Source organism: Saccharothrix longispora, assembly GCF_030852425.1.
Taxonomy (GTDB): Bacteria; Actinomycetota; Actinomycetes; order Mycobacteriales; family Pseudonocardiaceae; genus Actinosynnema; species Actinosynnema longispora.
Map to the genome: position 1 here is coordinate 239681 of NZ_NSDM01000005.1, position 54283 is coordinate 293963.

Genomic DNA, 54283 nt, shown 5'->3' on the forward strand with positions numbered 1-54283 from the left:
GAACCGGTCGGTCACGTCCGCCCAGAGGCCCTGGGAGGCGTACTGCGGCGCGAACACCACGTCCGCGGCGAACAGGTCTGGCAGGGCCTTCGCCCCGGCCGCGGACGCGAGCTTCGCCGGGTACTCCTCGTTGGGGTACGCGGTCACCTCGACGCGGTCGCGGTGGGTGGCGTTGTAGGCGTCCGCGTACGCCTTGGACACGGCCTCGGTCGCGGCGCGGGTCCACAGGGTCAGCACCACGCCCTCGTCCCCGCCGCCCTCGTCCCCGCCGCCCGCGTCGGGCGCGGCGCAGGCGGCGGCGGTCAGCGCCAGCACGGCCACGGTGGTGCGAAGCCCTCTTGTGGTCACCGGTCTCTCCTTCGAGCGCGGTCCGGGGGTCGGGATCAGTCGGCGGGGAGCCAGACCCGCATGGTGGACGGGCCCCGGCGGGCCCAGCGGTGGTACGGCACGAGCGCGAACGGGGCGTGCGCTCCGGCGGTCGGCGTCGCCGGAGCGCCGTAGGGCCAGCGGGCGTCGGCCGGGTGGTCGACGCGCGCCCGCACCTCGACGCCGTGCGGCGTGTCGACCGGCGGGGTGGACGGGTCGACGCGCAGCACGTCCAGGTCCACGTCCCCGAGCGACTCGGCGCAGTACACGACCGGACCGCGTTCCACGGCCACGCAGCCGCGCACGGCGTCCACCCGGGGGTCGGGCGCGGTGAACCGGGGCAGCACCGGCAGCTCCAGCCGGATCTCCTCCCCCACCGCGAAGTTCCGGTGCACCACGACGTCGCCGACCGGCGCGGGGTGGCGGCCGTAGGTGGTGGCCAGCACCGCGCCGTCGGCCCAGCCGGGCACGCGCAGGGTGATCGACCACGGCCGGTCGTCGGTCTTCACCACCCGCACGGTCACCACGCCGTCGTCCGGGTAGTCGGTGCGCACCCGCAGTCCCACCTCGCGGCCGTCGGCGAGGCGGGTGTCGATCTCGGCGTCCAGGTACTGGTGCAGCCGCACGCCGGTGTCGTCGGCGGTCGCGGTGTAGCAGGCCAGCGAGGCCAGCAGCCTGGCCGCGTTGCCCAGGCAGCACGACACCTCGAACCACGGGGCCCGCGGCCCGCCGCCGAAGCCCAGCTGCTCCTCGTCGTCGGAGACCTCGGCGGTGGGCGTGCGCTGGTGCAGGGTGTGGGCGTAGAAGAACGAGCGGCCGTCGTCGGCGACGGCGGTGGCCACCACGTTGTGCAGGATGCGCTCGACGACGTCGTCGTAGCGGCCGTCCCCGGTCGCCAGCAGCAGGCGCCAGGCCAGCATGATCGCCGCGACGCCCGCGCACGTCTCGGAGTAGGCGCGGTCCGCCGGCAGCTGGAAGTCCGGGCCGAACGCCTCGTCGGTGTGCCGCGAGCCCATACCGCCGGTCAGGTAGGTGCGCCGGGCCAGGGCGTGGTCGAACTGGGCGGCGACGGACCGCAGCAGCTCGTCGTCCCCGGTGTCCACGGCCACGTCGACCGCGCCGCACGCCAGGTACAGCGCGCGCACGGCGTGCCCGTGCAGGGAGGTCGACTCGCGCACCGGCACGTCGTCGCTGAAGTAGGACCAGCCGAACTCGTGGCGCGGCAGCGTCCGCCTGCCCCGGCGCTCGACGAACAGGGCGGCCTGGTCCAGGTAGCGGCGCTCCCCCGTGACGCGGGCCAGCTCGACCAGCGCCACCTCGATCTCGGGGTGGCCGCACACGCCCTGCCGCCCGTCGGGGCCGAACTCGGCGCACACGTGGTCGGCGACGCCGCGGGCGACGCCCAGCAGCCGGTCGGGCCCGGCGGTGCGGGCGCGGGCCACGGCGGCCTGGATCAGGTGCCCCGCGCAGTACAGCTCGTGCCCCCAGGCCAGGTCGCCGTAGCGGGGCGGGCGGCCGGGACCGCCGAACGCGGTGCCGAGGTAGCCGTCGGGGGCCTGCGCGGCGGCGACCAGTTCGGTCAGCTCGACGACGGCCGCGTCCACGGCGGGGTCGCCGCCGCGACCCGCCTCCCAGGACAGGGCCTCCAGCAGCTTGTAGACCTCCGAGTCGGAGAACTCGCGGCCCCGCCGGTCGGGCGAGCTGTGGCCGGCGGCGAAGTTGGCGGTCCAGCCGAGCCGGTCGAGCCAGGACCGGATGTGCGGCAGGGTCGCGGCGGCGTTGACCTCCTGCCTCCGGGCCCAGGGCCCGCCGGTGACGCGCACTTCGCCGAGCCCCAGCGGTCGGAGCGCACCGCGCCGCGGCACGACGGGTCGGCCACCCACCGCGGTGGTGTCCGGCGACGTCAGCGTCATCCAACCCTCCCGGGTCACCGCCGGACGGGCCGTCCCGTGCCGGTTCGCCTTCGACCATGACAGTCGAAAAGGTTTTCGGCAATTGCCAATCTCATGTTGGCCCGAATCCGGGTTAGATGCGGTGACGTGCGAATACAATCGAATCGGCGTTCGACGAAACAGTTCGAAAGGCTTTCGATGGCCAAGCGGCAGTCATCCTCGACCACCCTCAGCGACGTCGCCGCGCGCGCCGGGGTGTCGATCTCCACCGCGTCGAAGGCCCTCAACGGCCGCGACGACGTGGCCGCCGCGACGCGGGACCGCGTGCTGCGCGCCGCCGCCGAACTGGCGTTCCAGCCGAACGCCCTGGCGCGCGGCCTGATCTCGGGGCGCACCCGCACCATCGGGCTGCTCACCGACGAACTGGGCGGCCGCTTCGCCATGCCGATCCTGCTGGGGGTGGAGAACGCGCTGGCCAACGAGCAGATGTCGGTGCTGCTGTGCGACGCGCGCGGCGACGCGATCCGCCGCCACCACTACATCAGCACTCTGCTGGCCAGGCAGGTCGACGGGTTCATCATCCTCGGCGACGACAACGACGTGCGCCCCTCGCTGACCCGGGGCATCCCGGTGCCGGTGGTGTACGTCTACGGCGAGTCGGCGGACCCCGCCGACCTGTCCGTGCTGGCCGACGACGAAGGCGGCGCGAGGCTCGCCGTCGAGCACCTGGTCTCGCTGCGGCGCGAGCACATCGGCCACATCACCGGTCCGCAGGCCTACCGGGCGGCGCGCGACCGGGTGACCGGGCTGCGCACCGTGCTGGCCGAGCACGGTCTCCACCTCGCCGGCGGTGCGCCCCTGCACGGGGAGTGGTCGCAGCGCTGGGGCCGGCACGCCGCCCGCACCCTGCTGGCCACCGCTCCGGAACTGGACGCGGTGTTCTGCGGCAACGACCAGATCGCCACCGGCGTCGCCGACGTCCTGCGCGACCTGGGCAGGCGGGTGCCGGAGGACGTGGCGATCGTCGGCTACGACAACTGGGAGGAGTTCGCCGTCGACTGCCGTCCCCCGCTCACCACGGTGGACCTGGACCTGGAGCACCTGGGCACGGCCGCCGCCCGCCTCCTGCTGGACCGGCTGGGCGGCGACCACGCGGGTGGCGTCGTGCGCCACCCGTGCAGGCTCGTGGTCCGCGAGTCCACCGCGGTGCCGTGACGGTCAGGTGTTGCTGCGGGCGGCGCTGATGTCGGCGAGCCCGGAGAGCGAGTCCTGCTCGATCGCGGCGTCGCCGAGGGAGAACACGCCCACGGCCCGACCGCCCTCGACCACCGGGATGCGGCGGACCGCCTTCTCCCGCATGCGGGTCACGGCGGTGTCGACGTCCTCGTCGGGGGTGGCGGTGATCAGCTCGTCGCTGCACACGTCGGCCAGCGAGCAGCCGGACAGGTCCTCGCGGTCGGCGAGGCCGCGGACGACGATGTCGCGGTCGGTGACGATGCCGCGCACCTGGTCGCCGTCGACCACGAGCACGTCGCCGATCCCCTGGTCGCGCATCGCCTGCGCCGCCTGTCGCACCGGGGTGTCCGGCGCCAGGGTCACCGGGTTCGCGGTCATGAGGTCACGCACGTACTGGGCCATCGGCACTTCCTCCTCGTGTGTGGAGCGCGTTGCGCGGTCGGACCCCGGTTACCCACGAGGACGCGGCGCACTCCCCCCGGGAGGCGACGAACCCGCGTCAGCCGGCGAGCACGGCCCAGCCGTGGGGCGGGAGGCCGACGACGTCCCGGCCCGCGTCGGCCGCCCCGGCGAGCACGCCGCGCACCCCCGGCGCGGGCAGGCGGCACGGCGCGTCGGCCAGGTTCAGCGCGACGAGCAGCCGCTCCCCCCGCCCGGCCACGGCGTAGACCAGCTGCTCGTTGGCGACGTGCACCTGCTCCGGGGCCGCGGTGTGCAGCCACGGGTGCCTGCGGCGCAGGCCGATCAGCTCCTGGTGCAGGTGGAAGGTCGGCAGGCCCAGCGGGGACAGGCCCGACGGGTCGGGCGGGAACGGCGGTCGCACGGCGTCGTCGCCGCCCGCGCGGTCCACCTTCACCCCGCGGAACGCGTGCTCGTCGCCGGACCACACCGCCGGGGTCCCGCCCAGGGTGAACAGCACGACGTGCGCGTGCGGGAGGTGGCGCTCGTCGGAGAGCCCGCTGGCGATCCGGGTCACGTCGTGGTTCCCGACGAACGTCCAGGGCACGAACGACTCCAGGAACACCGCGTGCCGCTTCAGCGACCAGGCCAGCTCGAACAGGTTGCGCTCCTCGATGCCGTGCCAGACCGCCTGCCACAGCTCGTACTGGGTGACCGCGTCCAGCCCGCCGACGGCCACGGCGCGCGCGTAGTCGCCGTGGATGACCTCGCCGACGACGTACGCGTCGGGGTGGGCGGCGCGCACGGCGGGCAGCACGCGGGCCCAGAACTCCGGCGGGACGGCGTAGGCGGCGTCCAGCCGCCACCCGTCCGCGCCGCGGTCGAGCCAGTGGACCATCACCCGGGTCACCAGGTCGACGACGGCTTCGCTGGAGTGGTCCAGCTCGACGAGGATGTCGTGGCCCTCGAAGACGTCGACCTCCGGTTCGACGCCGGGTTCCCACCGCTCGGGCCGGCGCGGCCGGAACCAGTCCGCCGTCGGCGCCGACGGCCCCTGCTCGGCGAGCGCCCGGAACGCGGGGTGCCGCCGGCCCACGTGGTTGAACACGCCGTCGAGCAGCACCCGGACGCCGCGGGCGTGCGCGGCGGCGACCAGGGCGTCGAAATCGGCCTCGTCGCCGAGGCGCGGGTCGATCCGGAAGTGGTCGACGGTGTCGTAGCCGTGCGTGCTCGACGCGAAGACCGGGCCGAGCGCCAGGCCGTTGCAGCCCAGCTCCAGCAGGTGGTCGAGCCAGCGCTCCAGGTGCGGCAGCCGGTGGTGCACCTCGTCCACCGCGGACCGCTCGGCGCCCGTGAACCCCAAGGGGTACACCTGCCACCAGATCGCGTCGGCCACCCACCCGGGCATGCTGCTCCTCCACTCGGTCCGCGGTCGCCGCGTCGGCGCGGCACCCGGCCATCCTCCGACCTCCAGCCCGTCACCGCCTCCCGACGGCGCTCCGCCCCGGCGTCCCGGGGAGCGCGGTCCGCGGTACCGCCTTGTTCCCCGGCAACCGGCCGGCGCGTGATCCGGGACGACCTCGGCGGCGAGGACGCGGTCGTGGTCTTCAGCGGCTCGGGGCCACCACGCGATCGACGAGCCGGTCACCGTCCTCGGCTTGCGCGTGCCCTCCGCGCTCGACGAGCGCCGCCGGCCGACCGACGCGGCCCGCATCGTCGCCGGGGCGGCCGGTCCCGCGCCGCCGCGCCGGGGCGGGTGCCCGACGCGGCGGCGCGGGACCGGCCGCCCACCGCCTGCCCGGCCGGCCCCGGTGCGGGGCGCGGGGTCGTGCCCGGCTAACCGCGGGCGGGCGGTGTGGTGAAGACCAGGCCCTGGCTCTTGGCCGAGCGGAACCCCCGGACGTCCCGGGTCACGACCTTGACCCGGTGCAGGCTGTCGGGCGCGAGACCGGTGAGCGTGGCCTGCCGCCCGGTCACGAAGGCGACCGGGGCGTCGTCCAGGAACACGTCGTAGCCCCAGGTCTGGAACCACCAGGGGGTCGCGTACCAGGTCAGGGTCGCGCTGGTCGGCGTCGTGGCCGTCACGGCCAACCGGGACGGGCGCACCGGCCGCTCGATGATGACGCTCTCCGAGCGCAGCACCCCCACCACGTCGTCCTGCCCCGGGTCGTGGGCGCAGGTGGCGGTGATCGCGCCCAGGGCGGTGCCGTCCGCCCGCTCGACGCGCAGGGACAGCGCGAGGTCGTCCAGGTGGACGACGTGGTCGCCGGATCGGTGGAAGGACATCGCCGGGAAGCCGCCCGCGGCGCGCAGCACGTCACGGGGCCCGCCGACCGGGGCAGGCGCGAACGTCAGGGCCGCGCTGGAGGTCCACGTCCCGGACGGACCCGTCAGGGTCGCACCGAGGGTCGCGGTGCTGTCGCCGTCGATGCGCACGACCGCACCGGCCGGCCGGCCCGGCACGACCGCGCCGAGGGACAGCTCGACGTCCGCGTCGAGGAACGCGGGGTCCGCGTACCCGACGGTGCCGGGCCGGTCGAACACCTCGTCGGGCAAGCCGATCGTGACGCGGGCGTCGACGGGCACCTCGGGTCCGAGCGACGTGGCGCACGTGTAGCCGAGGGTGCGTTCGACGGGCGTGGCGGTCGCCGTGCCCGCCGCCCCGGCCAGGGCCGCGGAGCAGAACAGCGCCAGGGCGAGCGGGCGGACGAGGCCGCGCGTGGTGTTCCGGTTCTCCGGCAAGGGGTTCTCCCTCTTCGTCGGGTCGAAGCGGCCCCACCGCCGCCGGGGCCGGCAGCGGTGGCGAGGGAGCGGGTGGTGCGGTGCGCGGGCACGACAGCGGGAAGGCGTGCGGACTGCGGGCCCGTGCCCGACGCCTGCCGCGACCGGCCCGCCTCCCCTCCCCCACCGCAGGCTACTGCCGCCGGGGACGCCCCTGAAGACCACCGGCGGAGCAGCCACCGCCGCCGGTCGGGTGCCCGTGCGTGCCCCGTGCGCGCAGCACGACCCCGGCCGGCTCGGCGGGCGTCCCGGCGCGGTGTCGACCTCCAGGTCGTACGGGATGCCCTCGTGGACGGTCGGCAGGTGGTCCCGGACCAGGCCCACGACGGCGTGGTCACCTGCCCGTTCGCGCTGCTCCGCCACCGCCAACGGGCAGGTGACGCGCACGAAGAGGACGTCGGACCCGCCGACGCGGTCGTCCGGTCCCGGATCAGGTCCGGCGGCATCCCGTCCACCACGAGGTCGTCACCGCCCCGGGCGGCCCTCGGCGTCACGGACGGCGCGGTCGTACCGGAAGCCGTCACGGCTCAGCGGGCCGTCGCGCACGGCACCAGGTCGGTCAGCCGGACGACCCCACCCGGTCGATCTCCTCGTCGATGCGCCGGGCCATCTCCACGTCGTCCGCGGTGACCGCGCCGACCGCGTTGGTGAACAGGGTGAACGTCACGGTGTCGCCCTGCCGGCCGGTGCCGACGTGCCTGCCCTGGTCGGTCGCGATGGTCTTGATCCGCTTGCACAGCGCGGGGATGCGGTCGGCGGGCAGCTCGACGGCGCGCCGCAGGCACCGGCGGTTGCCGTTCCAGCCGGGCAGGTCGCGCAGCGCGGTGGCCACCTGCTCGTCGGTGAGCACCGCCGGCCGACCCGCCCCGGCCGCACCGGGCAGGTCCGGCGCGCCGGCCGGCGGCGTGAACAACTCCACGAACTCCTCCGGCAGGCGCTCCCGCAGCAGGGCCGCGGCGTCCGGCACGGACGCGGACAGCGCCGACAGCACCGCCTGGGTCAGGTACCGGCCGCGCTCGGGCGTCGCCCCGACGCGGCGGCCGACCTCGGCGGCGGCGGCGGCCGGGTCCGGCACGACGGTCGGGGCGGGCTCCGCGGCGGCGCCCGCGACGATGGCCGGCAGCGACTCGGCCAACCGCACGCGCTCGTCGTCGGACAGGCAGTGCGACAGCGTGCCGATGGTGGCGGTGATCGCGGCTCGGGCCTCCTCCGTGCCGGGCAGCGCGGCCCTGGCGCGCACGCCGGCCACGAGCTCCTCGTAGCCGCTCATGACCGGCCCCTCCCCGGAACGGGTCGGACCGCCGCGTCGTCCGCCCGTGGCGGTCCGGTGTGGAAGTGGGCGGTGGTCGTCACGTTCATGGGTGCTCCTGGGGGGCCGAGGCGGTCTGCCGGCGTGGTCCGCCCCGCAGCCGGGATCGTCGTCGTCTCGTTCGACGTCGCGTTCGTCGTCCTGGTCCCCGGCTACCCGGCGGGGTACCGGGAAAACGGTCCGCTCCCCCTTCGGGTGACCACGGGCGGACGCGTGCGGGACGCGACCGTGGCGTGGGAAGCCTTCCGCCGGGCGTGACGCGGCGGGACGCGGCGGGACGCGTCCACCGACCCCGACCGCTCAGCGCTCCCCCGGCGGGCTCACCGTCCTCTCCTCCCGCGCCGACTCGCCCGGCAGGCCCTCGTCCCCGTCGACGCGGTGGCGGCGCCCCGAGTGGGGGTGGCCGCTGCTGGTCGCCGGGTCGTCGGCGTCCGCGCCGGGGTCCGGGTCGCCCAGGTCCGGCTGCCGGGGTGGCGGTCGGCGTCGCCGCCCGGCGGCACCGGCATGCGGACGTGGCGGGTGCCGTCGCGCCCGTCGGTCGTCATGGGGTTCTCCTCATCGGTCATGCGGTCCTCCTGCCGGTCGGGTCGGGCTCTCAGCGGGACGGCGTCGGCGGCCCGACGTGGGACCGGCGACCGGGGCGCAGGCCGGCGTGCCGCTGCCCCGGACCCGGCCCGCCGCGTGCCGCCAGGGCGTCGGCCACCAGTCCGGTGGCGAACGCGTAGACGGACTTGTGCAGCAGGTCCACCACCAGTTCGCGACGCGGCCAGGTCTGCGGCGGCGCGCCCACGCCGGTGGCGTTCTCCAGGATCTGGTCGTTGCTCAACCGCACCGCGGCGAACAGGGTCGAGGCCACCGGCCCGCGCATCCCCGCGTTCGCCATCAGCGACCGCACGACGCCGGCCAGCGCGCCCTGCCCGTAGTGCATGGCCAGGTTCACCGCCCGCGGCTGCGGGCCCGGCCTCTCCCGGATGCCCAGCAGCCGCTCCAGGACCCGGGCGGGCACGTACGAGTCGGGCCGCCCGGTGACCCGCTGCTCCAGCTTCTCCCCCACCGTCATCACGGCCGCGCCGACCGCTCCCGACACCAGCCCCTGCCACACCGCGCGCTTGACCATGGTCCCTGGCTACCCCAGCGGCGGCGACCTACCCGGATTCCCTCCCGCACCAAGGCTTGTCCACACGGGACGGTGTTTGGCCTGCGGCGTGGCGGGCATTTCGACTGTCAACCCCGTCGGAGCGCAGGAGGTCGCCGTGGACGTCCCGCAGTCGACCCCGAGCATGGGGGTCGAGGAGGAGTTCCTGCTGGTGGACCCCCGGACCGGGCAGCCGGCGCCGCTCGGGGCGGAGGTCGTGGCGGCGGCCGGGCGGCGGTTCGGGGTGGAGCTGGACGTGGAGCTGGCCCGCGCGCAGGTGGAGACCAAGACGTCGGTGTGCCACACCCTGGCCGACGTGGGCAGGCAGCTGCGCGGGATGCGCCTGGTGGCCGCCGACGCCGCCCGCGGGCTGGGCTGCACGCTGCTCGCCACCGGTGTGCCGCCGGTGGGCGGCCCGGAGGTGGCGACCGCCGGCGGCGACCGGTACCGCCACCTCGCCGAGGACTACCGGTTGCTGGCGCGCGAGCAGTCCATCTGCGGCTGTCACGTGCACGTCGCCGTCCCCGACCCGGAGACCGCCGTGCAGGTGTGCAACCACCTGCGGCCGTGGCTGCCCGTGCTGGGCGCGGTGACCGCGAACTCGCCGCTGGCGTGCGGGCGGGACACCGGGTACGCGAGCTGGCGCACGGTCGTCTGGTCGCGGTGGCCCGCCGCCGGCCCGCCGCCCTACTTCGAGTCGGCGGAGCACTACGACTCCGTGTGCGACCTGCTGGTGGACTCGGGGGCCGCGCACGACCGGCGGATGGTCTACTGGGACGTCCGCCCCTCCTCGCACCTGCCGACGGTGGAGGTCCGGGTCGCCGACGTCGCCGCCACCGCCGACGAGGCGGTGCTGCTGGCGGGCCTGGTGCGGGCCCTCGTCACCGCCGCGCTGGCCGACGTCCACCGGGGACTCCCCGCGCCGCGCGTGCCGACCGAGCTGCTGCGCGTCGCCTCCTGGCGCGCCGCCCGGGACGGGCTCACCGGGCTGTGCCTGGACGTGCCGTCCGAACGCCTGGTCCCGGCGCGCCTCGTGCTGGACCGCCTCCTGCACCGCGTGCGCGACCACCTCGACGGCGACGACCTCGCCCTGGTCCGCGACCTGCTCGCCCGGGTCGACCAGCACGGCACCGGTGCGGCCAGGCAGCGCCGCGCCCACGCCCGCGCGGGCCGGTTGTCCGACGTGCTGGACCAGGTGGCGGCCGACACCGTGGCGGGCACCGAGACGTGGACCGGTCAGGCGGGCTTGTCCAGGACCAGGGCCGAGTAGCGGCACGCGGCGGCGAACGGCACGTGCGCGCGGACGTTGTCGGAGACCCGCCGCCAGTCGTCCTCGGTCAGCTCGCGCAGCCCCGGCCAGCGCAGGCACACCGCGCGCCGCCCGACGGAGGTGGCGGCCAGCCTCAGCGCGGGACCGGCCAGGCGCAGCGGCAGTCCCAGGACGTGGCGGGTCCAGTCGTGCGCCGCGCGGACGGCGAACCCGGCCTCGCGCGCGCGGACCGGGTAGCGCCCCACGGGCTCGACCTCGGTGAACGACCAGGTGGTGCGGACCACGCGGTGCGGGTCCACCAGGTCGATGGTGCCCGGGTCCGGGTCGCGCCAGGTGAGGTCGACGAGCACCAGCCGCCCGCCCGGTCGCAGCACCCGGGAGCACTCCGCCAGGAAGGCACGCCGGCCCTCGGGGCCGAGGTGGAAGGCGGCCTCCAGGCAGTGGACGCGGTCGACGGAGGCGTCGGCCACCGGCAGGGCGGCCACGTCGGCCACCTCGAAGCGGGTGTTCGGCGCGTCGCCGAACCGCCGCCGCGCCTGCGCGACCTGCTCCGGCTGGACGTCCACGCCCAGGGCGTCGCAGCCCGCGCGCCCGAGCACCGCGGTCGACAGCCCGCGCCCGCAGCACGCGTCGAGCACGCGGTGGCCGGGTCGGGCGTCCAGCAGGGACAGCGAGCGGCGCAGCAGCCTGCGCTGGAACGGTCCCAGCCCGCCGAGCAGCAGCGGCAGGGTCGGCGCGGTGAACCAGCCGATGTTCACCAGGTCGCCCCAGCCCACGTGCCGCAGCGCGTGGAAGAGGGGGTTGTGGTCGTTGTAGGAGTCCGCGATGGGTCGGTCCTCGGACACGGGCGCGCTCCCTCCTGATCGCGACACCTTAACGGCACCATCGGGTTTCAGCAGGTCGTCGGCGGGCAATCCGGTGCCGGTCACCGCCAGGAAGGGGCCGTTTCGTGGAACCAGGACCGGTCCTCTACGCGGGAGCCGGCGCGGCCACGCTGGCGGCGGCGCTGCTGCCGAGGCTGCTGGCCCGCGCACCGGTGTCGATGCCGATGGTGTTCCTGGCCGCGGGCGCGCTGGCGTTCGGCGTGATCGGGCCGCTGCCCGACCCCGACCCGGTGGAGCACGGCGGGATCGCGACGCACCTGACCGAACTGTGCGTGATCGTGTCGTTGATGGGTGCGGGCCTGGCGCTCAACCGGCCGGTCGGTCGACGGCGGTGGGGCACGACGTGGCGGCTGCTGGGCATCACGATGCCGCTGTCGATGCTCGCGGTGGGCACGCTCGGCTGGGCCGTGCTCGGGTTGGGCGCGGCGGCGTCGGTGCTGCTCGGCGCCGCGCTCGCGCCGACCGACCCGGTGCTGGCGAACGAGGTGCAGGTCGCCGAGCCCGCGGAGCACCCAGGGGCCGACGAGGACGAGGCGCGGTTCGCCCTGACCTCGGAGGCCGGGTTGAACGACGGCCTGGCGTTCCCGTTCACCTACGCTGCGGTGGCGATCAGCCTGGTCGGTGTCGCGCCCGGCGAGTGGTTGCCGCACTGGCTGGCGGTGGACGTGCTGTGGCGGTTGGCGGCGGGCGTGGGCATCGGCGCGCTGGTCGGGTGGCTGTTGGGCAAGCTGTTCTTCGCCGCGCCGAGGCAGGACTTCCGGCTGGCCGAGCACGCCGAGGGGTTCGTGGCGCTGGCGGCGACGTTCCTGGCGTACGGGGTGACGGAGCTGGCCGAGGGCTACGGCTTCATCGCGGTGTTCGTCTGCGCGTGCGTGATCCGCTCCGCCGAGCGCCGGTCGGACTACCACCACGTGCTGCACGAGTACGTCGAGCAGGTCGAGCGGATGCTGACCGTGGTGGTGGTGTTCCTGCTGGGCGGCGCGGTGGCGACCGGCCTGCTGGCGGGCATCACCTGGGGCGAGGTGCTGGTGGCGGCGGTCACGCTGTTCGTGGTGCGCCCGGTGGCCGGGTTGCTGGGCCTGCTGGGCGGCGGCACCGGGCCGCGCGAGCGGACGGTCATCGCGGTGTTCGGCGTGCGCGGGGTCGGTTCCCTCTTCTACGTCGCCTACGCCGTGCAGGAGGGCGGGTTCGCCGAGGTGGACGCCCTGTGGCGGGTGGCGGCCCTGGTCGTGGTGGGCTCGATCGTCGTGCACGGCATGTCCGCGACCCCGGTGATGGCGATGCTCGACCGGGTCCGGGAACGCGCCGCGCGGAAGCGCCACGGCGATCCCGACCAGACGTCCCGCACGCACGTGTGACGCACGTACGTGTGATGGGGCGGGTCAGCGGCCGGTGGCCTCCAGCACGACCCGGACGGCGTCCTCGACCGACGTGGGCCGGACGACGCCGGGCGGCGTGGTCACCGCGCCCCACCCCGCTCCCCCGACGGTGACGACCGCGTCGAACCGGTCCACCAGCTCGTCCAGCGGCACCTGCCGGGCGATGTCCTCGCGGTGCGCCCAGACCACGACCGAGGCGGGCCGCAGCTTGTCCACCGCGTCCAGCAGGGCCAGGGCGGGCAGGCGGGCGCCGAGGTTGCGCCACGTGGCACCGCGCTCGGACAGCGCCGCGCCCAGCGCCTCCAGGGGCAGCACGTGCTGCTCGTCGGGCGCGCAGGAGAGCAGCGCGGCCAACCTGCCCCGCTCGTCCGGCAAGGGCACGCCGCGCAGGGCGTGCAGGATCGCGGCGCTGGCCAGGTGCTCGGCCTCGACGCCTCGACCCCGGGCGGCGGCGCGGCGGCCCAGTTCGACCAGGACGGGGGTGAAGACGTGCTGCCACGCCTCGACGACGCCGTGGCGGGTGATCAGGTCGATCGCCGCGGCGCGCATCAGCGGCTCGTCGAGGCGGTGGGCGGCGCGCAGGAAACCGCGCCGCGCCGGCTTGGCGTCCGCCGGGCCGATCCCGGGTCCGCCGTCACCGGGTTCCGCGGCCCCGGGTGGGGGTCCGGGTGGTGGGGGGTCGCCCAGCGCGGTCGCCGCGGCGACGGCGGGCGCCAGCCCCTTCGCGATCCCGGCCACCACGCGGCGCAGCCGCTCGACGTCCTCGGTCGTGTAGCGGCGGTGGTTGCCGCTGGTGCGCGAGGAGGGCCCGAGGCCGTAGCGGCGGTCCCAGGTGCGCAGGGTCGTCGGTGAGACGCCCAGCATCCGGGCCACCGCGCCCGGCGTCCACGCGGTGCCCGGCACCGCACCGCCCTGCCCGTCCATCACCCTCCGACCGCGACACCAGCACGACGACCGGTCGGCGTCCCCGGTGGACGGGCCGGTGTTCCGGTGGGCCTGTCAGGCCCGCCGGTGCCTGCGGGCGATGATCGTGCGCAGCTCGCTCTCGCCGAGCCCGCCCCAGATGCCGTAGGTCTCCTCGACGGCCAGGGCGTGCTCGCGGCACTGCCGCATCACCGGGCACCGGTTGCACACCTCCTTGGCACGCGCCTCGCGGGTCTCCCGCGCCTGTCCGCGCTCGTTGGGGGTGTGGAAGAACAGGGCGCTGTCCATGCCTCGGCACAGGCCCTTCAGCTGCCAGTCCCAGGAATCCGCGACGGGTCGGGGGAGGCGCGACAACTCGGGCATGCGACCACGTCCTTCGGGGGTCCGGCGTGATGGTCCAGCGTGATGTGTCCCAGACTAGATTCGATTCAAAATCGTTGCAACATGGCACGCAGGAGACGTCCTTCACCCCGTGGAGCGGTTTAGGGCGCGTCGGGCGCTAGCGGGGCACCGGTCGCAGGCGGTCTGCCAGCGCGGCGATGTCGGCCGGGCCGGTGCGGCAGCACCCGCCGACCAGGCGCGCACCGGCCTCGACCCAGCGCCGCGCCGACGCCGCCCCGTCGGTCGGACCGCCGGACCACGAACGGGCCCGCGCGTCCCAGCGCTCACCGCTGTTCGGGTAGACCACGGCGGGCTTGCCGGCGGCGCGCGCGGCGACCACCGCGGCCTCCACATCACCGGGGTCGCAGCAGTTCACGCCCACCGCGATCACCTCGGGCACGGACGCGGCGTCGGCGAACACCGCCTCCAGCGGCTGGCCCGCGCAGGTGGACGTGCCGCGCGCGCTGCACGACAGCCACACGGGCACCCCCGAGCCCGCGACGACCTCCAGCACCGCCTCGACCTCCTGCCGGTCCGGGATGGTCTCCACCGCCAGCACGTCGACCCCGGCTTCGGCCAGCACCTCGATCCGCGGCCGGTGGAACTCGACCAGCCGGCGCGTGCTCAGCCCGTAGCGGCCCCGGTACTCCGAGCCGTCGGCGAGCACCGCGCCGTACGGGCCGACCGAGGCCGCGACCCACCGGGGTCCGTCGACCCCGGCCACCGCCTCGCGCGCCAGCCGCACGCTGCGCCGCAGCAGCCCCGCGGTCTCGACGTGCGTCAGGCCGCGCCGGGCGAACCCCTCGAACGACACCTGGTAGCCGGCCGTGATCACGACCTGCGCGCCCGCGTCGAGGAACGCGGTGTGCGCGGCGCGGACGGCGTCCGGGTCCTCCAGCAGCAGCCGGGCGGTCCACAGCTCGTCCGACAGGTCGTGCCCGGCCGCCTCCAGCGCGGTGGACAGCCCTCCGTCGAGCACCACGACGCCGTCCGCCATCGCCCTGCCCAGCCCCACGGGCGCCCCCTCCACCGGTGCGCCGCCGCGCCGCGCGGTCATCCCGGCACTCAGAACTCGTCGTCCTCGGTCAGGGGCACCACCCGGTGCTGGTCGGCCACGTCGGCCGGGTCGGCGTCGACGTCGGTCGCGGTGGCCGGCTCGGGTCGCTCCGGCCTGCCCACGGACGCCTCCTCGTCGTCGGCGACCTCGATCTCGGCGTACGGGTCGACCGGGCGCTCCTGGTCGGCCACGTCGTTCCAGGCCTTCTCCTCGCTCATGGTGACGCTCCTCCGCGTTCTGGTCGGACGTGCACTCGTACCCGCAAGGGGGTGCGATGGGACGGCCCCGTTCAAACCCGCCCGGACCGGTCGCCCACCGGGTGTGCGGCACCGCACGGTCGCGGCGCCCGGTCGGGGAGACCGCCGCCGGGGTCGTTTGCCCGGCGATCGGCCGGGTAGCCGCCGGGCATGAGCCACGAACTCCCCATCCCGGACTACGACCGGTTGTCCCTGGGCGACCTGCGGCACCGCGTGCGCTCCCTGCGCGCGACGAGCCGGCCGCCGTGCTGGAGCACGAGAGCGCGCACGGGAACCGGACACCGGTGACCGAGGTGCTCACCGCGAGGCCGGCCCAGCCGGACGAGGGCGCCGAGCCGTCCGGCGGCGACCCGGCCAGCACGCCGGGCGCCGCGTCCACCCCGCGCACACCGCCGGTGTCCCCGGCGCACTCGCCCGACGACAACACGCCGCTGCGCCACGGGGTCGAGGGTCGGACCCCGGCGCGAGGCCGTCCCTGAACACGTTTCACCTACCCGATCGGGGCAACTCCAGCGCCATGTCGATCTCAGCCACCCTGCGTCGCGTGCAGACCGAGTACGCGGCGGGCCAGGACCGCCCCCTCAAGGGCTACCTGGCCGCGATGAGCACCTTCGCCGGCGCCGTCGGGCTCGCCACCGCCGTGGGCCGCCACCTCGGTGTGCGCCTGCCCGAGCGGTTCGCGCTCGGTGACGTCGCACTCGTCTCCGTGGCCACCTACAAGGCGAGCCGCCTGGTCACCAAGGGCTCCGTGACCAGTGCGCTGCGCGCCCCGTTCACCCGCTACGAGGAACCGGCGGGCAACGCCGAGGTCAACGAGTCCGTGCGCGGCGACGGCGTGCGCCACGCCGTGGGCGAACTGGTGACGTGCCCGTTCTGCTCGGGCGTCTGGATCGCCGGCGCCCTGGTGGGCGGGCTGGTGTTCGCGCCCCGGGCGACCCGCCTGGTGGCCACCGCGCTGACCGCGATCGCGGCGTCGGACGTGCTGCACATCGCCGTGCACCGGCTGGACAGCACGTCCGACTGACCGCATCCGGACCGGCAGCACCGAACCGGACACCCCGGTGACGCGCCGCGGGCCGCGGGTGACGGGTCTCCCCGTCCTCCGCGGCCCGCCGGGCGCCTGCCGTCCGTGGTGGACCTAGAAGAGCACGATGAGCAGCAGCAGGATCACGACCGCCGCGACGGCGATCGCCACGACGGGCAGCCCGGCGGGCTTGCGGTAGTGCCGGCGGACGGTGGTCGTGCGGAACCAGCTGTTCGGGGCACGTCGACGGTGTCGTTCCACCCAGGGCATGTCGGCTCCCGTTCTCTGCGTCCGTGCGCGCGGTGTGCGCTGTTGACCTGGACATACCCAATCGGGGCGAGAAAGACACCTTCGGGTGAAACCGTGCTATACGCGGGCAGAGTCCTCTGAGGACCGTGCCGATCATCCCGGGCACCGGTCCTCCCGGCACCGCTACTCGACGCCGAGCACCACGGCCGCCAGCCAGGTCAGCAGGAACAGCATCACCCAGAACGTCGGGCGCGCGAGCGGCGCGGGGCGGCTCGGGGCGTCGTAGAGCCAGTGGTAGCGCTTGAACAGGCGGTAGAGCACCGCGCAGGCGCCGAGGACGGCGGCCAGCACCAGCGGGTAGCCGTAGGTCCAGCGCAGTTCCGGCATGTGGTCGAAGTTCATGCCGTACGCGCCGAACACCATCGTCGGCACGGCGATGATCGCGGCCCACGCGGAGATCTTGCGCATGTCGTTGTTCTGCCGCAGCGACACCTTCGCCAGGGTCGCGTCGACCAGCGTGGTCAGCAGGTCCTCGAACCCGGTGACGCGCTCGGCGACCCGCGTGTGGTGGTCCTCCACGTCGCGGAAGTAGGTGCGGTCCGCCTCGGGCACGAACGGCGCGCACGTCCCGTCACTGAGCGACCGCAGCGGTCCGACCAGCGGCATGATCGCGCGCCGCAGCTCCAGCAGCTCCCGCTTGACCAGGTACACCTGCTCGACGCCGAGGGAGTCGCGGGGCGCGAACACCGCGGTCTCGAGGAAGTCCAGGTCGCCCTGGAACGCCTCGACGACGTCCAGGTAGCCGTCCACGACCCGGTCCGCGACGGCGTGCAGGACGGTGGCCGGGCCGCGGAGGCGCTCCGGTTCCCGCTCCAGCTGCTCGCGGACGTCGTGCAGGCCGGAGTGGCGGCCGTGGCGGACGGTGACGACGTAGTCCCGGCCGAGGAACACCATGATCTCGCCGGACTCGACGATCTCGTTGGCCGTGGTCGGCGACTCGTGCTCGACGTACCGGACGGTCTTGAGGACCACGAACAGGTGCTCGGGGTAGCGCTCCAGCTTGGGCCGCTGGTGGGCGTGCACGGCGTCCTCGACGGCCAGCTCGTGCAGGCCGAGCGCGTCGGCGACGTCGCGGATGTCGTCGTCGCCGGGTTCGAACAGGCCGATCCAGGCGAACCCGCCGCGGGTGCGGACCTCGGCGATGGCGGCGGCCGGGGTGCGGTCGCCGGGCTGCCGGACGCCGTCGACGTAGACCCCGCAGGCCACCACGGGGTTGCGCGGCGGTGCGGTCATGCCCCCGGATCTTGCCGCACGGGCTCCCCGGGGGAGGTCGGGGGCCGGGTCAGAGCGCCCGCAGGCCGCGGTCGAGCCCGGCGAGCACCGCGGTCGGCGTGGTCAGGTCCAGGGCCAGGCCCGCGACCCAGGTCCGGGTCTCGTCGGCGTGGTCGGGGTCCACGGCCACGACAGCCCGGTAGAAGCCGGTGAGGTCCGGGGTCGGGTTGGTGGGACCGGCGACGAACGCGTGCAGCTCCGCGCCGGGCGGGGGCGGCGGCAGGACGACGCCGTTGGGGACCGGCAGCTCGACCGCCGCGCGGTGCGCCCCCGGGGTGGGCAGCGGGCGGCCCAGGACCGCGTCCACGTGCACGGCGTGCGGGTCCGCGCCGGTGGCCAGCCAGCTCATGTTCGACACGCCGCCGAAGCGGGCGTTCAGCTCGAACACGACCAGCGCGCCGTCCCCGGTCACCGCGAGGTCCAGCTGCCACGGTCCGTGCGGGCGGCCGAACGCGACGACGTCGGCGACGAGGGCGGCCAGGGCGTCCTCCGCCGGGAAGTCGACGGGTGACGCGCGGACGCGGCCACCGGGGGCGCAGTCCGGGTCCAGGGCACCCAGGGACGCGACCGGCCACGTCGTGGTGCCGTCAGGGGTGGTGAGCAGCTCGACCGCGTACTCCTCGCCCGTCACGGCCTCCTGCGCGAGCAGCGGGTAGCGCAGGTCGGCGGACAGCACCGCCAGGTCGTCACGATCCGTCACGAAGTGCCTGCCCGCGTACGACTCGCTGCGCGCCTCCTTCACCACTGTCGGCAACCGGAGCGGCGTCGCGAGCAGGTCCGCCGGGGTCTCGCACACCACGCCGCGCGGGACGGGCCAACCGCGTTCGACGGCGGTGCGGTGGAAGGCGACCTTGTCCGTGGCCAGGTCGGCGAACACCGGCGGGTGGACCGGCAGGCCGGGGCCGCGCAACCGCGAGTAGACGGGGAGGTGCTGCTCCTGGCCCGGCGACCGGACGTTCGGCACCGCGAGGTCGGGCGACCAGTGGCGCAGCAGGGCGGCCACGGCGTCGTCGGTGGGCTCGGCCGGCAGCCGGCCGACGCGCACGTCGTCGCCGAACCACGGGCCGAGGTCGGGTCCGCCGAGCACCACCACCTCGGCGCCGGCGGCGCGCAGCGGCGCGATCAGCCTCTCCGCGCGGTACTCACCCAGCAGCACGACCCTCATGGCGCCACCGTAGCCGCGAGGTGCGCGCACGACGGTGCGGCGCCCCGTAGCGGGGCGCCGCACCGTCAGGTCCGGTTAGGACGGTCAGTGGTGAGCGCGGCGACCGCGGCTCGTCACGACGTGGTAGATGCCGAGGACGATCAGCGCACCGAGGATCGCCAGCAGCCACGTGCTCAGGTCGAAGAAGCTGCCGAGCCCGGTACCGAAGATCGCCTGACCGACGAAACCGCCGATGATGGCCCCCACGACGCCGATGACCATGGTGATGACGATGCCGCCCGGGTCGCGACCCGGCATGACCGCCTTGGCGATGGCGCCCGCGATGAGACCCAGCACGATCCAGCCCAGAATGCCCATGAACCTCTTCCTTCCCTTCCGCCGGCCGGCTGGCGGATGCCGCCGGCTCATGTCGAGGGGTGGATGCCCGATCCCGTTCCCGGCCACACCCGTTACGCGCTGTGAACGTTCCGGGCTCACGATTCAGACACGGAGCGTTTGCGGACCGGGGGTGGGCGATTCGCCCGGTCCGCTGCCGATCGCCCGTCCGGTCCTCAGTGGAGGTCCGTTCGGCGGGCCTCCCCCGGACCTCCACCGGGTATTCGACGAGTTCGACGAGTTCGACGAGGGAGGGGTTGCCGTGGCGGAGCGGAACAAACTGCCGTTCGCGCTGGTGGTGGGGATCGGACTGGGCGCGGGGGTGCTCTTCGGCGTCGCCCAGGCGTGGGCGCGCGGGAACTGGTGGTTCGGCCTCGCGACGGGTGTCCCGTTCGGCGTCGCCGCGGTCTTCCTCGCCCGGCGCGCGCGGGCCACGCCGGCGTTCTCCGCGTTGGCGGGGCCGGACCGGCGCGAGGTGCGCCGTGCCGCGGCCCGCGGTGAGGCGGTCGAACCGCGGCTGGCGGCGGCCTTGGCGGAGCACGCGGCGGCGGTGGCGGACATCCCGTTCCCGAAGACCGCGATGCGGGTCGCGTTCGGGGTGATGGCGGCGTTCGGGCTGTTCGTCTCGGTCCTCGGCTGGGGGCAGGAGGGCCTGCCCGGCCTCGCGGGCGGCGCACCGCTGCTGGTCCTGGGCCTGGTGTGCCTCTTCCTCGCGGTGCCGCTCATGGAGCGGCAGCGCGAGCGCGCCGCCCGCTCCCTCGACGCCACCCGTACGGCGGTTCGGGACCACCGCGGCGGAACGCCCGGGCGGTGACCTGCGGCGATACCGGCCGCCCCCGGCTTGTAGGGTTGCGGTTCCCGGTCGAGAAGAGGAACCCGCATGGCCATCGAGGTGCACGACGTGCCCGACGAGAAGCACTTCGCCGCCGTGGTGGACGGGGAGGTCGCCGGGAAGGCGGTCTACATCCGCACGCCCGAGCTGATCGTGTTCACGCACACCGAGGTCTTCCCCGCGTTCGAGGGCCGCGGCGTGGGCAGCGCCCTGGCGCGAGCCGGGCTGGACCAGGCCCGCGAGTGGGGTCTGCCGGTGCTGCCGCTGTGCCCGTTCATCTCGGGGTGGATCGGACGGCACCGCGAGTACGTGGACGTCGTCTACAGCGCGCCCAGGACCACCGCCGTCGACTGAGACCCCCGCACCCCGCACGCGGCGCCGCGTGCGGGGTTCCGCCGCGCGGAATTGGGTGTCGCCACCGATGGTGGCCGCCGGGACGCACCGGGAAGACTGGTGTCGTCCGACAACCCCAGGGCGCAGCGGGGAGGGGAACCTGGTGGACGTCCTCGGTACCTCCGCGCTCCGACCGGTCCACCACGCAGCACGACGGGCCGGTGCCGTGCAAGCCTCGGACGTCGCCGCGCACGTCCCGACGGTGACGGTCCACGACCCGGTGTCGTGGGCGTTGCGCGTGATGGCGTGAGCAGGCCCCGGCCCGGTCGTGGTGGACGAGCGGAGCAGGACCTCGACCATGACGAGGCCCACGCGGACCTGTTCCGGGAGGAGATCGGCGACCTCGCGGTCGGCGACCGCCTGCCCGCCAGGTGTGCCAAGCCGGTGACCGTCGCGGCCGACGCGACGCTGCTCGAAGTGGCCGCCCTCATGTGCCGGCCGCACAGCCCCTGGTCGCTGTCGCCGCCGACGACGGCACGCTCGCCGGGGTCGTCACGCTGGAGCGCCTGCCGACCAGCCTCGCGGTGGCGCGCCCCGACGCCTGACCCGCGCCGCTCCCCCACCTCGCGACGGCGCTCGCCGGGTGATCCCCGCGCCCGGTGCCCGCCGGGTGGCTCCCCCGCGCTCGGCGGCCGTCGAGCGCTGCCCGCGTTCGGAGATCACCTCCCTTGTCGTGCTCGCGTTCCCGCACCAGGTCGTCCGGATGAGCCCCTTCCTCGCCTCGGCACCTTCGCCGTCGCGTTCTTCTCCATTGCGACCGAGAAGGCCGACAAGGCCACGGTCGTGCTCATCGCGTCCGGCGCCACGGCGCTGGTCGGGATCGTCCCCGGCGGCGAGGTGTTCCACTCCGAGCACGAGGGCACCGACTGGAACGCCGTCTTCCTGCTGCCCGGCATGACGGTGATCGTCGGCGTCATCAAGCGGACCGGCCTGTTCGACTACGCGGCGATCCGGTCGGCGAAGCGGGCGCGGGGCAAGCCGTACCGGTTGATGGTGCCACTGATGGGCATCACGGCGGTGGCGTCGCCGTTCCTGGACAACGTCACCACGGTCATGCCGGTCGCGCCGGTGACGAACGTGGTGCGCAACCGCCTGCGCACCGCGCCGCAGCCCTCCCTCCGTGCTGCACGTGGAACCCCCGGTCGTCGCGCTGCTCGGCGCCGGGCTCGTGCTGCTGGTGTCCCGCGTGGACACCGAGGACGTGCGTGCCGCGCGAGGTCGAGTGGCCGACACTGGTGTTCTTCATGGCCCTGTTCGTGATGGTGTCCGACCTGCTGCGCACCGGGCTCGTCGGCGACTGGTCGATCTCGGTGGTGGGCGTTCGCGCTGGGCGCGGACTTCGACGGCAACGGCACGGCGGTGGCGGCGAGCGCGGACGTCGTGCTGCCGTGAGCGGGAAGAGCCGCCGGAACAGGAGCACGCACCGCCTCCCATCCGCCCGGGCCGGGTCGGGCGGGTCAGGCGGGTCGGCAGACCACGCCGTTCAGGCTGAACGTCGCGGGCTTGGTGTTGCGGCCGGTCCACGAACCGAGGAAGCCGAGCGTCGTCGAGCCGCCCGCGGGGATCGCGCCGTTCCACGACTCGTTGCGCACGCTGACGTTCGCGCCGTCCTGGGTGTGCCTGCCGCCCCACAGCTGGGTGATGCGCTGCCCGTCGGGGAACGACCAGGTCAGCGTCCACGACGTGGTGGCCGCGCCCCGGTTGACGACGCGCACCGAGCCCTGGAAGCCGCCCTGCCACTGGCCCGCCAGGTCGTAGTTGATCACGCACACGGGCGGGGGCGGCGCGTCGGTCGTGGTGGTGGTGGTCGTGGTGGTGGTGGTGGTCGTGGTGGTGGGACCGCCGCCGATCCGGTCGGGGTCCACCACGCCCCAGTAGGCGTCCTTGGCCTGCAACCGGGTGTCGAACAGCAGCGGGTGGTCCTTGCGGGTCACCGGGAACGCGTCCAGCCACGTGTTGTCGTCGGCCAGGCCCCACAGGGTGACCGAGCTGATCGACGCCGAGTGCCGCTTGTAGACCTCGAACAGGTCCCGGTAGCGGTACGCCTGGGTGCGCAGGACGTCGGCCGGCGGCGTCGGGTAGGACTGGCTGCTGTCCGTGTAGATCGAGACGTCCATCTCGGTGATCTGCTGGTCCACGCCGAGCGGGGTGAACTTCGCGATCATCGCCTCGGTCTCGGCGACCGAGGGCCACTGCACGTTGACGTGCATCTGGTGGCCGACCGCGTCGACCGGCACGCCCTCCGCGCGCAGCTGCGCGACCAGGTCGTGCAGCTTGTCCCGCTTCGCCGGCACGTTGGTGTTGTAGTCGTTGATCACGAGCTTGGCGGTGGGCGCGACCTCGCGCGCCACCCGGAACGCGGTGCGGACGTAGTCCAGGCCGGTGATCTCGAACCACCGGCTGCGGCGCAGGCCGTCGGCCTGGTTCTCGTCGACGACCTCGTTCACCACGTCCCAGACGGGGATGTCGTCGCCGTAGTGGCCCACCACGCCCCGGATGTGCGCCTCCAGCCGGGCCAGCAGCAGTGCCTTGTTCTCCGGGGTGGCGGTCATCTCCGCGCCGGAGGCGTCCCTGAACACCCACGCCGGGGTCTGCTGGTGCCACACGAGCGTGTGCCCGCGCACGGCCGCGCCGTTGGCCTTCGCCCAGGCCACGAGGCCGTCGGCGTCGCCGAAGCGGAAGGCGCCCTCGGTGGGCTCGGTGGCGTCCCACTTGAGCTGGTTGCCCGGGGTGATCGAGTTGAAGTGCCTGGCCAGCAGCTGCCCGTGGTTGCCCAGCACCTGCGCGGGCTCGACGGCCGCGCCCACGGTGAAGTGGTCGGCCAGCACGTCCTTGACCGCCGGGATGTCGGTCTGGACCGGCGGCAGCGGGGTGTGGGACAGCGTGAAGTCGTCGACGTGGAACGCGGCCGTGGCGCTGGTCGTCTCCACGTACGCGGTCAGGAACTCGACGTCGGCGGCGAGGGCGTAGGAGCCGGTGAGGTTGACCCAGCCGTCGGCGGTGACGTCCGTGGCTCCCACGACCTGGTCGTACGACGGCGTGCCGCCGGTCCTGCGCTCGACGGACAGCCTCGCCTGGGTGGCCGCCTCGCCCGCCGCGAGCCGCACCCACACCGACAGCTCGTAGCGGGTGCCCTTGTCCACGACGTCGAGCAGGTCGAGCAGGGACCCCTCCCAGTTGGCGGTCCGACCGGTGACGGCGAGGCCGTGCGCGCCGCCGTGCGCGACGGCCGTGCTCACGGCCACCGCCGCTCCCCCGCGCGGCGCCCAGCCCTGGGTCGTGCCGTCCTCGAAGGTGCTCGACACCACGACCACCGGGTCGTCGGCCGGCGAGATCACGGGTCGGGGCGCCGTCGAGGCACCCGCGTGCGCCACCGCCACGAGCCCGCCCGCCAAGGAGGCGGTCGCGAGCAGTCCGGCGAGAACTCTCCTCATCGAGGGTCCCTCATTCCGCTACACGCCTGGGAGCGCTCCCAGACCGGTCTGACCGGACTATAGGGACCGTGCGTCCACGCCGCCCAGCCGCCGTTCAGCGCAACCCGGCGCCGCGTCGTGCCGGCGGGCCGAAGTCGTGGCACGGCGCGGCACCACGACGGCGCGCTGCCGCGGCGGCAGGCGCGGGGGCTGCGCGGACGTCCAGGACCGCGCCGGTGTCCGGGACGCGGTCGGCCACCGCCGCTGCGGGGGCGGCCGTTCGGGTGTCGTCGCCCATCCCCGCCGACCGCCCCGAACGGCGTACGGTGGGTGGTCGGGGCGACGCACACGTCCCGCGTCGACCGCGGACACCGATCACCACACACCTCCCCGTGCCGGCCAGGCGGGCCGATCCGAGGAGAAGGTCATGTCGACCACCGGAGCACCACGCCGCACGGCGTCACCGCGCGAGTGGGACCAGGACGCCGACTTGGTGGGCCACTACCTGCGCGAGGTCAGCGCCACGCCGCTGCTCACCGCCGAGGAGGAGGTCCGGCTCTCGCGCCGGATCGAGGCGGGCGTGTACGCCGCCGAGCTGCTGCGCGCCGCGCGGGAGGGCGAGCTCCCGCCGCCGAGCCCCGGGCGCCGCCGCGGGCTGGACGCCGTCGAGCGGGACGGCCGCCTGGCCGAGGACCACATGATCCGCGCCAACCTGCGCCTGGTCGTCTCGGTGGCCAAGAAGCACGCGCACCGCGGCCTGCCGTTCCTCGACGTGGTCCAGGAGGGCAACCTCGGCCTGATGCGAGCCGTGCACAAGTTCGACCACACCAAGGGGTTCAAGTTCTCCACGTACGCGATCTGGTGGATCAGGCAGGGCATCGAGCGCGGGGTGGCGGAGCAGACCCGGACCGTGCGGCTGCCCGTGCACGTGTTCGAGGAGATGGCGAAGCTGCGCAAGGTCGAGCGCGCGCTGGAGCGGCAACTGGACCGCGACCCCACCCCCGAGGAGGTGGCCCGCGCGTCGGGCACGTCGTTGGCCCGGGTGCTCGAACTGCGCGCGGCGGCACGCGCCGCGATCAGCCTGGAGGCGCCGATCGGCGACGACGGCGGCGGCTCGGTGGCCGACCTGATCGAGGACACCGCGGCCGTGCGCGCCCAGGACGTGCTGGAGCAGCAGGGCGTGGTCGCCGAGCTCGGCGCCCTGGTGCGGACCCTGCCGGCCCGACAGGCGTTGATCATCTCGTTGCGCTACGGCCTGGTCGACGGCCGGGCGCGCACGCTGCGCGAGGTCGCCGACCGGATCGGCCTGACCCGCGAGCGCATCCGCCAGCTGGAGAAGCAGTCCCTCGCCCTGCTGCGCTCCCCGGAGCGCAGCGGCGCCCTGCTGGCCTGGACGGCGTGACGGCCGCTCGTGCCCGACCCGCCGCGCGGTCACCGCGTAGGCTGGCGGCACCGGGAGCACCTCGTGCGCGGGCGGTCCGGGCCGGCGCCGTCCCCGGTGCACGACTCGCCCGGTCGTCCGGACCGGAGACGGGAGCACCGGCATGACGTCGGACCCGCCCCGCACCAGCACCCCCCACTCCCCGCCGCGCCTGCGCCTCAAGCCGCTGGCGCCGACGACCGGTCACGTCGACGGCGGCTGGTGGCCCAGGACGCGCGACCTGGCCGCCGAACTGCCCGGGCTCGTCGACGCGATCGGCGACCGGCTCGGCCCGGTGAGCACCGTGGTGTACGCCGTCGCCTTCTGGGGCTCGGTGCCGCACGAGGTGGACCTGGGCGGGCGCACCGCGTCGCTCAAGGGGTTCGCCGCGCTGGACACCGACGTCGTCCAGGTCTCCGGGGTCGACGGGCGGCGGATCGACCTGCTGGTGATCTCCCCCGACACCCTGGACGAGGCCGCCGAGCGCGCGATGTCCCTGGCCGCCCTGCCGAACGACACCCACCTGCCGGCGGGCATCCTGGCCGCCGCCGGCGTCGCGACCACCCCCGCGCCGGCGACGGCGACCGGGCCCCGGTCGACCCGCGGGACGCACCTGGGCGGTCACCGCTCCCAGTAGCCCGCTCCCGGCGACCACGCCCCCGGGAGCCCCGGGGCGGCGCGAGGCGGCCGGGGTCACCCCGTGCCGAGCACCGCACGCCGACGGGCCGCGCCGCCTTCCGCGTCCCACCGCTCGTCCGGTCCGGCGTCGAACTTCGGGGCGCGCGGCACCTCGGTGGGGTACACCGGGTTCCGGCCCGCCACCAACCCGTTGTCCGCCATGATCTCCTCGACGGTGGCCGTCGGTCCCGACTCCGCGGTCGCCCGCAGCACGGCGTGCGCCACGTCGCCGGTCGTGCCGGGCGGGACCACGAGCAGGCGCACGCGCGTGTAGTCGGACCTGATGAGCGTCACGGTGTCGGGCTGGGTGGCGTGGAAGCCCTCCGTCCGCACCACCGCGCCGCCGACGTCCAGCCCGCGCTCCGCGCGCCCCCAGGTGCCGAGGTGGTAGGAGACGCGGCGGATCGGACCTCCGCCGCCCAGCGCCGCCACCAGCGCGGGGAACTCGGCGGCCGGGTCGGTCGACCGGGGCCACCAGGCGCCGTCGAGGAGGCCGCCGCGCGCGGTGTCGGGTTTCATCGCCAGTCGCGGTCGGTGCTCCGCGCGGCCACCCGGTGTCGTGCCGGACCGGTTCGGGATCATCCCGGCGCTCCCGCCTCCGCCCGGGCCTGCCGGACGGGCTTCCTGGTGCGCCCGAGGCGGCTCCGACTCGACCGTCGACGCTCGACAAACCCTCGGTGACCCGCGCGTACGCCCACCGACCGGCGCGGAGGACCTCTCGGGGTACTCTCAGTGGTACCGGGAGTTCCTCGCGCGTCCGTCGCTACGGACGCCGCTCTTGGCGCACTCCCACATCGGTCGCCCGGCGACCGGGGACGGAGCCGACATGGCACCGGACACCATCCAGCAGCGGGCCGCGGAACCGAACGCGGCTCGGCACACGGCACGGGGCGCGGTGGTCGCGTCCGAGGACCGCTGCGACGCCTGCACCCACCCGCTCAGCGCCCACGACGCGCTCGGCAACCGCTTCTGCGCCGCCACGACGGCCACGGCGCTGACCAGGGGTTGCATCTGCGGCTGACCCGCGGACGCCGGGCGCCTCAGCGTCCGGCGAACAGCCCACCGGCGGAGGCGCCCGGCAGCGGGAGGCGCGCCCACCTGCGCACCCGCTCCCGGTAGAGCCTGCGGGTCAGCGGCCCGGTGAGCGCGGCCAGGACGTCGGCCGCCGTGACGCGCGCGCCGAGGCGGAGCACCGACCGCAGGTGCGCGAGCGTCGTGCGCTCCGCGTCGCTGCCCAGCTCGAACCACCACCACCCGCGCGCCCCCGCGCCCCGCAGGGCGAACGCCAGGCGGGCGCGGCGCACGACGACGGGGTCGACGGGCGCGTCGACGTCGAACTTGCGGTTGGCCGGGTCGGCGCAGAAGCGGTGCGCGAGCCGCTCCGCCCCGACCCGGGGACCCGCGTCGGCCACCACGAGCGCGGCCGGGTGCCCGGCCGGCCACCGCGGGTCGGTTGCCAGCCCGCACCAGCGGCACGACGGGCCTTCCCCGGGGGACAGCACGCGTTCCGACGCGGCCGACAGGCGCAGGGGGACGGACGGGGCGGTCATCAGCCGGGCGGCGAGCTCCATGGCCGAACGCTACCGCCGCCACACGGCCGACAGGCCCCGGCGGTTCAGGATTCGCCGGAGGTTCGGCAGAGGTGTTCGGCGCGGGTGATCAGCGCGCGGCCCCGGCCGACCGCTGATCGTGATCAACTGGCCGTCCACCGCGCCGCGCACCGCCCCGCGGCGCGGCAGCCGCCTTTCATCCACAGTGGACAATTCGACGGATCGCCTTCCCGGCCAGCGGGATTGCCGACGTTCGGCGGGCTGACACCGCCACCGGGGACCGCCATCATCACCTGTGGTAACCGTCCCTGCTCGGATTGTGAGGTGAGCCCGTGCGGAGAACCCTGCAACTCCTCGCGGCAACCCTGCTCGCGGCGCCCTTGGTCGTCGCACCCCAACTCATGACCACCCAGCTCGGCGCGCCGGTGCTCGCACCCCCTGCGAACGCGGCACCGCGGCACGTCGAGCAGACCCAGGAGGTCGGCGAGGACGAGGCCGTGTCGGTCGTCCTCGACGGCACGACCCCGTCCACCACCCTGCACCGACCCGGCTCGTGGTACCTCAAGGCGCACTTCACCGGCCTGCGGCTGGTCGGCGGCGACGTCCTGGCGGTGTCCGACCCGACCGGCGCGGAGTCGTACCGCTACACCGCCGACGTGGCCGCGTCGGGCACCGCGACCACCGACGCCACCGGCTTCTGGGCCATGTCGGTCACCGGCGACACCGCCGTGCTCGCCCTGCGCGGCAAGGACGGCGGACCGGCGCACCCCGACAGCCGCGTGGCGCTCGACAAGGTCACCCGCGGGTACACCGACGCCGAACTGTCCGCGGCGGCGGAGATGGCGCCCAGGAGCATCTGCGGCGGCAACGACTACCGCGACGCCGTGTGCTACCAGTCGAGCAACCCCGCCGAGTTCGGCAGGACCCCGGCGGTGGCCAAGCTGCTGCGCAACGGCGGCTCGCTGTGCACGGCGTGGCGGGTCGGGCCGACCAACCGGATGCTGACCAACAACCACTGCTTCACCAGCGGCACCGGCATCGAGGTGTGGTTCAACTACCAGTGCCCGACCTGCGGCGGCACCGCCACCGCGGCGGTGACGAAGGTCCTCGTGTCGTCCGTGCTCCGGACGAACGCCGCGTTGGACTACACGCTGTTCAGCGTCACCAACTTCGCCTCGCTGGCGTCGTTCGGCTACCTGGAGCTGGACGCCCGCGTGCCCGCGGTCGGCGAGGAGATGTACGTCATCGGCCACCCGGCCGGGAAGCTCAAGAAGGTGTCGCTGCGCGACGACCAGAACGGCGGCGGCTACTGCGTCGTGTCCGCCGTGCGGGTCAACGGCAGCTCGTCCCAGTCCGACATCGCCTACCGATGCGACACCGAGGGCGGCTCGTCCGGCTCGCCGGTGCTGTCCCGGCGGACGAACAAGGTCATCGGCCTGCACCACTACGGCGGCTGCCCGAACCAGGGCGTCCGGATCGACCTGGTGGCCGCGCAGATCAGCGGCCTGATGTAGTCCGCGCGGCGCGCGGGGCGGTGACCGACCGGCCGCCCCGCGCGTTCAGGCGCTGTCCCGGAGCACCAGCTCCGACGGGTGGAGCGTGAGCGGTTCCGCCGCGCACCGGTCCAGGACGGCGGTCGCCGCACCCGCCGCGATGGCCTCGACCGGGTTGGTGGTCGTGGTGAGGGTGGGCCGGCTCAACGCCGCGAACGCGATGTCGTCGAACCCCGCGACCGCCACGTCGCCGGGCACGTCCACCCCCGCCCGGCCCAGCGCGGCCAACGCGCCCAGCGCGGTCAGGTCGCCGAGCGCGAAGACCGCGTCGGTGTCCGGCCAGCGCGCCAGGACCTCCGCCGCCGCCTCCTCGCCGCGGGCGGCCGTGAAGTCGCCCGGCACCGCGCGGACCGGGAGCCCCGCCTCCCCGACCACGCGGCGGTAGGCGTCGACGGCGCGGTCCGTGCAGGGCAGCCACGCCGGGCCGGTCACCATCGCGACCCGCCGCCGCCCTCCGGCCACCAGGTGCCCGACCACGCGGGCGGCTCCCGTGCCGTTGTCGACGTCGAAGGCCGGGACGCCCCGCGCGCCGACGCCGATGGCCGCGACGCGCCCGCGCGCCGACCTCGGCAGCACCGCCAGCGCGGCCCGCGTCGGGTTGACCAGGACGATCCCGTCGACGCCGCGCTGCCCGGCCAGCCGCGCCAGCGCCGCCGGGTCGTGCAGGGGCACCCAGTGCAGCGACACGCCGACCTCGCGGGCGGCGGCGACCCCGGCCGCCGCGGTGAGCACGCGGGCCGCGTACGGGTCGTCGAGCACGTCGGCGGTCCGCCCGCCCACCGCGACCGCGACCCGCGTGCCGCCGCTGCCGGCCAGGGTGCGGGCGGCGGCGTCGGGCACGTAGCCGAGTTCCCGCGCGGCGCGCGCGACACGGCTCCGGGACGCGGGCGACGCCGGTCCCCGTCCGCTGAGCACGCGCGACGCCGTGGCCGTCGACACGCCGGCGAGCCGTGCCACGTCCTCCAGCCGAGCCCTCACGACCACGCCGCCAGTCTGCCGGCCCTTGCGCTGGAAGCGCTTGCGGGCGTGGGGTTGTCCCGTGATCACCCCGCTGACCGACGTGCGGCAGGTCCGCGCCGCCTCCACCGCCGTCGCCGTCGTCTTCGGCCTCAACGGCTTCGCCCTCGCCTCGTGGTTCGCCCGCGTCCCCGCCGCGCGCGACGCGCTGGGCCTGGACGCGGGCGGTCTGGGGCTCCTGCTGCTGGCGCTGTCCGCCGGGTCGGTGTCGGCGATGCTCACCGCGGGCGTGGTCGCCCACCGCCTCGGGGTGCGCCGCGCGGTGGTCCGGTCGACCGCGGCGCTCGCGGCGGCCCTGGTGGTGATCGGGTGCGCGGTGGGCGCGTGGCCGTCGGTGCCCGGGACGGCCGCGGGCCTGTTCGCCCTGGGCTACGGCTCGGGCGTGTGCAACGTGGCGATGAACGTGGAGGCCGCGGCCGTGGAACGGGCGCTCGGGCGCACCGTGATGCCCCGCTTCCACGGCGTGTGGAGCCTCGGCACGATCGCCGCCGCGGGCACGGCCGCGCTGGCCGCCACGGCGGCGCTGCCGGTGACCGCGCACCTGGCTGCGGTGGCGGCCACGACCCTGACCGGCACGGTCGTCGCCGCGCGCTCGTTCCGCTACGGCGGCGGCGGCGCGCGGCGCGGCACCGGCGGTGTCCTGGCCGCCTGGCGGGAGCCGCGCACGCTGCTGATCGGCCTGCTGGTGCTGGTGCTCGCGTTCGCCGAGGGCACCGCGAACGACTGGCTGGCGGTGGCGTTCGTCGACGGCCACGCGTTCAGCCCGGCGGCCGGCGCGGTGGTGTTCGGCGTGTTCGTGACGACGATGACGCTGGGCCGCGTCGTCGGTCCCGCGGCCCTGGACCGCTGGGGCCGCGTGCCGGTGCTGCTGTGCACGATGTCGTTCGCCGCCGCGGGCGTCGCCGTCGCGGTGCTGAGCGGCTCGCCCGCCCCGGCCGTGCTCGGCGTGGCTCTGTGGGGCCTGGGCACGTCCCTGGGCTTCCCGGTCGGCATGAGCGCCGCCGCCGACGACGACCCGGAGCGGGCCGCGGCCAGGGTGGGCGTGGTGGCGCTCATCGGCTACACGGCGTTCCTCGCCGGCCCGCCGGTGGTCGGCCTGCTCGGCCGGCACGTCGGCGTGCTGCACGCGCTGCTGGTGGTGCCCGTCCTGCTCGTCCCGGCGCTGGCGCTGGTCCCGGTGCTGCGCCGGCGGTGACCGCCCCGGCGGATCCTCAACCGCGGTCGAGGCCGGTGAGCCGGGTCAGGGCGGCGAAGCCGTCGTCGGTGCCGGGCCAGTGCCCGCGCACGGCGTCCAGGCCCGCCCGGCGCACGACGCCGCGCAGCACCGCGGCGACCACGATCGCGTCGTCGGCGTACCCGAGGACCGGGATGAAGTCCGGCACCAGGTCGATCGGCGAGGCCAGGTAGACCAGCAGCAGCGCCACCCGGACCCGCGCCCCGCGCGGCAGGTCGCGGTCGGCGGCGAGCCGCCGCACCAACCGCAGCAGGTCGGGCAGCAGCCGCAGCGCCTCCCGCAGCAGCGCGCCCCGGGGGCGCACCAGCAGCAGCACCGCGACCAGGGCCAGCCACGCCAGGAGCAGCCCCGCCGCGACGCCGACCACGACGTCCCACCACACCGAACCGGTCACCGACCCCTCCCTCACCCGACCGGCACGCAGTGTGCCGGCACCCGTCACCGCGGCCGGGTGGTGGTGCGCCGGGGGTCGTCCGGGCGCCGGGAGGCCCGGACGACCCCACCGCGCACTGACCGGAGGGGCACGTCCCGGAGGTCGCGGGGGTGAGCGCTGGTGCGGGTGGACCCGGTGCGGAACCGGGCGCGGGCGCAGGCGCGGAGGTGCGGGCGGGTCCGGGGCTCCGGGGTTCCCGGACGGGCCTCGTCGGGTGAACGGCGGCTCGGGGGTGGCGCCGAAGTTGGCGTCCACGATCGCGGCGAACTCGGCGTCGAGCCAGGCCGGGTCGGCGAGGACCAGGTCGGCGAAAGCCGTTGCGCGCGTTGCGGTTCCGTTCACGTCGATCACTCCGGGCAGGTCCACCAGGGTCGTTGACCGATGTATATTTCTTATAGGCACGGACGGGGGGTCCTGTCAAGACCGTCGCGGCTTCGTCCGAACGGGACGTCCGGCGGCAGTTCCCGCGCACCCCGACCCGCCGCCGTGCCGCGAGATCGCCGACCCGCGCGGCCGTCCGCGGACCGCGCCCGAGCTTGGAGGGATGTTGTCGTGACGGCGGTGGACGCCCGCCCGGACCTGGTCCCGCTGCGGACCGACTTCGACGTGGTGTGGCGGGGCTACGACCCCGGGCAGGTGCGGCACTACGTGGAGAACGTGGAGGCCGACCTGCGGCTGCTGGCGGTGGACCGCGACGCGGCGGCGGCCCGCGCCGACGACGTGGCCCGCGAGCTGGAGCGGGCCCGCGCGGAGGTGCGCGCGCTGCGCGACCGGTTGGACCGCCTGTGCCGCACGCCGATCGACCCGGCCGCCCTCACCGAGCGCCTGCGGCGCCTGGTCGACCTGGCGCACGAGGAGGCGGCCGAGATCACCGGCCGCGCGAGGGCCGCGGCCGAGCAGCACTGGGCCACCGCGGAACGGGCCGCCACCCGGCTGCGCGAGCGCTCGGAGCGCCTGGTGGCCGACCTCGACACCCGCCGCCGCGAGCTGGAGGCCGAGCACGAGGCCGTGATGCGGCAGGCGCACGAGCGGATCGCCGAGACGACGCGGGAGGCCGAGCGGCGCCGTCGTGCGCTGGACGAACGCGCGGAAGCCCTGCGCGCCCAGGTCCAGGAGGACTTCGAGACCGCCATGCGCGCCCGGCGTGCGGAGGCCGCGGCCGAGCTGGCGGACCGCGAGGCCGCCGCCCGCGCGGAGGCCGAGCGCATCGTCCGCGAGGCGACCGAGCACGCCGACCGCGTCGTGACCGAGGCCCGACGCCGGGTGGACGAGCTGCGCGCCCGGCGGGCCCGCATCGCCGACGGCCTGCGCGAGGCGCAGCGCCTGCTGGCCGACGCCGACACCCTCCTGCGCCCGAACGCCCGACCCGCTCCGGTGAGCGGGGTCCCCGAACCCGCGGCACCCCCGGCGCCCGCGCTGGTCGCGGTCTGACGCCTCTCCCGCTCCGGGCCCGCCCCGCGACCGGACGCGCGGGGCGGCGCGCGTTCAGCCGCGCGCCGGGCCGAGCCGCAGCAGGTCCGAGACAGCGGCGAACCGGTAGCCGCGGGCGTGGACGCGGTCGATGAGGGACCCGAGGGCCTCGCGGGTCGCGGCGCGGCTCTCGTACATGCCGTGCAGCAGGACGATCGACCCCGGTGCGACGTGCTCCGCGGCGTGGCGGGCGAGCGCCTCGGCGTCGTCCGCCTCGGCCTCGGGCTCCACGTCCCACATGACCGTCGTGCGGCCGTGCTCGGACAGGTAGTGCGGGAGCGCGAGCAGCTTCTTGCCGTTCGGCGGCCGGAACGTGATCGCGCCCGCGTAGCCGGTGTCGCGGATCAGGCGGTCGGTGCGCTCGACCTCGTCGGCGACGAAGCCGGGCGTCACGAACACCATCCGCTGGTGCGAGTACGAGTGGTTGCCGATCTCGTGCCCGGCCGACGCGATGGCGCGCCCCAGCTCCGGGTGCGCCTCCAGGTCGCGGCCGACCAGGTAGAAGGTGGCCTTCACGTCCTTCTCCGCCAGCACGGCGAGCAGCTCCTCCGTGCCGCCGGGCACCGGTCCGTCGTCGAACGTCAGCGCCACCACCCGCTCGTCGGTGGCCACGGCCCGGGTCAGCCCGCCGAAGAACTGGAACCCCCGGGCGTTCACGACCTCCAGCACGCCGAGGCCCGCCAACGGCAACGCCACCACGACGGCGGCCACGACCACGACCCACCGGCGCACCCGCACACGTCGCATGGACGTGGATCTTCACCCATCGGGTGACCGGACGGGTGCCCGGTCCCGGTCGACCCGCCCGCGCGAGGGGCGGCGCCGGTCGGGCGCCGCCCCTCCCGGACTACGGCAGCGGGTACTCCGCGACGTAGACCGGGACGCCGATCCTCGTCGTGTCGGCCGCCTCGCCCACGCCGTTGACGACGTGGTCGATCGTGCCCGCGGCGAGGTTGACGGTCATGATGTGGCGCAGCTTCACACCGGGCCGCTCCGGCACCTCGAACCCGTTCTCGGTGTGGATGGACGGGTTGTTCTGGTTGAACACGTACACGCCCGCGCCGTGCAGGGTGTGCGTGCGCACGTGGTCGCCGACCTTGTAGCCCGCCCAGCCCTCGACGTCGCCCTTCATCCAGTCCGCCTGCGTCGGCGGGTCGTAGGGCAGTTCGTTCTGGTAGAGCACCACGGTGCCGCGCTCGCCGTTCCAGACCGTGTTGTGGCGCTGGAAGTGCTCGACGAACAGGCCGGTCGCGGTCACGCCGTCGCCGTTGACGACGACGCCCGTGCGGCCGGTGTTGGTGTTCCAGCGCTGCGTGTCGGTGAAGCCCTCCACGCCGTGGTCGGCGCGCCACACCCAGGTGTGGTCGATGAGCACGTGGTCGCTGTTGACCTCCAGCGCGGTGTCGGTCTTGCCGACGTGCGGCCCGCCGACCCGGAAGTAGACGTCGGACAGCGTGGTCGGGTTGTTCGGCGAGCTCCAGTTCAGGCCGTGCCGCTTGCCGACCCGCACCAGGACCGGGGACAGCTTCGTCCCGGCATCGACCGTGACGCCGGCGATGACGACGCCCGGCACGCCCGCGACGTCCAGCGGGATCGCGCCGTTCACGGCGGTGAGCGTGGCGTGGCCGATGCCGAGCACGACCGTGTCGGGGCGGCGGACCTCGATGCTGCGCGCGATGTCGTACACGCCGGGGGTGAGCAGCAGGTGCTTGCCGAGCAGCAGCGCGGCGTTGATCCGGGCCACCGAGTCGCCCGGCTTGGCGACGTGGAAGTCGCTCAGCGGGATCGTGCGGCCGGGCGTGGGGCCGTCGGCCCACGAGGTGCCGCTGGTGTTCTTGCGCGCCGCCGGGACGCGGACGTTGTACTTGCCCTTGGCGTCCACGAACAGGTAGGGCTTCTCGCGGCTCACCGGGGTGGTGTCGAGCGTGGTGTACGGCGGGTTCGGGAACGCGGAGTCGTCCGGGGCGCCCTCGACGCCGGAGAACACCTGGTTCCACACGCCGTTGGACCAGCCGGCCACCTCGCTGTCGCGGGTGAGCCACTGCTGCTGCGAGCCGTTGGTGACGACGGGCAGCCGCGAGTCGGCGATGAACCCGCCGCTGGCGTACTGCGGACCCGCGGTGCAGTAGTCCATCAGCGACAGCGAGCCGTTGGTGATGTTGAGCCGGCGCACCGACACGGCCTGCGACACGGCCCAGAAGTTGGTCGTGGAGCGGCAGCCGTCCTGGCCGGCGGCGTTGACGTTGACCGTCAGGTTGGACAGGGTGCGCCAGAAGTTGACCAGGGCGATGCAGTTGCCCGTGCCGTTGTCGGCGAGGCAGCGGTTGTAGACCTCGACCTTGCCGTTGATGACGACGTCGGTGGGCGAGGCGCCGAGGCCCGTGATCTCGGTGTAGTAGCCCACCTTGATCTGGAGCGGCTGCTCGGCGGTGCCGTACTGGCCGGGCTTGAACAGGTAGGCGTACCGCTCGGTGCCCATCTCGTTGTCGACCTGGGCGGCGTGCGTGGCGTCGAGGGTCGCCTGGATCTCGGCCACCGGCATGCTCGGGTCGAACACCGTGACGTTGACGCCGAGGTCCGGCGTGCCGCGGCGGGGTTGGTCGGCGGACACGGCGGGCGCGACCGCCACGGCGGCCGTGGCGAGGGCGAGACCGAGCGCGAGAGCCCGGCCGGCGCCTCGTCCGGAGTGGCGCATGATCGTCATTGACATGCCTCTGCTGAGGGTTGGACCGCCCGACCGCCGAGTGGTGAGAGCGCTCTCACCGACCCGGTGGCGATCAAGCGGCGACGGAGGGGTTGGCTATTTCTACTCCGCGCCCCGCCCGAAATCCATGCCCGACCGGTGCGAATTCCGACGAGTGGGACCGGGTCGTCGACGCACCGGGTCCCGCGTGCCCGACGCGGACCGCGTCGACGCGGTCGGGGCGGCCGCCACCGGCCGACCCGCTCCCACCACCCGACCGGGTCACCACGTGGCCGGCCGGCACCCGGCGTGCGGGGTCAGCCCCGCGCGCCGGCGCGGGCGCGGCGCGCGGCGCGGCGCAGCAGGGCGGAGCGGCCCCGGTTCGGCACCGCCCACAGGTCGTGGCCTCGCAGGCCCCAGCGGCCGAGAAGGGCGTTGGCGGCCTGGAAGCCGGTGGTGGCGGCGCGTTCCATCAGGGCGACCGGGAGGTCCACGCGCGCCAGGTCGCCCGCCACGACGAGCGTCGGGTCGGGCGTGGCCACGGTGGGGCGCGCGGTGAACGAGCCGGGCGCGAACAACGGGCAGTCGGCGCTCAGGACGTGCTCCTCCTGCCGGGCCCCCGCGCCGGCCAGCTCCGGGTAGACCACGCCCATCTCGTGCAGCAGGGTGGCCACGACCTCGTCCTGGTCGCAGCCCTCGTCGAGGGCGTAGGCGTGCAGCTCCACCACGGAACCGCCGGTGCGGTCGCGGTAGCGGCGGGCCTCGGCCTCGAAGTGGTCCAGCACGCTGATGTTGTCCAGGCGGCCGAAGCCGCTGGTGCCGAGGAACGGCGCGCGGTCGGGCCGGGCGGGCCGGTCCAGCCACAGCCTGCTCACGAGGAACGGGGGCGTGGTGCGCAGGTCGGCCACGCGCGCCCGCCACGCCGGGGTGCCCAGGTCCGGTGAGGCGGCCACGAGCGCGCGCAGGCCGTTGACGTCCGCGGCGAGGACGAGGGCGTCCACGTCCTCGTCCCGGCCGTCCGCCGACACGCGGTACCCGTCGGCGCGGCGGGCCACCCGGTCCACCGCGCTGCCGGTGCGCACCTCCACGCCGAGGGAGACCAGGTGCTCGCGCAGGGGGTTCCAGATCGCCGCCGGGTAGGCGTCGCGCGGCACGTCGAACAGCAGGCCCTCGCTGGAGCCGAGGAAGTAGATGTGGAACATGGCCACGAGTTCGGCCGCCGACAGCTCGGACGGGTGGGCGAAGAAGCTGCGGGAGAACACCTCGAACGCCAGGTGCCGGGCCGCGTCGGGGAACCGGATGCCGCGCAGGAACCCGTCGGCGTCCACGTGGTCCAGCTCGGCGTAGGTGCGCGGCAGCGACACGTCGAACAGCGCCGTGGCGGCCCTGGTGTCCATCCGCGCCACGTCCCGCAGGGTGAACGTCTCGCTGCGCAGCACGAACCCGGCCACGTTCCACGGCGGGGTCAGCGGCAGCCGCGCGAAGCTCTCGCGCGTGCCGTCGGCGTGCAGCAGCGGGTAGTCGGCCACCGGCCGGAACCCGGCCAGGCCGGGGTCCGCTCGACGCAGCAGCGCGCGCAGGTTGTAGTACTGCCGGAAGAACGCGTGGAACCCGCGGGTCATCGTCTCCCCGGTGGACGTCGTCCACCCGCGCACCCGGCCGCCCAGCTCGCCGTGCCGCTCGTGCAGCACCACCCGCACGCCCCGCTCGGCCAGCGCCACCGCGGCCGCCACCCCGGCGATGCCGCCGCCGACGACCGCGGCCCGGGGCGCCTCGCCGGCCGGCCGGGCCCGTCCCGGCCGGCCGGGCAGCAGGTGCGCGCGGCGGTCGCGGCCCGACGGCGGCGCCTCCCGGCCGGTGAGCAGGAACGGGGGCAGGCCGGGGAACGCGCTCATGTCGGCGATCCTGGCACCGCGGGCGTCACCCCGCCCGATGAGCGGCGACCGCGCTCGTCAAGCCCGATCGGGTGAGCGCGATTAGGGTTTTCCGCATGACGACGCGTGCGGCCCCCCGCGTACCCGTCCGCGTGCTCCCGGTCACCGCGTGGCTCCTCGGCGGCGGTGTCGTGCTCACCCAGATCGTGTACTCGATGACGGACCCCGCCGACCGCCTGCCCACCACGGTGCTCTCGGTCGTGCTGTTCTGCCTGGCCTCGGTGCTGGACGCGGCGTCGCGGCTGGGCGCCCGCGCCGCCGGGGTGCTGGTGGCGGTCGCCGGGGGCGGCGGTCTGCTGGCCGAGGCGGTGGGCGTGCACACCGGGTTCCCGTTCGGCGAGTACGCCTACACCGGTTCGCTGGGCGTCCAGGTGCTCGGCGTGCCGCTGGTCGTGCCGATGGCGTGGATCATGATGGCCTGGCCGTCGGTGCTGGTCGGGCGCGCCCTGGTGGGACGCGGACGCGCGCGGGGCCCGGCCTGGGCGGTGGTGGCGGTCGCGGCGTGGGCGTTGGCGTCGTGGGACGTGTTCCTGGACCCGCAGATGGTCGACGCGGGCCATTGGACGTGGGCGCACCCGACGCCCGCGCTGCCCGGCGTGGAGGGCATCCCGCTGACGAACTTCGCGGGCTGGCTGCTGGTCGCCGTGCTGATCACCGGCGCGCTGCACGCCCTGCTGGACGACCCGGGACCGGACCTGCGGCGGGGGCCCGCGCCCGCGCTGTACCTGTGGACCTACGGCTCGTCGGTGTGGGCGCACGCCGCGTTCTTCGACCGGCCCGGCTCGTCGCTGGTCGGCGGTCTGCTCATGGGCGCGGTCGCGGTGCCGTTCGCCGTCGCGCTGTGGCGGGCGCACCGGTGAGGCGCGTGCTCGGGGCGCTGGTCGCGGGCGGTTCGGCGGTGGCCGCGCTCGGGACGGCGCACGCCCTGGTCAACTCCCGCCTCGTGCGCACGCCCCCGGCGGACCCGCCGCCGTGCCGGGAACCGGTGTCACTGCTGGTCCCCGCCCGCGACGAGGCGCACCGGATCGCGCCGACGCTGCGGTCGCTGCTGGCCCAGCGCGGTGTGCCCGACCTGGAGGTGCTGGTCTGCGACGACGGTTCCACCGACGGCACCGCCGACGTGGTCCGCGCCGTCGCCGCGGGCGACCCGAGGGTGCGGCTGCTCACCGGCTCCCCTCCCCCGACCGGGCTGCCCGGCAAACCCGCCGCCTGCGCGCGGCTCGCCGCCGAGGCGCGCGGCCGGGTGCTGGTGTTCGTGGACGCCGACGTGGTGCTCGCCCCGCACGCCGCGGCGGCCGCCGCGGACCTGCTGCGGTCGGCGGGGCTGGACGCGGTGTCGCCGTTCCCGCGCCAGCTGGCCGACGACCCGGCGACGCGCCTGGTGCAGCCGCTGCTCCAGTGGTCGTGGCTGGTGTTCCTGCCGCTGCGGCTGGCCGAGCGGTCGCCGCGCGAGTCGCTGTCGGCGGCCAACGGCCAGTTCTTCGTGGTCGACGCCGAGGCGCTGCGGCGCTGCGGCGGGTTCGAGGCGGTCGCCGACGCCGTGCTGGACGACATCGCGCTCATGCGGGCGGTGAAGCGGTCCGGCGGTCGCGGCGCGGTGGCGGACGGCAGCGGGGTCGCGGAGTGCCGCATGTACCGGGGCTGGTCGGAGGTGGCCGCCGGGTACGAGAAGTCGCTGTGGGCGGCCACCGGCGGCCCGGTGGGCGCGGTGCTGCTCGCCGCCGCGCTGGCCTGGGTGTTCGTGCTGCCGCCGGTGGCCGCGCTGACGGGCTCGCGGGCGGGCCTGCTCGGCTACGCCGCCGCCGTGGCGGGCCGCGTCGTGACGGCGCGGCGCACCGGCGGCCGGGCGTGGCCGGACGCGCTGGCCCACCCGGTGTCGGTCGCCGCCCTGCTGCGGCTGCTGGCGCGGTCCTGGCGGGCGCGGCGCGCGGGCACGTTGACCTGGAAGAACCGGCCGCTGCACGGGAGCCGCTGATGGCCCGGGTCGTCGTGGTCGGCGCGGGCATGGGCGGGTTGGCCGTCTCCGCGCGGCTGGCCGCCACCGGGCACGACGTGACCGTGCTGGAGCAGTCCGGCACGCACGGCGGCAAGCTGGGCGAGTTGCGCCGCGACGGGTTCACCTTCGACACCGGCCCGTCGCTGCTCACGCTGCCGCACGTCTACCGCGACCTGTTCGCCGAGACGGGGGGCGACCTCGACGCCGCGGTGGACCTCGTGCCGGTCGAGCCCACGTGCCACTACCGGTTCGCCGACGGGTCCGAAGTGGACGTCCCGCACGACGCGGCGGCCGTGCCCGCCGCGCTGGAGGCCGCGCTGGGCGGCGGCACAGGGCGGCAGTGGGCGGAGTTGATGGCCGACGCCGCCCGGCTGTGGGACCTGGTGGGCGAGTCGGTGCTGCAACGCCCGTTGAACGGCGTGGGCGACCTGCTGCGGCGTTCGGCGAGCGTGCGCGACCTGTGGGCGCTGGCCCCGTGGCGGACGCTGCGCACCGTCGGCCGGCGGCTGTCCGACCCGCGCGCGCGGGTGCTGCTCGACCGCTACGCCACCTACAGCGGCTCGGACCCGCGTCGCCTGCCCGGCCTGATGACCGTGGTGCCGTACGTCGAGCAGCACTTCGGCGGCTGGTACGTGCGCGGCGGTCTGCGCAGGCTCGGCGACGCGCTGGCCGCGCACTGCGCCGGGCTGGGCGTGCGCTTCGAGTTCGGGGCCCGCGTCACGCGGGTCCACGCCGCGGGCGGCGGGGTGACCCTGGAGGACGGCACGACCGTGCCCGCCGACGTCGTGGTGTCCGACGCCGACGCCCGGCACCTCTACGACCACCTGGTCACCGACCGCCGCGCCCGCGCGCCGCGCCGCGCCCTGGCCCGCGCGGTGCCGTCCCTGTCGGGGTTCGTCCTGCTGCTGGCCCTGCGCGGCCGTTCGCCGCGCCCGTACCACCACCGCGTCCTGTTCCCGGCCGACTACGACGCCGAGTTCGACGCCCTGTTCGGCCGCGACCCGCGCCCGGTGCCCGACCCGACGGTCTACGTGTGCTCCCCGGACGACCCCGCCGTCGCGCCCGAGGGCCACGAGGCGTGGTTCGTGCTGGTCAACGCGCCGCGCCAGGGCCAGGTGGACTGGACCGACCCCGGTCTGGCCGACCGCTACGCCGACCGCGTGCTGGCCGTGCTGGCCGAACGCGGCCACGACGTGCGCGACCGGGTGCTGTGGCGCGAGGTGCGCACCCCGGCCGACTGGGAGCGCGACACCGGCTCGGTCGGCGGCGCGCTGTACGGCTCGTCCTCCAACGGGGCCCGCGCCGCGCTGCTGCGCCCGGCCAACCGCAGTCCCGTCCCCGGTCTCCACCTGGTCGGCGGGTCCGCGCACCCCGGCGGCGGGCTGCCGCTGGTGGCGATGTCCGCCAGGATCACCGCGGAGGCGATCGGTCCGGCGTGACGTCCCACGTCCGCCCGCGCAGCTCCCGGCGCAGCGCGACCGCCAGGTGCGCCCCGCCGACCGCGGCCGTCGCGGCCCACAGCGCCAGGCACACCGCGCCCCACGACCAGCCCGTCCACGGCGTGCCGCCGGGCCACACCCCGGCGCCGAGGCACGCCACCGCCACGACGACCACCCGCGTCGGCCGCTCGGCCGCCGTGATCGCACCTGCGCCGACCAGGCCGACGCCCTGGGCGCGGGCGCGGGCGTACTCGTGCAGGAACACCGACGCCCCCACGGCCGCCGCGAGCCAGCCCGGACCGCCCAGCACGACCAGCAGCACCACCAGGCACGTGTCGGCCACCCGGTCCCCCACCGCGTCCACCACCGCGCCGAGGGGACGCGCCCGCCCGGTGCGCAGGGCGACCGCGCCGTCGACCCCGTCGAGCAGGCCGGACAGCACCACCAGCGCGCACGCGAGCAACGCCCACCGGCCACCGGCCAGCGCCACGCCCACCGCGCCCGCCGCCGTCACCACGCCCGCCGCCGACAGCACGTCGGGCGGCACCCGGTGCACGCGCCCGGCGAGCACGTGGACCAGTCCGATCCAGGCCACGGCGAGCCGGTTGCCGGACACGTCGTGCCCGTGCAGCCGGGACCAGCCCTCCACCTCCGACGAACGCGTTCCGTCCACCACGTCACCGTATGGCGGACCGTGTGCCGTCGCCCGTTGTGGGGTACACCGCGATCATGCGAACAGCCCGTGCGGTGCTGCGCCACGCGCTGACCGCGCTGCGTGGGCGCGACCTTGCCCTGTGGGCGGCCGGGATCACCTTCTTCGCCGCGCTGGCCGTGGTGCCGGTGCTGCTGCTGGCGTTGCGCGGCGCGGCCGTCCTGTTCGGACCGGAGCTGGTCGACGACGGCGCGCGCCTGCTGGGCGAGGCCCTGCCGGACGCGCAGCGGCCCGCGTCGGCGGTGCGGGCGCTGGCCGACGCGGCGCTGGGCGCGTCCTGGCCCGTGCTGCTGTCGACGCTGCTGCCCGCCAGCCTCTACGGCGAGGGGCTGCGCCGGGGCCTGCTCCAGATCGCGGGCCGGCCGTCCGGCGCGAAGACCGGGTGGCTGGGCCGGATCGGGTTCCTGCCGGTGCTCCTCGCCGCACCGCTGCTGATGGCCGCCCCGCTGGCGGTGGCCCCCTCGGTCGCCCCCGGCTACCGGGCGGGCGGCTGGTCGGCGGTGTGGGGCGTCGTGGTGTCGTTCCACGTGGACTGGGTGGTGCTGTCGGTGGCGCTGTGCCTGGTGTTCCTGGCCACCGGGCCGAACCTGCTGCCGCGCGCGGTCGCCGTCCTGGGCGGGTTCTGCGCGGGCGCGGTGCTGACCGGTTTCCTGCACGGCTTCCTGCTGTTCCTGGCCATCCCGGTCGACTGGGCGTTCCCGTTCGCGGGGTTGCGCGCGGTCGGCGCGGTCGCCGCGCTGGGCTTGTGGCTGTACCTGCTGCACATCATCCTGCTCCTGGCCTACCGGTTGCTGCTGAGCACGCACGCCGTCCTGCGCGACCGGTGACGGCGCCGGCGGTCGGCGCGCGCCCGGGCGCGGCGGGCGTCGTCGGTCCGGTGGTGGAGCCGCACCGCTGACCTGCCCCGACGCCGGTGGGCGGGGGCGTCGGACGGTTCGGGGTCGACGACGTCGGAACCGGCCCGGGAACGCCGCGGGCGTCGAGCGGCAATCAACTGCGTGCGAACCGAGAGCGCCCCGGCGGCGCAAAGAGGGAGTCCCCCGGTGGACGGACCCGGGACGGGCGGTCTGGACGGCCCCGAGGCGTTGGCCTCCTGGTACGACGCCCACGCCCGACCGCTGCACCACTACCTGGCGCGGCGCGCGGGGACGCAGGTGGCCGACGACCTGGTGGCGGACGTGTTCCTGGTCGCCTGGGAGCGGCGGGCGAGCTTCGACCCCGGCCGGGCCGGGCCGCGGGCGTGGCTGTACGGCATCGCGACCAACCTCCTGCTGCGCCACCGGCGCACCGAGGAGACCCGGTTGCGGGCGTGGGCGCGTGACGGCGCCCGGCGGTCCACCCAGGACGAGGTGGCCCACCGGGCGACCGAGAGCGTCGACGCGGACGTGCGCGTGCGGCGGATGGCCGAGGCGATCTCCGGGCTGCGGGCGGAGGAGCGCGACGTGCTGCTGCTCGTGGCGTGGGCCGGGCTGACCACGGCGGAGATCTCGGAGGCCCTCGGGGTGCGGGAGCAGACGGTGCGGACGCGCCTGCACCGGGCCAGGACGAAGCTGCGGACGAAGGAGGCGCTCGATGGGTGACGACGAGTTGGACCCGGTGGTGCGGGCCGTGCGCGCGGACGTCGCGCCCATGACCGAGGAGGACTTCGCCGCCACCCGGGCGAAGGTGCTGGCCCTGGCCACGAGGCCGCGGACGGCGGACCAGTCGGCCGGGCAGGCGGCGGTCGGACAGGCGGCGGGGCGGTCCCCGCGGCGCTGGTGGGGCGTCGCGGCGGGGTTCGGCGTGCTGGCCGCCGCCGGGGTGTTGGCCCAAGCGGTGCTGGGCGGGCCGGCTCCCGCGACCGCCGAGGCCGCGCGGGCCATGACCGGGGCCGCCGACGCCATCACCACCAGTGATCCGGTGCTCGGTCCGGGCCAGTACCGCTACACGGTCACGCGCGGGCGCTCGGCCGTGCTCCGGGACGCCGGCGGCACCCGGTTCCGGTGGCTCGACGAGGAGGTGCTGGAGAGCTGGGTGCCCGCCGTCGAGGGCGAGGAGTACCTGGTCAGGCCGCAGGAGACCGATCGGCGGGACTGGCTGGTCGGCACGGAGGAACAGGCCCGCGCCGCCGGGGTGCGGTTGGAGCCGACGCCCCAGGCGGAGGTCCGCGGGCGGTGCGACCGGACGTGCCGGGAGGAACCGGGCACGTGGCAGGCGCCCAACGAGAAGTTCCTGACCGGACTTCCCCGTGAGCCGGAACAACTCCTGCGGCGCCTGCTCGACGACAGCCGGGGACGCGGGTCGAGCGAGAGCCAGGAGGTCCTGGTGTACGCCGCCGACCTGCTGCGCAGTGGACGGGTGCCGGCGGACCTGCGGGCCGCGCTGTTCCGGGCGCTGGCGCTGTTGCCGGGCTTGGAGGTCGCCGACCGCTCGGCCAACCTCGACGGCCGGAAGGGCGTCGCCCTGGCGGTCACCGACGGCGAGGCGCGGCAGGAGGTGCTCGTCGACCCCGCCACCGGCGAGTTCATCGGCGAGCGCCGGGTGCTGACCGAGCCGGACGACTCGCTGCCGGCGGGCACGGTCGTGTGGTCCAGCTCGGTGGAGACGGCGGTCGTGGACGGGCTCGGCGCACGCCCCTGACCCCCGGACGGCCGTGCTTCCGGACGGCCGTGGTCACCGGACCGGTGACCACGGCCGTCGGAGCGTTCCGGCGCTGTTCCTCCGCGAGGCCGAGGACAGCGCGTTCCCGCTCCGCGGCCCGGCGCGGAGGAACCTCGACGCCGGCCAGGTCGAGCCGGTCGTCCTCGCGGGCGTGCGCGCTGGTGGACCGGAACGGGCCGGGGTCGCGGTGGTCGACGTCGTGGACCCGCACGGGCGACGACCCCGCTGCCCCGTGACGGGGTCAGGGCAGGGTGTCGACGGGGGAGCCGGGCGTGCCCACCCCGGACTCCCCGGTGCCGGACTCCTCGGTGGCCGTGGTGCTCGGCTCCGGCGCGTCGGTGGTGGGCTCGGTCACGTCCGACGACGTCGGGGGTTCGCTGCTCCCCGGCTGGTCCGGCGTCGAGGACGGCTCCCCGGACGGCTCCCCGGACGGCTCGCCGGAGGGCTGCGGGGCGGTGGTGGTGGTCGGCTGCGGCTGCGCCTGGGTCGTGTCCACCGGCGCGGTCGGCTCCTCCGTCGCGACGGTGGTGGGGGCCACCACGGCGTCGGGACCGGCGTCGTCCTGCCCGCCGACGAGGGAGTGCACGGCGGGTTCCGGCGCGGGCGTGCCGGGCTGGGTGGTGCCGGTGCCCCGGTCGGTGGCGTCGGTCGGCGTCGAGGTCGCGGGGTCGGCACCCGGCAGCACGGCCAGCGTGATGGCGAAGGCGCCCACCAGCGACGCCGCCGCGGCGAGGAACTTGGTCTTCGGCAGGTGCCACGAGGTGACCGACCGCGCGGGCATCGTCCGCTCGGCCGCGCGCGACGCCCGCTCGACGGACGGCGTGGTCCGCCCGGCGGGACGGGCGGGGAGCACGGCCAGCCCGGCGTGGAGTTCGGCGACGTGCACCGGCAGGTCTTCTCCCCCGTGCAGTTCCCGCGCGCACTCCTCGGCGGTGGGGCGCCGGTCCGGGGTCAGGTCGGTCATCGAGGTCAGCAGGGCGGCCAGGTCGGCGGGCACCTCCGGCGGCACCGCGGGCGACCGGTGCAGGCGGGCGACGGCGGTCTCGACCTCGCTGCCCTCGTACTCGCGCCTGCCGGTGAGGCATTCGAGCAGTACCAGGCCGAGGGCGTAGACGTCGGCGGCGTGGCCGACGTCGGTGCCGAGCACCTGCTCGGGGGCCAGGTAGGCGGCGGTTCCGATCATCTGGTCGTCGCGGGTGAACCGGGTCGTGCCGGCCAGGTGCGCCAGGCCGAAGTCCGCGAGGTACGGCTGGCCGGCCTCGTCGAGCAGGATGTTCGACGGCTTGACGTCGCGGTGCACCACCCCGTGGGCGTGCACGTAGGCCAGCGCGGCGGCCAGGGTCGCGCCGAGCCGCCGCACGTCGTCGGCGGGGAGGGGCCCGTTCGCGACGAGGTCGCGCAGCGTCTGCCCCTCGACCAGGTGCAGCACGACGAACGGCGTGCGCCCGCTCGTGCCGGCGTCGTAGACGCGGACCAGGCCGGGGTGGGAGAGCCCCGCCAGCGTCCGCACCTCGTTGTCGAACCGCCGCGCGGCGTCGAGGTCGTCGTGGGGGCGGAACACCTTGATCGCGACGTGGCGCCGCAGCAGCACGTCCCACCCGCGGTGGACGTCGGCCATGCCGCCCGCGCCCACCGCCTCGTCCAACCGGTACCGACCCGCCAGCAGTTCGGCGGCGGCGAGCGGGTTCGCCGTCGCATCCTCCGGACCTGGGATGTGCACACCACCGTGTGCCCAGGTCGTCGCCGGCGCAAACCAGCCCGGCCGTCCCGGCAGGGCGTCGGGGATCACTCCCGGCGGGTCGTCGGCCGTCGGGAGCGGGGTGCGATGACGCGCCGGCGGGCCGGCAGGGGCGGTGTGGCGATGCCCTCCGCGCCCAGGAAGTCCCGCTGCCACCGCGCCGAGCGGCGGGCGTGGCGCCGCACCAGCACGGCGGCGGCGAGGCGGCACGCCAGGGCGGCCACCATGACGACCCGCGCGAGGGTCCCCTCGGGCCAGACCCGGACCAGGACCGCCACGACCAGGGTGGTCAGGAGCAGGTCGCGCAGCGCGGCCACCACCGCGATCCAGTGGGGCGCCGCGGCGTCGACGCGCAGGACGGCCAGGGTGTCGGCCTCGTCGGGGCCGTGCTCGCGGAACCGCGCGGCCTCCCGCGCGCGTCGGCGGGCCTCGCGGACACCGTCGACGACCGTGTTGAAGCCGGTGATGCCGACCACGACACCGGCGGCGCTGGTGATCCACCGGTCCGGGCCCAGGAGCGTCGCCGCGACCGCGGCGAGGAGGTCCAGCACGCCCGCCGCCACCGCGAGTCGCAGGTCGTGCCGGCCGGGCAGGGTCCGGGGGTCCGCCGGGGCCGGCGACGGGCGCAGCGCCACCATGTTGACCACCTCGTCACGCGCCCGCCGGACGTCGTCGTCCACCGCCACCCCCGTGTGCTCGTCCCCGGCAGGCGGTTCCCCGCCCCGGTGCCGGGGCGGGGAACCGGCGCGTCAGGCGTGCGCGACCACCGGCAGGTGCCGGACCGGGAAGGCGACCGAGTTCGCGATGAAGCACGCCCGGTGCGCCTGCTCGTGCAGCGACCGCGCCCGCTCGACCATGCCCGGTTCCGCGACGACCACCTCGGGCCGCAGCACGACCTCGGTGAACCGGCCGCTGCCCCCCGGTTCCTCGCGCATCACCCCGCTCGCGGAGTCCGCGTACCCGGTGACGACCACGCCGTCGCGGGCGCACAGGGCCAGGTAGGTGAGCATGTGGCACTGGGACAGCGAGGCGACCAGCAACTCCTCCGGGTTCCAGCGGTCGGGTGTGCCCCGGAACGCCGGGTCGGCGCTGCCGCGCAGCGGTTCCCTCCCGTCGACCAGCACGTCGTGGTCGCGGCCGTAGTCGCGGTAGCGGCTGGTGCCGGAGCCGGTGTCGCCGGTCCAGCGCACGGTGACCTCGTAGTGGTGTTCGCCGTTCACTCCGGTGCTCCTCCGGGCTGGTCCGACAGGGTGGCCGCGGTGGCCAGGACGTGGTCGCGGGCGTGCGCGGAGGCCGCGTCGGGGTCGCCCGCGGTGATGGCCGCGATGAGGCGGCGGTGCTCGTCGTCCACGCGCACCGGCCTGGCGGGGGTGCCCGGCGCGGTCAGCGAGGCCCGGGTGGACACGACGATCTGGTCCCAGATCCGCTCCAGGACGCCGGAGGCCACCGGGTTGTCGGCGAGCGCGGCGACGCACCGGTGGAACGCCCGGTTGTGCCGGGCGCCGGCGAGCAGGTCGCCCTGCCGGGTCGCCCGGTCGGCCAGGTCCGCGTGCTCGGTGAGCCGGGCGAGCGAGGCCGGGGACAGCTCGCCCGCCCGTTGGCGGCGCGCGGCGAGGTCGGCGGTCAACGCCTCCAGCGAGGCGCGCACGAGGTAGGCGTCGCGCAGCGCCTTGCCACCCAGCTCCACCACGGTGACCCCGCGTCGTGCGGCGCGGACCAGGCCGTCGCTCTCCAGGCGGCGCAACGCCTCGCGCACGGGGGTGCGGCTGACCCCGAGCCGGTCGCACAGCTCCTGCTCGGCGACCGGTCGCCCGGCCGGGTACGCGCCGAGGACGATCAGGTCCCGGAGTTCGTCATAGATCGACTTCACCACGCCTCCTCGTATGCAATGTATACGAAGAGGGGGGACCGTGTCGACGGCCGACGAGGCCGGCCGCCGCCGGCGGCAGCGCGGCCAGGAACCCGCGCATGGTCGCGGACCGCTTGGTCGCGGTGCGCCCCCCTCGCCCCTCGCCCCCCGGACCTCGCCCGTCCACGTCGACGCGGCCGAGTCGGTCGGGGAGGTCGGTGCTCAGGACAGGCGGGCCCAGAAGTCGAGGCGGTGGTCGGCCGCGTAGTCCGCGCCGCCGATCCGGTCGGGGGCCAGGGACTGGACGTGGCCGGTGCGCAGGCCGGGCCAGTCCGGCAGGTCCGGGTGGGCCGGGTCACCGTGCGCGGCGAACGCGGTCCAGTACCGGTTCACCCGCTCGGCGAACCCGCGTTGCGCCGCCGACAGCGGCGGGCCGCCGGGGACGTCGAACTGGTAGGCCAGTTCGGCGGCGTGCTGGGCGCCGGTCGGCAGACCGGGCAGCGGCACGGGTGGCGGGGCGTCCGGGTCGGCGAACTCGTAGCACCAGGTGTCGGTGTGCTCGGCGAGCGCCCGGCCCAGTTGCCAGGTCGGCCATGCCCAGGCCCGGTCCGTGCAGACCCGCGCCCAGGCGAGGCCGGGTGTGGCGAAGCGGGCGGGCGGGTAGCGGGCGGCGACCTCGTCGGCCGCGTCGCCGAACGCCTCGGCCAGCAGTCGGGGGTAGTCCCGCGCGGTGACCGGGTTGCCGACCAGGTCGGCGAACACCGCGACGAAGAACCTGGCCTCGTCGCGCGTGGCGCCCAGCAGGACCGGCACCCGGTGGAAGCGCCCGGCGGGCAGCGCGGACGCGGGCGACTCGGGCAGGACGTGGCCGCCGAAGGCCGGGCGGATGAAGGCGTCCGACGCCTGGAGCAGGTCGGCCACCGGGACGCGGCGGAGTCGGGCGAGTGCGGCGTGCGGGTCACCACCCGGCGCCGTCCAGCCGTGCTCGGCGGCGGTGGCCGCGCCGAGCCGGTCCAACTCGTCCGCCGGGGTCCACCTGGGCGGGAGCGCCGGGACACCGGGGATGAGGGTGTGCGCGGGCGTGGGGGCGAGCACGGCGAACGCGCTCTGCAGGATCGCGCGGTGGAACAGGCCGGCCGACGCGGGCGCCACCAGGTGCGCCGCGACCATGAGCGCGCCGTAGGACTCCCCGGCCAGGGTCACGTTCGCCGGGTCGCCGCCGAACCGCGTGATCTCCCGGCGCACCCAGCGCAGCGCGGCCTGCTGGTCCTGGAGGCCGAAGGTGCCGCCGTCGGCGAGTCCGGGGTGGCCGAAGCAGGCGAGCACGCCGAGCCGGAAGCGGGGCGTCACGACGACGACGTCGCCGGTGGTCGCGAGCCGCCCGGCGTCCCGGGTCGCGGTGCCGTTGGTCCCGCCACCACCGTGCAGCCACACCAGCACGGGACGGCCGGTGGTCGGGGTGTCGGGCACGGTGACGTCCAGCGTCAGGCAGTCCTCGTCGGTCGAGGTGACGTGGGCGAACGATCGGGTGGGCTGCGGCGCGTCCGGGCCGGGCGTGGTCGCGTCCCGGACGCCGGACCACGGCACGACCGGCGCGGGGGCGCGCCACCGCCGTTCCCCGACCGGGGGCGCGGCGTAGGGGATGCCCCGGAACGAGAGGTGCCCGTCGAGCCGGAGGCCGCGGACCTCTCCGCCGCCCAGCCGCACGGTGTCGGGCGGGCTCATCGGACGTGCCGCCCGGCGTGGCGTTGTTCCAATACAATCATATTGCCAACCTAGCAGCACGGTGCCGCTGCGGGAGAACGGATTCCCGAGGGCGAGGTCAGTCGCGCGCGCCGGGCCGCCCGGTGAACACCGAGTCGACGACCCGGCGCAGCACGTCGCGCGCCGGGAACGCGTCCGCGCCGGAGAGCACGAGCTGGTCGGCCAGGCCCTGCACGGCGGCGAGCACGGCGCGGGCCGCGAGCGCGGCGTCCGCGCCGGGGTCGACCTCGCCGCGCGCCACACCGCCGCGGATCACCGCCGTGACGTACCCGAGGAGGTCGCCGCCGGCCCGCCGGGCCACCTCGGCGAGACCCGGGTCGTGCAACGCCTGCGCCTGGAGACCCTGCCGGACGCGGTACTCGACGTCCCGCTCCGCGTCGAGCGGCAGCAGCTCCACCAGGCTGTCGAGCAGCACCTCGGCGGCCGGGAGGCCGGCGGCCTCGCCGTTGCGCACGCGGACCCGAACCCGCTCGCCCAGGCGGCCGGTGGCGTCGTCGTAGGCGAAGCGCAGCAGCACGTCCTTGCCGGCGAAGTAGTGCTGGATGAGCCCCACCGAGACACCCGCCTCGGCGGCCACCCGCGCGAAGGACGCGGCGGCGAACCCCTCCGCGGCGAGCAGGCGCTGGAACGCCCGCGCGATCTGGGCGCGACGCTGGTCGTGATCGGCGAGTCGCGGCACTCCGCTACCATACAGCCGTACTGGCACCGTCGTCCGACCGGCGCCACCCGCACCAGGAGACCGAGCCATGCGCGCCAGCCTGCGTGACAGCCTCACCGCGGCCCTCAGGTCCCGTGACCGCGTCGCCGTCGCGGCGCTCCGCTCGGCCCTGGCGGCGATCGGGAACGCCGAGGCGGTCCCGCTCGACCGGCCGGCGGACGGCGTGCCCGCCGGCGTCACGGGCAGCGAGCACGTCGCCGGGGCCGCGGCCGGCCTCGGGGCGGCGGAGGCGGAACGCCGGCACCTCACCGAGGCCGACCTGCGGTCGATCGTGGAGGACGAGGTGCGCGAGCGCTCGGTCGCCGCGCTGGAGTACGAGCGGCTGGGGCGCGACGACCTCGCCGAACGCCTCCGCGCGGAGGCCGAGGTGCTCGACAGGCACCTGCGCCCGGCGCCCTGAGGTCAGGGCGCCGGGGGCAGGTCCTCGAACTCGACGACCTGGCGCACCTCGATCTCGACCTGCCCGAACAGCTCCGCGTACCGCCGGGCGCACTCGACGGCCGCCGCCCGGTCCTCCGCGTTGATCAGCAGGAAGCCGCCGACGACCTCCTTGGCCTCGGCGAACGGCCCGTCGGTCGCGGTGATCGCCCCGTCGGGTGCCTTGCGGACCCGTGCGCCGCGCTCGGACGGGTGGACGCCCTCGGCGCTGATCAGGACGCCCCGGTCGGTCCAGTCCCGGATGAACGCGCCCACCCGCTCGACGAACTCCGGGCTGGGGTCCCACACCTCCGGGGCGCTCTCGGCCAACCGGTGCATCATCAGAAACCGCATCGCCGCTCCTCGTGATCGGGGTCGGGCCGCCCCGGGACGTTCCCCGGGCACGACGGCCGGACCCACCCGTGCGACGAACGACGACACCCCGGATCGACACGCGGCACGGGAAGTCCCGGCGGGGTCGGGCGTCCTGCGACGTTCGTCCACCCGGGACCGGCGTCCACCCGGGACCGGCCGCGGGGTCGGGCGTGGACGGAACGTGTCGCGCACGGCGTTGTCATCCGGCACGTCGTGCCATATCGTCGTCGACAACCACTGCGTCCCGCCACGCGGGGCAGGGGTCCGGGTTGAGCAGAAGCTCGGTTGCCGATTCTCGTGCCAATCGAGGAGCTCCATTGGGCAACACCTGTTCCCACATCGCGCCCGTGACCGTCACCACCCGCGTCGAGCCCGGCGACGTCGCCGTCGTCTCGGTGACCGGCGAGGTCGACCTCGCCTGCGAGGACGTCGTCGACGCGGCCTTCCGGGACCAGTTCGACCGCCGCCGCGCCGGGCTGGTCGTCGACCTCACCGGGGTCGACTTCTTCGGCTCCGCCGGCATCCGGCTCCTGGTCGACGCCGCCCAGCGCGCACGACACCTGGGGGTGGCGCTGGCCGTGGCCACCGACCGGCGGGTCGTCCTGCGCCCCCTGGCGATCACGCTCGTCGACCAGGCCGTGGAGATCCACCCGACCGTGCCGGCCGCCGTGGCGGCGCTGCGCGGAACCGGCGTGCCGCAGCGGAGGCTGCGCGCCTGACGTCCGCCGCCCCGGCGGTCCGGGGTCACAGCGCCCGGCGGTCCGGGGTCACAGCGCGCCGGGCGGATCGACCGGGCCGACCCTCACGAAGCCCGGAGGAGCGCGGCGTCCGCGTCCGGGGTGTCCGTCGGCCGCTCGAAGAGCCCGACGACCCACTCGGCCACCGCACCGGGCCACGGCACCGCCAGGCCGTCGAGGCGGCCCACCACCACGTCCCGGCCGCCGTCTGCCTCCACGACGGCCGACCAGCCGTGCCGCTCGTCCCACAGCAGCGCCACGTCGTGGTCCGGGTACGCGTCCAACCGGCCGTCCAGCGCCAGGTAGATGCCCACGTGGTGGTCGCCCTGCACGCACCAGCAGTCGCCGCCGAGCCCCAACGCGGAGGTGACCGACCTCGCGTATCGCCGAAGGGCGCGGGTCGTGCTGTCGTCGAAGTCCAGGTCCATCACGCCTCGCCACCCCTGCCCGCCGGTGAACGCCGCGCCGCCTGCTTGACGCCCGCCGGGAGTACCCGCCTGGAACCGGTCAAACCTCCCAGGACGACCCGGTTCGCGGGACCGAGCGGCGGGTAGCACAGGTCCTATGGGCGACAGGCGGGCACCGGCGACCGCGACCGAGGGCTGGGACGTGGCCGAGTTCACCGGCGCGGTGCACGCCGCCGTGCTCGGGCCGGCGGGAGCGCCGGACGTGGTGCTCGTGCACGGTCTGGGCTGCTCGCACCGCTACTTCCTGCCGCTGGCCCGGCGCCTGGCCCCCGACGCGCGGGTGGCCGCCGTCGACCTGCCGGGCTTCGGCCGCACCCCCGGCCCGCCCAGCGCGGCGGACGTCCGGGGGCTCTCCCTGGCGCTGGCCGACTGGCTGCGGGCGACCGGGCGCGGCGGCGCGCCGCTGGTGGCCCACTCCGCGGGCTGCCAGGTCGTCGTGGACCTGGCGACGCACTCCCCCGACCTGGCCGCTCCGGCCGTCCTGCTCAGCCCGACGGTGGACCGGCACGCCCGGTCGACGTCCCGGCAGCTGGCCCGGCTGGCGGCGGACGCGCCGCGGGAACGCCCGGCGCTGGTCCCGCTGCTGACCCGCGACTACCTCACGGCCGGCGTGCGCCGGATCGCCGCGACCCTCGACCACCTCCTCGACGACCCCGTCGAGGACAAGCTCGGCCACCTGCGCGCCCCGACCGCCGTCGTGCGCGGCCGGCACGACCCCGTCGTGTCGCGGCGGTGGGCCCGCGAGGTCGCGGCGCTGCTCCCGGACGGCCGCCTCGTCCAGGTGCCCGGCGTCGCGCACGCCGTGCACCACTCCGCGCCCGACGCGGTCGCCGCCATCACCCGCTCGGCGCTCCGGGCGGCGCAGCCCCGGTCACGTCGAGCGCCAGGACGAACTCGACCCGCCGGGTCGTGAAGCCGAACCCGTCGTCGGCGCGCGGCACGTGCGGCGACACCGTGCGCCCCGGAATGGCCGACCGTGACCGACGACGCACGTGAGCACTGGGACCGGCAGGCGGACGCGTTCGACGACGAACCCGACCACGGGCTGCGCGACGAGCACGTGCGACGGGCGTGGGCGGACCTGCTGCTGCCGCGGGCGGCCGACGTGGTCGACCTCGGGTGCGGCACGGGCAGCCTCTCGGTGCTCCTGGCGCAGGCGGGCCACCGGGTGCGCGGGCTGGACCTGTCGGACCGGGTGGCGGCGGCCAGGGCCAAGGCCGCGGCGGCCGGTGTCGACGTCGGGTTCACGCGAGGCGACGCCGCGTCCCCCCGGCTCGGGGCCGGGTCGTGCGACGTCGTCCTCGCCCGCCACGTGCTGTGGGCCCTGCCCGACCCCGCCCTGTGGGGACGGCCGATCGACGACGAGCGCCACCTCGTGGTCAGTCGTGGTCGGGACGACCGGTGAG

General features: G+C 75.7%; 60 protein-coding genes and 1 pseudogene (2 of these 61 cut by a window edge). 26 read left to right on the plus strand and 35 right to left on the minus strand.

The genetic code is table 11. From position 1 onward, the window contains the following. Both CKY47_RS14245 and CKY47_RS14250 read right to left on the minus strand, forming a co-directional pair. Positions 1-348 carry the 5' end (the start) of an ABC transporter substrate-binding protein gene (locus CKY47_RS14245; protein WP_306746247.1) on the minus strand. The gene continues 921 nt to the left of window position 1, outside the view, so the window shows 348 of its 1269 coding nt (coding positions 1-348); the start codon lies at positions 346-348; its stop codon lies off the left edge, out of view. Positions 349-383: 35 nt separating this feature from the next. Beyond that, positions 384-2279, minus strand: coding sequence for a glycoside hydrolase family 127 protein (locus CKY47_RS14250; protein ID WP_306746248.1), 1896 nt, complete (start codon positions 2277-2279; stop codon positions 384-386). A gap of 177 nt (positions 2280-2456) precedes the next feature. On the opposite strand from CKY47_RS14250, the gene CKY47_RS14255 reads away from it, so the two are divergent. Next, positions 2457-3473 carry a LacI family DNA-binding transcriptional regulator gene (locus CKY47_RS14255; RefSeq protein WP_306746249.1) on the plus strand — a complete coding sequence of 339 codons (1017 nt, stop codon included), beginning with the start codon at positions 2457-2459 and terminating at the stop codon, positions 3471-3473. A gap of 3 nt (positions 3474-3476) precedes the next feature. Here the strand turns inward: CKY47_RS14255 and CKY47_RS14260 are convergent, their stop codons facing one another. The 5 genes and pseudogenes from CKY47_RS14260 to CKY47_RS14275 form a co-directional block, all read right to left on the minus strand. Beyond that, positions 3477-3896 (minus strand): CBS domain-containing protein, encoded by a 420-nt coding sequence (locus CKY47_RS14260; RefSeq protein ID WP_306746250.1) that lies wholly within the window; start codon positions 3894-3896, stop codon positions 3477-3479. A gap of 97 nt (positions 3897-3993) precedes the next feature. Beyond that, positions 3994-5301: an alpha-amylase family glycosyl hydrolase gene (locus tag CKY47_RS14265; RefSeq protein WP_306746251.1), complete on the minus strand. Its 1308-nt coding sequence runs from the start codon at positions 5299-5301 to the stop codon at positions 3994-3996. 428 nt (positions 5302-5729) lie between these two features. Then, on the minus strand, positions 5730-6635 hold the full coding sequence (locus tag CKY47_RS14270) for a fibronectin type III domain-containing protein (RefSeq protein WP_306746252.1): 906 nt from the start codon (positions 6633-6635) through the stop codon (positions 5730-5732). A 303-nt stretch (positions 6636-6938) separates the two neighbouring features. Further along, a pseudogene (locus CKY47_RS36910) lies at positions 6939-7073 on the minus strand (phosphotransferase-like protein); the annotation flags it as partial. A 160-nt stretch (positions 7074-7233) separates the two neighbouring features. Continuing rightward, positions 7234-7944, minus strand: a complete 711-nt coding sequence (locus tag CKY47_RS14275; protein WP_306746253.1) for a DUF2267 domain-containing protein — start codon at positions 7942-7944, stop codon at positions 7234-7236. Positions 7945-8067: 123 nt separating this feature from the next. Here CKY47_RS14275 and CKY47_RS14280 point away from each other — a divergent pair, with 123 nt between their 5' ends. Then, positions 8068-8241 (plus strand): hypothetical protein, encoded by a 174-nt coding sequence (locus CKY47_RS14280; RefSeq protein WP_306746254.1) that lies wholly within the window; start codon positions 8068-8070, stop codon positions 8239-8241. A gap of 337 nt (positions 8242-8578) precedes the next feature. Here CKY47_RS14280 and CKY47_RS14285 read toward each other — a convergent pair whose 3' ends face one another. After that, on the minus strand, positions 8579-9100 hold the full coding sequence (locus tag CKY47_RS14285; protein WP_306746256.1) for a hypothetical protein: 522 nt from the start codon (positions 9098-9100) through the stop codon (positions 8579-8581). Positions 9101-9236: 136 nt separating this feature from the next. Between CKY47_RS14285 and CKY47_RS14290 the strand changes: the two genes are divergently transcribed. Then, positions 9237-10388 (plus strand): carboxylate-amine ligase, encoded by a 1152-nt coding sequence (locus tag CKY47_RS14290; RefSeq protein ID WP_306746257.1) that lies wholly within the window; start codon positions 9237-9239, stop codon positions 10386-10388. Here the strand turns inward: CKY47_RS14290 and CKY47_RS14295 are convergent. Next, positions 10355-11233, minus strand: coding sequence for a class I SAM-dependent methyltransferase (locus CKY47_RS14295; RefSeq protein ID WP_306746258.1), 879 nt, complete (start codon positions 11231-11233; stop codon positions 10355-10357). The genes CKY47_RS14290 and CKY47_RS14295 overlap by 34 nt on opposite strands. Positions 11234-11337: 104 nt before the next feature. Here CKY47_RS14295 and CKY47_RS14300 point away from each other — a divergent pair, with 104 nt between their 5' ends. Next, positions 11338-12630, plus strand: coding sequence for a cation:proton antiporter (locus tag CKY47_RS14300; RefSeq protein WP_306746259.1), 1293 nt, complete (start codon positions 11338-11340; stop codon positions 12628-12630). Between the two features lie 24 nt (positions 12631-12654). On the opposite strand, the gene CKY47_RS14305 is transcribed toward CKY47_RS14300, so the two are convergent. The 4 genes from CKY47_RS14305 to CKY47_RS14320 all read right to left on the minus strand — a co-directional run bounded on the left by CKY47_RS14305 (position 12655) and on the right by CKY47_RS14320 (position 15231). Then, entirely contained in the window at positions 12655-13575 is a 921-nt protein-coding gene (locus tag CKY47_RS14305) for a MerR family transcriptional regulator (RefSeq protein WP_306746260.1), read from the minus strand. Between the two features lie 75 nt (positions 13576-13650). Continuing rightward, a complete protein-coding gene (locus CKY47_RS14310) occupies positions 13651-13938 on the minus strand; it encodes a WhiB family transcriptional regulator (protein WP_306746261.1) in 288 nt (95 codons plus the stop codon). A gap of 136 nt (positions 13939-14074) precedes the next feature. Further along, positions 14075-14953, minus strand: a complete 879-nt coding sequence (gene mmuM, locus CKY47_RS14315) for a homocysteine S-methyltransferase (RefSeq protein WP_306746445.1) — start codon at positions 14951-14953, stop codon at positions 14075-14077. Positions 14954-15021: 68 nt separating this feature from the next. Next, positions 15022-15231, minus strand: coding sequence for an Rv3202a family protein (locus tag CKY47_RS14320; RefSeq protein WP_306746262.1), 210 nt, complete (start codon positions 15229-15231; stop codon positions 15022-15024). A 284-nt stretch (positions 15232-15515) separates the two neighbouring features. Here CKY47_RS14320 and CKY47_RS14325 point away from each other — a divergent pair, with 284 nt between their 5' ends. Continuing rightward, positions 15516-15749, plus strand: a complete 234-nt coding sequence (locus CKY47_RS14325) for a hypothetical protein (RefSeq protein ID WP_306746263.1) — start codon at positions 15516-15518, stop codon at positions 15747-15749. A gap of 38 nt (positions 15750-15787) precedes the next feature. Next, positions 15788-16294: a DUF1360 domain-containing protein gene (locus CKY47_RS14330; RefSeq protein ID WP_306746264.1), complete on the plus strand. Its 507-nt coding sequence runs from the start codon at positions 15788-15790 to the stop codon at positions 16292-16294. Between the two features lie 114 nt (positions 16295-16408). On the opposite strand, the gene CKY47_RS14335 is transcribed toward CKY47_RS14330, so the two are convergent. The 4 genes from CKY47_RS14335 to CKY47_RS14350 form a co-directional block, all read right to left on the minus strand. Beyond that, positions 16409-16564: a hypothetical protein gene (locus CKY47_RS14335; protein WP_306746265.1), complete on the minus strand. Its 156-nt coding sequence runs from the start codon at positions 16562-16564 to the stop codon at positions 16409-16411. Between the two features lie 162 nt (positions 16565-16726). Then, positions 16727-17836, minus strand: a complete 1110-nt coding sequence (locus tag CKY47_RS14340) for a magnesium and cobalt transport protein CorA (RefSeq protein ID WP_306746266.1) — start codon at positions 17834-17836, stop codon at positions 16727-16729. A gap of 49 nt (positions 17837-17885) precedes the next feature. Next, on the minus strand, positions 17886-19040 hold the full coding sequence (locus tag CKY47_RS14345) for an ATP-grasp domain-containing protein (RefSeq protein ID WP_306746267.1): 1155 nt from the start codon (positions 19038-19040) through the stop codon (positions 17886-17888). An 84-nt stretch (positions 19041-19124) separates the two neighbouring features. Continuing rightward, positions 19125-19397, minus strand: a complete 273-nt coding sequence (locus CKY47_RS14350) for a GlsB/YeaQ/YmgE family stress response membrane protein (protein ID WP_306746268.1) — start codon at positions 19395-19397, stop codon at positions 19125-19127. Between the two features lie 280 nt (positions 19398-19677). Between CKY47_RS14350 and CKY47_RS14355 the strand changes: the two genes are divergently transcribed. From CKY47_RS14355 to CKY47_RS14370, 4 genes are all read left to right on the plus strand, one after another. Beyond that, a complete protein-coding gene (locus tag CKY47_RS14355) occupies positions 19678-20229 on the plus strand; it encodes a hypothetical protein (RefSeq protein WP_306746269.1) in 552 nt (183 codons plus the stop codon). Between the two features lie 66 nt (positions 20230-20295). Beyond that, complete coding sequence (locus CKY47_RS14360; RefSeq protein ID WP_306746270.1) at positions 20296-20601, plus strand: GNAT family N-acetyltransferase; 306 nt, start codon at positions 20296-20298, stop codon at positions 20599-20601. Between the two features lie 142 nt (positions 20602-20743). Then, positions 20744-20890, plus strand: a complete 147-nt coding sequence (locus CKY47_RS14365; RefSeq protein ID WP_306746271.1) for a hypothetical protein — start codon at positions 20744-20746, stop codon at positions 20888-20890. Continuing rightward, on the plus strand, positions 20887-21900 hold the full coding sequence (locus CKY47_RS14370) for an SLC13 family permease (protein ID WP_306746272.1): 1014 nt from the start codon (positions 20887-20889) through the stop codon (positions 21898-21900). The genes CKY47_RS14365 and CKY47_RS14370 overlap by 4 nt, the downstream gene beginning before the upstream one ends. Positions 21901-22097: 197 nt before the next feature. Here CKY47_RS14370 and CKY47_RS14375 read toward each other — a convergent pair whose 3' ends face one another. Continuing rightward, complete coding sequence (locus tag CKY47_RS14375; protein ID WP_306746273.1) at positions 22098-24074, minus strand: endo-1,4-beta-xylanase; 1977 nt, start codon at positions 24072-24074, stop codon at positions 22098-22100. A 406-nt stretch (positions 24075-24480) separates the two neighbouring features. Between CKY47_RS14375 and CKY47_RS14380 the strand changes: the two genes are divergently transcribed. Together CKY47_RS14380 and CKY47_RS14385 are read left to right on the plus strand one after the other, a co-directional pair. After that, the gene (locus CKY47_RS14380; RefSeq protein WP_306746274.1) at positions 24481-25455 is read left to right on the plus strand and encodes a sigma-70 family RNA polymerase sigma factor; all 975 of its coding nucleotides are present in this window, start codon (positions 24481-24483) and stop codon (positions 25453-25455) included. Positions 25456-25597: 142 nt separating this feature from the next. Next, on the plus strand, positions 25598-26110 hold the full coding sequence (locus CKY47_RS14385; RefSeq protein WP_306746275.1) for a DUF5994 family protein: 513 nt from the start codon (positions 25598-25600) through the stop codon (positions 26108-26110). 56 nt (positions 26111-26166) lie between these two features. On the opposite strand, the gene CKY47_RS14390 is transcribed toward CKY47_RS14385, so the two are convergent. Further along, positions 26167-26733, minus strand: coding sequence for a DUF5994 family protein (locus CKY47_RS14390; protein ID WP_306746276.1), 567 nt, complete (start codon positions 26731-26733; stop codon positions 26167-26169). A gap of 244 nt (positions 26734-26977) precedes the next feature. Between CKY47_RS14390 and CKY47_RS14395 the strand changes: the two genes are divergently transcribed. Then, positions 26978-27172 (plus strand): RGCVC family protein, encoded by a 195-nt coding sequence (locus CKY47_RS14395; RefSeq protein WP_306746277.1) that lies wholly within the window; start codon positions 26978-26980, stop codon positions 27170-27172. A 19-nt stretch (positions 27173-27191) separates the two neighbouring features. Here the strand turns inward: CKY47_RS14395 and CKY47_RS14400 are convergent, their stop codons facing one another. Further along, positions 27192-27722 carry a hypothetical protein gene (locus tag CKY47_RS14400; RefSeq protein ID WP_306746278.1) on the minus strand — a complete coding sequence of 177 codons (531 nt, stop codon included), beginning with the start codon at positions 27720-27722 and terminating at the stop codon, positions 27192-27194. A gap of 311 nt (positions 27723-28033) precedes the next feature. Between CKY47_RS14400 and CKY47_RS14405 the strand changes: the two genes are divergently transcribed. Continuing rightward, positions 28034-29215 (plus strand): trypsin-like serine peptidase, encoded by a 1182-nt coding sequence (locus CKY47_RS14405; protein WP_306746279.1) that lies wholly within the window; start codon positions 28034-28036, stop codon positions 29213-29215. A gap of 45 nt (positions 29216-29260) precedes the next feature. Here the strand turns inward: CKY47_RS14405 and CKY47_RS14410 are convergent, their stop codons facing one another. Beyond that, positions 29261-30238 (minus strand): LacI family DNA-binding transcriptional regulator, encoded by a 978-nt coding sequence (locus CKY47_RS14410; protein ID WP_306746280.1) that lies wholly within the window; start codon positions 30236-30238, stop codon positions 29261-29263. Between the two features lie 55 nt (positions 30239-30293). Between CKY47_RS14410 and CKY47_RS14415 the strand changes: the two genes are divergently transcribed. Next, complete coding sequence (locus tag CKY47_RS14415; RefSeq protein ID WP_306746281.1) at positions 30294-31466, plus strand: MFS transporter; 1173 nt, start codon at positions 30294-30296, stop codon at positions 31464-31466. A gap of 16 nt (positions 31467-31482) precedes the next feature. On the opposite strand, the gene CKY47_RS14420 is transcribed toward CKY47_RS14415, so the two are convergent. Further along, positions 31483-31899, minus strand: coding sequence for a YkvA family protein (locus CKY47_RS14420; protein WP_306746282.1), 417 nt, complete (start codon positions 31897-31899; stop codon positions 31483-31485). A gap of 591 nt (positions 31900-32490) precedes the next feature. On the opposite strand from CKY47_RS14420, the gene CKY47_RS14425 reads away from it, so the two are divergent. After that, on the plus strand, positions 32491-33369 hold the full coding sequence (locus CKY47_RS14425) for a coiled-coil domain-containing protein (protein WP_306746283.1): 879 nt from the start codon (positions 32491-32493) through the stop codon (positions 33367-33369). Between the two features lie 54 nt (positions 33370-33423). Here the strand turns inward: CKY47_RS14425 and CKY47_RS14430 are convergent, their stop codons facing one another. The 3 genes from CKY47_RS14430 to CKY47_RS14440 form a co-directional block, all read right to left on the minus strand. Then, positions 33424-34155: a polysaccharide deacetylase family protein gene (locus tag CKY47_RS14430; RefSeq protein WP_306746284.1), complete on the minus strand. Its 732-nt coding sequence runs from the start codon at positions 34153-34155 to the stop codon at positions 33424-33426. Between the two features lie 100 nt (positions 34156-34255). Further along, positions 34256-36118 (minus strand): pectate lyase-like domain-containing protein, encoded by a 1863-nt coding sequence (locus tag CKY47_RS14435; protein ID WP_306746285.1) that lies wholly within the window; start codon positions 36116-36118, stop codon positions 34256-34258. Positions 36119-36408: 290 nt separating this feature from the next. Further along, the gene (locus tag CKY47_RS14440; RefSeq protein ID WP_306746286.1) at positions 36409-37986 is read right to left on the minus strand and encodes an FAD-dependent oxidoreductase; all 1578 of its coding nucleotides are present in this window, start codon (positions 37984-37986) and stop codon (positions 36409-36411) included. Between the two features lie 95 nt (positions 37987-38081). Between CKY47_RS14440 and CKY47_RS14445 the strand changes: the two genes are divergently transcribed. From CKY47_RS14445 to CKY47_RS14455, 3 genes are read left to right on the plus strand one after another with little or no spacing between them, the layout of a single operon-like run. Next, positions 38082-38885, plus strand: coding sequence for a carotenoid biosynthesis protein (locus tag CKY47_RS14445; RefSeq protein ID WP_306746287.1), 804 nt, complete (start codon positions 38082-38084; stop codon positions 38883-38885). Between the two features lie 5 nt (positions 38886-38890). After that, complete coding sequence (locus CKY47_RS14450) at positions 38891-40000, plus strand: glycosyltransferase family 2 protein (RefSeq protein ID WP_306746288.1); 1110 nt, start codon at positions 38891-38893, stop codon at positions 39998-40000. Beyond that, on the plus strand, positions 40000-41460 hold the full coding sequence (locus CKY47_RS14455; RefSeq protein ID WP_306746289.1) for a phytoene desaturase family protein: 1461 nt from the start codon (positions 40000-40002) through the stop codon (positions 41458-41460). Before CKY47_RS14450 ends, CKY47_RS14455 begins: the two co-directional genes overlap by 1 nt. Here the strand turns inward: CKY47_RS14455 and CKY47_RS14460 are convergent. Further along, on the minus strand, positions 41432-42133 hold the full coding sequence (locus CKY47_RS14460; RefSeq protein WP_306746290.1) for a CDP-alcohol phosphatidyltransferase family protein: 702 nt from the start codon (positions 42131-42133) through the stop codon (positions 41432-41434). The genes CKY47_RS14455 and CKY47_RS14460 overlap by 29 nt on opposite strands. A 56-nt stretch (positions 42134-42189) precedes the next feature. Between CKY47_RS14460 and CKY47_RS14465 the strand changes: the two genes are divergently transcribed. The 3 genes from CKY47_RS14465 (at position 42190) to CKY47_RS14475 (ending at position 44791) form a co-directional block, all read left to right on the plus strand. After that, the gene (locus CKY47_RS14465; RefSeq protein WP_306746291.1) at positions 42190-42999 is read left to right on the plus strand and encodes a YhjD/YihY/BrkB family envelope integrity protein; all 810 of its coding nucleotides are present in this window, start codon (positions 42190-42192) and stop codon (positions 42997-42999) included. Positions 43000-43215: 216 nt separating this feature from the next. Then, positions 43216-43752: an RNA polymerase sigma factor gene (locus CKY47_RS14470; RefSeq protein ID WP_306746292.1), complete on the plus strand. Its 537-nt coding sequence runs from the start codon at positions 43216-43218 to the stop codon at positions 43750-43752. Further along, positions 43745-44791, plus strand: a complete 1047-nt coding sequence (locus CKY47_RS14475) for a CU044_5270 family protein (RefSeq protein WP_306746293.1) — start codon at positions 43745-43747, stop codon at positions 44789-44791. The genes CKY47_RS14470 and CKY47_RS14475 overlap by 8 nt, the downstream gene beginning before the upstream one ends. 262 nt (positions 44792-45053) lie before the next feature. Here the strand turns inward: CKY47_RS14475 and CKY47_RS14480 are convergent, their stop codons facing one another. The 6 genes from CKY47_RS14480 to CKY47_RS14505 all read right to left on the minus strand — a co-directional run bounded on the left by CKY47_RS14480 (position 45054) and on the right by CKY47_RS14505 (position 50842). After that, positions 45054-46532 carry a serine/threonine protein kinase gene (locus CKY47_RS14480; protein WP_306746294.1) on the minus strand — a complete coding sequence of 493 codons (1479 nt, stop codon included), beginning with the start codon at positions 46530-46532 and terminating at the stop codon, positions 45054-45056. Positions 46533-46597: 65 nt separating this feature from the next. Beyond that, positions 46598-47230, minus strand: coding sequence for a hypothetical protein (locus CKY47_RS14485; RefSeq protein WP_306746295.1), 633 nt, complete (start codon positions 47228-47230; stop codon positions 46598-46600). A 69-nt stretch (positions 47231-47299) separates the two neighbouring features. Then, the gene (locus CKY47_RS14490; RefSeq protein WP_306746296.1) at positions 47300-47770 is read right to left on the minus strand and encodes an OsmC family protein; all 471 of its coding nucleotides are present in this window, start codon (positions 47768-47770) and stop codon (positions 47300-47302) included. Then, on the minus strand, positions 47767-48420 hold the full coding sequence (locus CKY47_RS14495) for a GntR family transcriptional regulator (protein WP_306746297.1): 654 nt from the start codon (positions 48418-48420) through the stop codon (positions 47767-47769). The genes CKY47_RS14490 and CKY47_RS14495 overlap by 4 nt, the downstream gene beginning before the upstream one ends. A 201-nt stretch (positions 48421-48621) precedes the next feature. After that, entirely contained in the window at positions 48622-50124 is a 1503-nt protein-coding gene (locus CKY47_RS14500) for a carboxylesterase/lipase family protein (RefSeq protein ID WP_306746298.1), read from the minus strand. Between the two features lie 97 nt (positions 50125-50221). After that, positions 50222-50842, minus strand: a complete 621-nt coding sequence (locus tag CKY47_RS14505; protein ID WP_306746299.1) for a TetR/AcrR family transcriptional regulator — start codon at positions 50840-50842, stop codon at positions 50222-50224. Between the two features lie 67 nt (positions 50843-50909). On the opposite strand from CKY47_RS14505, the gene CKY47_RS14510 reads away from it, so the two are divergent. After that, positions 50910-51281 carry a GatB/YqeY domain-containing protein gene (locus tag CKY47_RS14510; RefSeq protein WP_306746300.1) on the plus strand — a complete coding sequence of 124 codons (372 nt, stop codon included), beginning with the start codon at positions 50910-50912 and terminating at the stop codon, positions 51279-51281. 2 nt (positions 51282-51283) lie between these two features. On the opposite strand, the gene CKY47_RS14515 is transcribed toward CKY47_RS14510, so the two are convergent. Then, the gene (locus CKY47_RS14515) at positions 51284-51652 is read right to left on the minus strand and encodes a YciI family protein (protein WP_306746301.1); all 369 of its coding nucleotides are present in this window, start codon (positions 51650-51652) and stop codon (positions 51284-51286) included. Between the two features lie 368 nt (positions 51653-52020). Between CKY47_RS14515 and CKY47_RS14520 the strand changes: the two genes are divergently transcribed. Then, positions 52021-52392, plus strand: a complete 372-nt coding sequence (locus CKY47_RS14520) for an STAS domain-containing protein (RefSeq protein WP_306746302.1) — start codon at positions 52021-52023, stop codon at positions 52390-52392. Positions 52393-52475: 83 nt separating this feature from the next. On the opposite strand, the gene CKY47_RS14525 is transcribed toward CKY47_RS14520, so the two are convergent. After that, complete coding sequence (locus tag CKY47_RS14525) at positions 52476-52838, minus strand: DUF6292 family protein (protein ID WP_306746446.1); 363 nt, start codon at positions 52836-52838, stop codon at positions 52476-52478. Between the two features lie 136 nt (positions 52839-52974). Between CKY47_RS14525 and CKY47_RS14530 the strand changes: the two genes are divergently transcribed. After that, on the plus strand, positions 52975-53790 hold the full coding sequence (locus CKY47_RS14530) for an alpha/beta fold hydrolase (protein ID WP_306746303.1): 816 nt from the start codon (positions 52975-52977) through the stop codon (positions 53788-53790). A gap of 63 nt (positions 53791-53853) precedes the next feature. Beyond that, positions 53854-54282, plus strand: coding sequence for a class I SAM-dependent methyltransferase (locus CKY47_RS14535; RefSeq protein WP_306746304.1), 429 nt, complete (start codon positions 53854-53856; stop codon positions 54280-54282). Here the strand turns inward: CKY47_RS14535 and CKY47_RS14540 are convergent. Beyond that, positions 54257-54283, minus strand: partial view of an ArsR/SmtB family transcription factor gene (locus CKY47_RS14540; protein WP_371320666.1) — the 3' portion only. It continues 330 nt past the right edge of the window; only the last 27 of its 357 coding nucleotides appear in the window; its start codon lies off the right edge, out of view; its stop codon occupies positions 54257-54259. The genes CKY47_RS14535 and CKY47_RS14540 overlap by 26 nt on opposite strands.

Bases quoted from the DNA above. Each gene is read 5' to 3' on its own strand.
- CKY47_RS14430 (WP_306746284.1), bottom strand. From the start codon at position 34,155: ATGCGACGTGTGCGGGTGCGCCGGTGGGTCGTGGTCGTGGCCGCCGTC.
- CKY47_RS14275 (WP_306746253.1), bottom strand. From the start codon at position 7,944: ATGAGCGGCTACGAGGAGCTCGTGGCCGGCGTGCGCGCCAGGGCCGCG.
- CKY47_RS14285 (WP_306746256.1), bottom strand. From the start codon at position 9,100: ATGGTCAAGCGCGCGGTGTGGCAGGGGCTGGTGTCGGGAGCGGTCGGC.
- CKY47_RS14440 (WP_306746286.1), bottom strand. From the start codon at position 37,986: ATGAGCGCGTTCCCCGGCCTGCCCCCGTTCCTGCTCACCGGCCGGGAG.
- CKY47_RS14515 (WP_306746301.1), bottom strand. From the start codon at position 51,652: ATGCGGTTTCTGATGATGCACCGGTTGGCCGAGAGCGCCCCGGAGGTG.
- CKY47_RS14455 (WP_306746289.1), top strand. From the start codon at position 40,000: ATGGCCCGGGTCGTCGTGGTCGGCGCGGGCATGGGCGGGTTGGCCGTC.
- CKY47_RS14345 (WP_306746267.1), bottom strand. From the start codon at position 19,040: ATGAGGGTCGTGCTGCTGGGTGAGTACCGCGCGGAGAGGCTGATCGCG.
- CKY47_RS14335 (WP_306746265.1), bottom strand. From the start codon at position 16,564: ATGCCCTGGGTGGAACGACACCGTCGACGTGCCCCGAACAGCTGGTTC.
- CKY47_RS14510 (WP_306746300.1), top strand. From the start codon at position 50,910: ATGCGCGCCAGCCTGCGTGACAGCCTCACCGCGGCCCTCAGGTCCCGT.
- CKY47_RS14305 (WP_306746260.1), bottom strand. From the start codon at position 13,575: ATGGACGGGCAGGGCGGTGCGGTGCCGGGCACCGCGTGGACGCCGGGC.
- CKY47_RS14340 (WP_306746266.1), bottom strand. From the start codon at position 17,836: ATGACCGCACCGCCGCGCAACCCCGTGGTGGCCTGCGGGGTCTACGTC.
- CKY47_RS14435 (WP_306746285.1), bottom strand. From the start codon at position 36,118: ATGTCAATGACGATCATGCGCCACTCCGGACGAGGCGCCGGCCGGGCT.
- CKY47_RS14395 (WP_306746277.1), top strand. From the start codon at position 26,978: ATGGCACCGGACACCATCCAGCAGCGGGCCGCGGAACCGAACGCGGCT.
- CKY47_RS14265 (WP_306746251.1), bottom strand. From the start codon at position 5,301: ATGCCCGGGTGGGTGGCCGACGCGATCTGGTGGCAGGTGTACCCCTTG.
- CKY47_RS14250 (WP_306746248.1), bottom strand. From the start codon at position 2,279: ATGACGCTGACGTCGCCGGACACCACCGCGGTGGGTGGCCGACCCGTC.
- CKY47_RS14320 (WP_306746262.1), bottom strand. From the start codon at position 15,231: ATGAGCGAGGAGAAGGCCTGGAACGACGTGGCCGACCAGGAGCGCCCG.
- CKY47_RS14525 (WP_306746446.1), bottom strand. From the start codon at position 52,838: ATGGACCTGGACTTCGACGACAGCACGACCCGCGCCCTTCGGCGATAC.
- CKY47_RS14330 (WP_306746264.1), top strand. From the start codon at position 15,788: ATGTCGATCTCAGCCACCCTGCGTCGCGTGCAGACCGAGTACGCGGCG.
- CKY47_RS14500 (WP_306746298.1), bottom strand. From the start codon at position 50,124: ATGAGCCCGCCCGACACCGTGCGGCTGGGCGGCGGAGAGGTCCGCGGC.
- CKY47_RS14380 (WP_306746274.1), top strand. From the start codon at position 24,481: ATGTCGACCACCGGAGCACCACGCCGCACGGCGTCACCGCGCGAGTGG.
- CKY47_RS14310 (WP_306746261.1), bottom strand. From the start codon at position 13,938: ATGCCCGAGTTGTCGCGCCTCCCCCGACCCGTCGCGGATTCCTGGGAC.
- CKY47_RS14530 (WP_306746303.1), top strand. From the start codon at position 52,975: ATGGGCGACAGGCGGGCACCGGCGACCGCGACCGAGGGCTGGGACGTG.
- CKY47_RS14375 (WP_306746273.1), bottom strand. From the start codon at position 24,074: ATGAGGAGAGTTCTCGCCGGACTGCTCGCGACCGCCTCCTTGGCGGGC.
- CKY47_RS14465 (WP_306746291.1), top strand. From the start codon at position 42,190: ATGCGAACAGCCCGTGCGGTGCTGCGCCACGCGCTGACCGCGCTGCGT.
- CKY47_RS14475 (WP_306746293.1), top strand. From the start codon at position 43,745: ATGGGTGACGACGAGTTGGACCCGGTGGTGCGGGCCGTGCGCGCGGAC.
- CKY47_RS14255 (WP_306746249.1), top strand. From the start codon at position 2,457: ATGGCCAAGCGGCAGTCATCCTCGACCACCCTCAGCGACGTCGCCGCG.
- CKY47_RS14390 (WP_306746276.1), bottom strand. From the start codon at position 26,733: ATGATCCCGAACCGGTCCGGCACGACACCGGGTGGCCGCGCGGAGCAC.
- CKY47_RS14350 (WP_306746268.1), bottom strand. From the start codon at position 19,397: ATGGGCATTCTGGGCTGGATCGTGCTGGGTCTCATCGCGGGCGCCATC.
- CKY47_RS14385 (WP_306746275.1), top strand. From the start codon at position 25,598: ATGACGTCGGACCCGCCCCGCACCAGCACCCCCCACTCCCCGCCGCGC.
- mmuM (WP_306746445.1), bottom strand. From the start codon at position 14,953: ATGGCGGACGGCGTCGTGGTGCTCGACGGAGGGCTGTCCACCGCGCTG.
- CKY47_RS14260 (WP_306746250.1), bottom strand. From the start codon at position 3,896: ATGGCCCAGTACGTGCGTGACCTCATGACCGCGAACCCGGTGACCCTG.
- CKY47_RS14400 (WP_306746278.1), bottom strand. From the start codon at position 27,722: ATGGAGCTCGCCGCCCGGCTGATGACCGCCCCGTCCGTCCCCCTGCGC.
- CKY47_RS14445 (WP_306746287.1), top strand. From the start codon at position 38,082: ATGACGACGCGTGCGGCCCCCCGCGTACCCGTCCGCGTGCTCCCGGTC.
- CKY47_RS14360 (WP_306746270.1), top strand. From the start codon at position 20,296: ATGGCCATCGAGGTGCACGACGTGCCCGACGAGAAGCACTTCGCCGCC.